The following is a 57,671-nucleotide window of genomic DNA, read 5'->3' as shown; positions in this document are numbered from 1 at the left end:
GTGGTCGCGCAGTCGGGCGGCCTGCTCGCGCAGGGCGTCCGCGCTGCGGGCCGACAGCAGCCAGGGCAGCGGAGCCGCGCCGGCCGGTGCCGCGCCGGGCTCCTCGGCCGGGGAGGCCACGGGTGCCTGTTCGAGGATGACGTGGGCGTTGGTGCCGCTCATGCCGAAGGAGGAGACGGCGGAGCGGCGGGGGTGCGCCGTCTCGGGCCAGTCCCGCGACTCCGTCAGCAGCTCGACCGCGCCGGCGGCCCAGTCCACGTGCGACGACGGCTCGTCGACGTGCAGGGTCCGGGGCAGCACGCCCTCGTGCATCGCCAGCACCATCTTGATGACGCCCGCGACGCCGGCGGCGGCCTGGGTGTGGCCGAGGTTGGACTTCACCGAGCCGAGCCAGAGCGGCTCGCCGTTCTCGCCGCGCTCCTGGCCGTAGGTGGCCAGCAGCGCCTGCGCCTCGATCGGGTCGCCGAGCCGGGTGCCGGTGCCGTGCGCCTCGACCGCGTCGATCTCGCCGGCCGACATGCGGGCGGCGGCCAGGGCCTGACGGATGACCCGCTGCTGCGCGGGGCCGTTGGGGGCGGTCAGGCCGTTGCTGGCGCCGTCCTGGTTGACGGCCGAGCCGCGGACCACCGCGAGCACCGGGTGGCCGAGGCGCTCGGCGTCGGAGAGGCGCTCCAGCAGGAGCATGCCGACGCCCTCGGCCCAGCCGGTGCCGTCGGCGGCCTCGGCGAAGGCCTTGCAGCGACCGTCGTCGGCGAGGCCGCGCTGGCGGCTGAACTCGATGAAGGCGCCCGGGGTGGCCATCACGGTGGCACCGCCGGCCAGGGCGAGCGAGCACTCGCCGCCCCGCAGCGCCTGGGCCGCGAGGTGCAGGGCGACCAGGGAGGACGAGCAGGCGGTGTCGACGGTGACGGCCGGGCCCTCGAGACCGAAGGTATACGCCAGGCGCCCGGAGACCACACTGGCCGCGTTGCCGGTGGCGAGGTGGCCCTCCAGGATCTCCTCGGAGGCGAACAGCAGGTTGGTGTAGTCCTGCATGTTGGTGCCGGCGAAGACGCCGGTCCGGCTGCCGCGTACGGTCTCCGGGTCGATGCCGGCGCGCTCGAAGGCCTCCCAGGAGGTCTCAAGGAGCAGCCGCTGCTGCGGGTCCATGGCGAGGGCCTCGCGCGGGCTGATGCCGAAGAACGCGGCGTCGAACTCCCCGGCCTCGTAGAGGAACCCGCCCTCTCGGGCGTAACTGGTGCCGGCGTTGTCCGGGTCCGGGTCGTACAGCGCCTCCAGGTCCCAGCCGCGGTCGGCGGGGAAGCCGCCGACGGCGTCGCGGCCCTCGGCCAGCAGGCGCCACAGCTGCTCGGGGGTGCGCACCCCACCGGGGAAGCGGCAGCTCATCGCGACGATGGCGACCGGCTCGTCCGGGTCGCCGAGGACAGCGACGGTCTCGGTGGACTCGGCCTCCGGGCCGAGGAGTTCGGCGCCCAGGTGGGCGGCGAGGACGGCCGGGGTCGGGTAGTCGAAGACCAGCGTGGCGGACAGCCGCAGGCCCACGGCCGCGTCGATCCGGTTGCGCAGTTCGACGGCGGTCAGCGAGTCGAAGCCCAGCTCCTTGAACGGGCGCCCGGCGAGGACCCCGTCGACGGAGTCGTGGCCGAGCACCGCGGCGGCCTCGGTGCGGACCAGGTCGAGCAGGATCCGCTCCCGCTCGGCGGCCGGGGCGCCGGCCAGGACGGCCCGCAGCCCGCCGGCCGCGCCCTCCTCGGCGGGGGTGGTGTCGGCCTGGGCCGCCACCGCCTCCGGCAGGTCGGCGAGCAGCGCGGACGGGCGTACGGCGGTGAAGCCGGCGGCGAACAGGGGCCAGTCGAGGTCCGCCACGGCGAGGGCGTCCTCGCCCGCGCCGACGGCCTGGGCCAGGGCGGCCACCGCCTGCTCGGGTGCCATCGGGCGCAGCCCGCGCCGGCGCAGGTGCTCGCCGCCGTCGGCGGCCATGCCGCCCTCGGCCCACGGGCCCCAGGCGACGGCGGTGGCGGCGAGGCCGCGGGCGCGGCGGGCCTGGGCGAGCGCGTCCAGGTGGGCGTTGGCGGCGGCGTAGGCGCACTGGCCGCCGCTGCCCCAGACGCCCGCCACGGAGGAGAAGAGGACGAAGGCGTCCAGCTCGGTGCCGTCCAGCAGCGCGTCCAGGTGGGCGGCTCCGGCGGTCTTGCCGGTGACGACGGCGGCGAACTCCGCCGGGTCGGTCTCGGCGAGCGGCGCGTTCTGGGCGACGCCGGCCGCGTGCACGACGGCGTTCACCGGGTGTTCGGCGAGCAGGGCGGCCAGGGCGGTGCGGTCGGCGGCGTCGCAGGCGGCGACCGTGACCCGGGCGCCGAGCGCGGTCAGCTCGTCGCGCAGCTCGGCCGCGCCGGGGGCTTCGAGGCCGCGGCGGCTGGTGAGCACGAGGTGCTCGGCGCCGTTGGCGGCCAGCCAGCGGGCGACGTGGGTGCCCAGGGCGCCGGTGCCGCCGGTGACCAGGACGGTGCCGCGCGGGCGCCAGTCGGCGGCCCCGGTGGGCTCGGCCCTGACCAGGCGGCGGCCGAACGTGCCGTTCGCGCGCAGCGCGACCTGGTCCTCGGCGGAGCCCGGCGCGAGCAGGGCGGCGAGGCGGGCGGCGGTGCGCTCGTCCAGGGCGGCGGGCAGGTCGACCAGTCCGCCCCAGCGGTCGGGGTGCTCCAGGGCGACCACCCGGCCGAGGCCCCACAGCTGGGCCTGGGCGGGGTGCTCGACCCGCTCGGCGCCCGACACGGCCACGGCGGCCTCGGTGGCCAGCCAGAGCGGGGCGGTCACCTCGGCGTCGCCCAGGGCCTGGACCAGCAGGGCGGTCCGCAGCAGGGCGGCGGACGCGCCCGGGTGGGCGGGGTGCTCGGCGTCGTCCAGGGCGAGCAGCGAGAGGATCCCGGCCGGGGCCTGGCCGTCGGCGGCCGCGTCGCGCAGCAGCTCGGCGAGCCGGGCCCGGTCGGCCTCGGCGCCGAGCTCCAGGCGCCGGACGTCGGCGCCGGACGCGGTCAGGGCGCGCTCGACGGCGGCCAGCCGCTCGGCCGCGCCGTCCGGGAGGCCGACGGGCGCGACGGTGAGCCAGCTGCCCGCGGGGCGGGCGGTGTCCGGCGCGCCGAGCGGCTTCCACTGGACGCGGTAGCGCCAGCCCTCGACGGTGGCGCGGGTGCGGTGCTGCCGGCGCCAGTTCGACAGCGCGGGCAGCACCTCGCGCAGGGCGCCGTCCTCGGGCAGCTCCAGGGTGCCGGCGAGGGCCGCGACGTCCTGGTCCTCGACGGCCGTCCAGAACCGCTCGTCGCCCGGGGTGCCGGCGGGCGCGGCCGCTCCGGCGGCGGGCGCCTCCAGCCAGTAGCGGCGGGTCTGGAAGGCGTAGGTCGGCAGGTCGATCACACGGCCGTCGCGGACGGCGGGCACGGCCGACCAGTCGGGGCCGTCGCCGTGGACGTGGGCGGTGGCGAGCGCCGCCAGCAGGCTGCGCTCCTCCGGGCGGTCGGCGCGCAGCACGGGGGCGAACGTGCCGCCGTCGACGCAGTCCTGGCCCATGGCGGAGAGCACGCCGTCGGGGCCGAGCTCGACGAAGGTGGTGACGCCCTGGGCCGCCGCGGTGCGCATGCCGTCGAGGAAGCGGACGGCCTCGCGGACGTGCCGGACCCAGTACTCGGGCGAGCACAGCTCCTCGGCGGTGGCCAGGGCGCCGGTGACGTTGGAGACGACCGGGATGACCGGCTCGGTGTAGCTCAGGCTCTCGGCGACGGCGCGGAACTCCGCCAGCATGCCGTCCATCAGCGGCGAGTGGAAGGCGTGGCTGACGTTCAGCCGCTTGGTCTTCTCGAACTGCCCGGCGATGGCGAGAACTTCGGCCTCGTCCCCGGAAATCACCACGGAGGACGGGCCGTTGACGGCCGCGATGCTCACCTGGGCGGTCAGCAGCGGCAGAACGTCCGCCTCGGCTGCCTTCACCGCCACCATCGCGCCACCCTCCGGCAGCGCCTGCATCAGCCGGCCACGAGCGGACACCAGCGCCACCGCGTCGTCCAGCGACAGCACACCCGCGACGTGGGCGGCGGCGATCTCGCCGATCGAGTGGCCGACCAGGACGTCCGGACGGACCCCCCAGCCCTCCAGCAGGCGGAACAGCGCCACCTCGACGGCGAACAGCGCCGGCTGGGTGTACTCGGTGCGGTCCAGCAGCTCCGCGTCGTCGCCGAACACCGCGTCGCGCAGGGGAAGTTCGACCCGGTCGCAGATCGCGTCGAAGGCCTCGGCGAACACCGGGTGGGCCTCGTACAGCTCCCGGCCCATGCCGAGGCGCTGGCTGCCCTGTCCGGTGAACAGGAAGGCGAGCCTGCCGCCCTCGGCCGCGCCGGCCACCAGCCCGGCGGCCGTGCCGCCCTCGGCCAGCGCCGCCAGGGCGCCGCGGAAGGAGGCGAGGTCGTCCGCGACCACGACGGCCCGGTGGTCCAGCGCCGCCCGGGTGGTGCCGAGCGAGTGCGCGAGGTCGGCGAGGTCGACGTCCGGGTGGGCGTCGAGGTGGTCGAGCAGTCGGGTCGCCTGGTCGCGCAGCGCCTGCGCGGTCGCGCCGGACAGCAGCAGCGGGCGGCCGGAGGCCCGGACGGGCCGGACGGTCTCCACCGGCTCGACGGCGGGGGCCTGCTCGATGACGGTGTGGGCGTTGGTGCCGCTGATCCCGAAGGAGGAGACGGCCGCACGACGCGGGCGCCCGGTCTCCGGCCAGGGGCGGGCCTCGGTGAGCAGCTCGACGGCGCCGGAGGCCCAGTCGATGTGCGGGGACGGCTCGTCGACGTGCAGGGTCTGCGGCAGCACACCCTCCCGCATCGCCATGACCATCTTGATCACGCCGGCCACACCGGCGGCGGCCTGGCTGTGCCCGATGTTGGACTTGATCGAGCCGAGCCACAGCGGGTCCCCGCTGCGCTCCTGCCCGTAGGTGGCGAGCAGGGCCTGGGCCTCGATCGGGTCGCCCAGCGCGGTGCCGGTGCCGTGCGCCTCCACGGCGTCCACCTGGGCGGCGGTCAGTCCGGCGTTGGCGAGGGCCTGGCGGATGACGCGCTGCTGGGAGGGGCCGTTGGGGGCGGTGAGGCCGTTGCTGGCACCGTCCTGGTTGACAGCGCTGCCGCGCACCACGGCGAGCACGGGGTGCCCGTTGCGCCGGGCGTCGGAGAGCCGCTCCAGCAGCAGCATGCCGACGCCCTCGCCCCAGCCGGTGCCGTCGGCGGCACCGGCGAAGGACTTGCAGCGCCCGTCGGCGGCCAGGCCGCGCTGGCGGATGAACTCGACGAAGACCGTGGGGGTGGACATCACCGTCACACCGCCGGCCAGCGCCAGCTCGCACTCGCCGCCCCGCAGCGCCTGGGCGGCCAGGTGCAGGGCGACCAGGGAGGAGGAGCAGGCGGTGTCGACGGTGACGGCCGGGCCCTCCAGGCCGAAGGTGTAGGCGACGCGGCCGGAGGCCACGCTGCCGGTGTTGCCGTTGCCGAGGTAGCCGTCGAAGTCCTCCAGGCCCTCGGAGACGCCGTACAGGCGGGCGCCGTAGTCGTGGTACATCGCGCCGACGAAGACGCCCGCGCGGGTGCCGCGCACGCGCTCCGGGGCGATGCCGGCCCGCTCGAAGGCCTCCCAGGACGTCTCCAGCAGCAGCCGCTGCTGCGGGTCCATGGCCATCGCCTCGCGCGGCGAGATGCCGAACAGGCCCGGGTCGAAGTCGGCCGCGTCGTACACGAACGCGCCCTCGCGGCGGAAGCGTCCGCCCGCGTGGTCCGGGTCGGAGGCGTAGACGGCGTCCGCGTCCCAGCCGCGGTCGGCGGGCAGCGCGGCGACGGCGTCGGTGCCCTCGGCGACCAGCTGCCACAGCTGCTCGGGGGTGCGCACGCCGCCGGGGTAGCGGCAGCTCATCGCGACGATGGCGATCGGCTCGTCGTCGGCCGCGGCGCGGCGGACCGCCGGGGCGGCCGGGGCGGTGGCGGCGGGGGCCAGACCGGCCCGCAGGTGGCGGGCGAGCGCGGCCGGGGTGGGGTGGTCGAAGACCAGGGTGGCGGGCAGCCGCAGGCCGGTGGCCCGGCCCAGCCGGTTGCGCAGCTCGACGGACATCAGGGAGTCGAAGCCGAGCTCCTTGAAGGCCCGGTCGGCGTGCACCGCCTCGGCCGACCGGTGGCCGAGGGCTCCGGCGGCCTGGGTGCACACCAGCTCGGTGAGCAGCCGCTCCTGCTCGGCGGCCGAACGGCCGGCCAGCCGGCGCAGCAGCGGCGAGCCGTCGGCCTCGGCGCCGGCGCCCCGCGCGGCACGCCGGACGGGGGCCGGGACGAGCGTGCGGAACAGCGTGGGCAGGCGGTCGGCCTGGGCGCGCAGCACGGCCAGGTCCAGGCGGACCGGCAGCAGCAGGGCGTGCCCGGTGCGCACCGCGAGGTCGAACAGGCCCAGCGCCTCGGCGGACGGCAGCGCGTGCAGGCCCGAGCGGCGCATCCGGGTGAGGTCGGCGGCCCCCAGGTGGCCGGTCATGCCGCTGGCCTGCTCCCACAGGCCCCAGGCGAGCGAGGTGGCGGGCAGGCCGGCGGCCCGGCGCCGGGCGGCGAGCGCGTCCAGGAAGGCGTTGGCGGCCGCGTAGTTGGCCTGGCCGACGGCGCCGAGGACGCCGGCGGCGCCGGAGTAGAGCACGAAGAGCGCCGGCTGCCGGTCGCGGGTCAGCTCGTCCAGGTGGACGGCCGCGTCGACCTTCGCGCGCAGCACCCGCTCCAGGCGCTCCGGGGTCAGCGCGTCCAGCATGCCGTCGTCCAGGACACCGGCCGCGTGCACCACGGCGGTGAGCGGGCGGTCGGCGGGGACGGTGTCCAGCAGGGCGGCGAGCGCCGCGCGATCGGCGGCGTCGCAGGCGGCGACCGTCACCTCGGCGCCCAGCGCGGCCAGTTCGTCGCGCAGCTCGACCGCACCGGGCGCGGCCTCGCCCCGGCGGCCGGCCAGCAGCAGATGGCGGGCGCCGTGCTCGGCCACCAGGTGGCGGGCCAGCAACGCGCCCAGGGTGCCGGTGCCGCCGGTGATCAGCACCGTGCCGTCGAGGTCCAGCGCGGACGGGCCGGGGGCGGCGTGCTGCTCGGACAGTGCCCGGACCAGCCGGGGGGCCAGCACCTCACCGGCGCGCAGGGCGAGTTGGAGCTCACCGGTGGCGACGGCGGCGGGCAGCGCGGCGGCCGAGGCGGCCTCGTCGTCCAGGTCGACCAGGACGAAGCGGTTCGGGTGCTCGGACTGCGCGGAGCGGAGCAGGCCCCAGACCGTGGCGTGCGCGGGCCGCTCGACGGCGTCCGCGTCGAGCGCGGCCACGGCGCCGCGGGTCACCAGCACCAGGCGGGCGGCGGCCAGGGGTTCGGCGGCCAGCCACTCCTGGGCGAGGGCCAGCGCGGCCGCGGCGGCGCGGTGCGCCTCCTCGACCTGGTCGGCGGAGCCGACGGCGACCGGCGCGACCACGGTCTCCGGGGCGGCCTCCCCGGCGGCGACGGCGGCCAGCAGGGCGGCGAGGTCGGGGTACCGGACGGCGTCGGGCGCCACGGTCGCGTCGGAGCCGAGCACGGCCCAGCGGGCGGCCTCGGCCGGGGCGGCGGGCCCCTGGGCGGCGGCCCCTCGGGCAGCGGCCTCCTGGGCGGCGGTCTCCTGGGCGGTCCAGTCGATGCGGTACAGCGGGGTGCGCGCGCCGCGCGCGGCGGAGTGCAGCCGCTCCACGTCGAGCGGGCGCAGGGTCAGCGCGTCGGCCGTGGCCACCGGGGCGCCGGTCGGGTCCGCGAGCGCCACCGAGACGGCGTTGTGCCCGGCCGGGGCCAGTCGCACCCGCAGCGCGGCGGCACCGGTGGCGTACACCCGCAGCCCGGTCCAGGCGAAGGGCAGCAGTCCGCCCTCCGCCCCGGGGAGCAGCCCGCCGAGGCCGGCCGCGTGCAGGGCCGCGTCGAGCAGCGCCGGGTGCAGCCGGAAGCGGCCGGCCCGGTCCTGCTCCTCCTGCACCGGTTCGACCTCGGCGAAGACCTCGTCCCCGCGCTGCCACGCGGCCCGCAGGCCGCGGAACGCCGGACCGTAGGCGAAACCGCCGGCCTCGAAGCGCTCGTAGAGGTCCGCGACGGGCAGCTCGACGGCGTCCCGCGGGGGCCAGACGGCGAGGTCGAAGTCCGGGGCGACGGCACCGCCCCGGGAAAGGGTGCCGGTGGCGTGACGGGCCCACGGCTCGTCCGTTCCCTCGGCGTCGTCGGGGCGGGAGTAGACCTCCACCTCGCGGCGGCCGTCGGCGTCGGGCGAACCGACCACCACCTGCACCGCCACGCCGCCCTGGACGGGCAGCACCAGCGGCGCCTCCAGGGTCAGCTCCTCCAACACGTCACAGCCGGCCTGGTCACCCGCACGAACGGCCAGCTCGACGAAGGCGGTGCCGGGCAGAATCACCGTGCCGGCCACCGCGTGATCGGCCAGCCACGGGTGCGTCTGCACCGAGAGGCGACCGGTGAAGACGTGCCCGTCGCGGTCGGCCAGTGCCACCGCCGCGCCCAGCAGCGGGTGGTCGGCCGCACCCAGACCGGCGGACAGCACGTCACCGATACCGCGCGTGCCCGGCTTCGGCCAGTACTTCTCGCGCTGGAAGGCGTAGGTCGGCAGGTCGATGCGGCGGGCCGTGGGGAACTGGGCGGCCCAGTCGACGGTGGCGCCGTTGGCCCAGGCCTCGGCGAGGGCGGTCAGGAAACGCTCCCGGCCACCGTGGTCACGGCGCAGGGTGCCCTGGACGGTCGCCTCGACGGCGCTGGCGTCGATGGACTCCTGGATACCGACGGTCAGCACCGGATGGGCACTCACCTCGACGAACTGCGAGTGACCGGACGCAAGGAGGGCCTCGACGGTCGCCGCGAACTCCACGGTCTGGCGCAGGTTGCGGTACCAGTAACCGGCGTCCAGCGCGGCCGAATCGATGTCCTCACCGGTCACGGTGGAGTGGAACGGCACCTCCGGCACACGCGGCGTGACCGGGGCCAGCAGCTCGGCCAGGCGGGCCTCGATGCGCTCCACATGCGCCGAGTGCGACGCGTAATCCACCGCGATACGACGAGCCCGGATCTCCTGCGCGCCGCAGTGCTCCACCAGCTCGTCCAGGGCACCAGCATCGCCAGAGACCACGACGGAGTTCGGGCCGTTGACGGCCGCGATCGAGATTCCCCCACGGCCGGACAGCAGCTCGCGGACGCTCTCCACCGGCAGCGGAACGGACACCATGCCACCCAGGCCCGACAGTTCGATGATCGCCTGACTGCGCAGCGCCACCACCAGCGCCGCGTCCTCCAGCGACAGCGCACCGGAGACAGCGGCGGCGGCAATCTCGCCCTGCGAGTGACCCACCACCGCCGACGGCTCCACACCATTCGCACGCCAGAGGGCAGCCAGCGACACCATCACGGCGAACAGCACCGGCTGGACCACGTCCACCCGCTCCATCCACCCGCCGTCCTCACCCGAGACGACCTCCAGCAGCTCCCAATCCACATGCGGAGCAAGTGCCTTGGCGCACTCCTCCATCCGGGAACGGAACACCGGCGAGTCCGTGAGCAGCTCCCGGGCCATGCCCAGCCACTGCGACCCCTGCCCCGGGAAGACCATGACGAGCTTGCCGCCGGCCCCGGAACCGCGGACCACCGACGAGGTTCCCTCGTCCTGACCCGAGGCCAACGCGCCCAGCCCGGCCAGCAGTTCGTCCCGCTCCCCCGCCAGGACCACGGCCCGCTCGTCGAACCGGGCGCGGCCGTGGGCGAGTTCGGCGCCGACGCCGGCGAGGGAGAGCTCCGCTCCGGCCTCCTGTACGAAGGCGGCCAGCTTGCCGGCCTGGGCGCGCAGCGCGGTCTCCCCGCGCGCGGACACCACCCAGGGCAGCGGGCCGCCGGCGGTGGCGGCCCAGACGGCCGGTCCCGCCTGATCGGCCGAACCGGCCGACTCGGACGGCGCGTCGGCGGCACCGGCCTCCGCCGCCGGGGCCTCCTCCAGGACGACGTGCGCGTTGGTGCCGCTCATGCCGAAGGCCGAGACGCCCGCCCGGCGCGGCTCCTCCGCCGCGGGCCAGTCGCGCGCCTCGGTCAGCAGTTCCACAGCGCCGCCGGACCAGTCGACGTGCGAGGTCGGGCGGTCGACGTGGAGGGTCTGCGGCAGCACGCCGTTGCGCAGCGCCATGACCATCTTGATCACGCCACCGACACCGGCCGCGGCCTGCGAGTGGCCGAGGTTGGACTTGAGCGAGCCCAGCCACAGCGGACGGCCGGCGGGCCGGTCCTGGCCGTAGGTGTCGAGCAGGGCCTGGGCCTCGATCGGGTCGCCGAGCACCGTGCCGGTGCCGTGCGCCTCGACGGCGTCGACCTGGCCCGCCGAGAGCCGGGCGTTGGCCAGGGCGCGCAGGATGACGCGCTGCTGGGCCGGGCCGTTGGGGGCGGTGAGCCCGTTGCTGGCACCGTCCTGGTTGATCGCGCTGCCGCGCACGACCGCGAGCACCTGGTGGCCGTTGCGCTGCGCGTCGGACAGCCGCTCCAGCAGGAGCATGCCGACGCCTTCGGCCCAGCCGGTGCCGTCGGCGGCCTCCGCGAAGGGCTTGCAGCGGCCGTTGACGGCCAGGCCGCGCTGGCGGCTGAACTCGATGAAGGAGGACGGGGTGGACATGATCGTCGCACCGCCGGCCAGGGCGAGCGTGGAGTCGCCGTTGCGCAGCGACTGGACGGCGAGGTGGAGGGCGACCAGGGAGGAGGAGCAGGCGGTGTCGACGGTGACGGCCGGGCCCTCGAGCCCGAAGGTGTAGGCGAGGCGGCCGGAGAGCACGCTGGCCGCGTTGCCGGTGGCGAGGTGGCCCTCGGCGCCCTCGGCTTCGCCGGCGACCACCAGGCCCAGGTAGTCCTGGCCGGCGGTGCCGACGAAGACCCCGGTCTTTCCGCCCTTGAGCGCGGCCGGGTCGAGACCGGCCCGCTCGAAGGCCTCCCAGGAGGTCTCAAGGAGCAGTCGCTGCTGCGGGTCCATCGCGAGGGCCTCGCGCGGTGAGATCCCGAAGAAGCCCGCGTCGAACTCCCCCACCGCGCGCAGGAAGCCGCCCTCGCGCGCGTAGCTGGTGCCGGCGTGCTCAGGGTCCGGGTCGTACAGCCCGTCGAGGTCCCAGCCGCGGTCCTCGGGGAAGCCGCCGATGGCGTCCCGCCCGTCCGCGACCAGGTCCCACAGTCGTTCCGGGGTGTCGATGCCGCCGGGGTAGCGGCAGGCCATGCCCACGATGGCGATCGGTTCCCGGCTCTCCGCCTGGAGGTCCCTCAGCTGCTGCTTGGTCTGCTGGAGGTCCGCGGTCACCCACTTGAGGTAGTCGCGAAGCGTCTCTTCATTCGCCATGCGGAGGGCCACCTCATCGGGGTGAGCGGGTCCTCCGGGCACGCACGCGCACACGACTGGACCACAACAGTGAAGGGTTTCGCCCTGACGCTATGAAGGGCGGTGAAGGCGGACAACCCCTACCAGCCCCCCTAGGGCCCCCATGACGAAGCGGGGGCCGGGACAATTCCCGACCCCCGCTCAGCGGCCCGAATTCACGACGGATTCACGACGGAGAATTCACGGCCATTCGCCCCGAATGGGCGTCATCCCCTCCCGAGGTCGCGGTTGATGAGGGCGAAGAGTTCCTCGTCGCTGGTGGCGTCGAACGCGCTGCCGCCCACCGGCTCGGACTTGCCCGGGCCGTCGTCCCACTGGGAGAGCAGCGCCTGCATCCGGACCTTGATCTTCGTCCGGGTCAGGTCGTCCGGCGCGGCGGCCGCCATGGCGGCCTCCAGCCGGTCGAGTTCGCCGAGCAGGTCGGTCGCGCTCGGCGCGCCGTCGGGTGCCAGCTCGGTGCGCAGGTGCCGGGCGAGGGCCAGCGGCGTCGGGTAGTCGAACACCAGCGAGGACGGCAGTCGCAGCCCGCCCAGCAGGTTGAGCCGGTTGCGCAGCTCCACCGCCGTCAGCGAGTCGAAGCCGAGCTCGTTGAACGCCCGGTCGGCCTCGACCTCCTCCACCCCCTGGTGGCCGAGCACCTCGGCCACGTGGGTGCGGACCAGGTCCAGCAGCAGCTGCTCCTGGCCGGCCTCCGGCAGCTCGGCGAGCTGCCCGCGCAGCTCGGCCGAGGCCTCGCCGTCGTCCGCCCGGTCCGCGGCGCCGTCGGTGCCCAGCGCCCGCCGGACCTCCGGCAGGTCGCCGATCAGCGGGCTGGGGCGCACCGCCGTGAAGCCGGGCGCGAACAGCGCCCAGTCCACGTCGGCGACGGTGACCGCGGTGTCGCCGTGGTCGAGGGCCGCGCCGAGGGCGGCGATGGCCGTCGCCGGGTCGAGCACCGGCAGGCCGCGGCGGCGCAGCTGCTCCTCCGCGTCGTCCTCGGCGGCCATGCCGCCGCCGCCCCACGGGCCCCACGCCACCGCGGTGGCGGTGAGGCCGGCGGCCCGGCGCCGCTCGGCGAGCGCGTCCAGGAATGCGTTGGCCGCGGCGTATCCGGCTTGGCCGGCACCACCCCAGGTGGCGGCGATCGAGGAGAACAGGACGAATGCGTCGAGCGGTTCGGAATTCGCGCCGAACAATTCGTCCAGGTGCACCGCTCCGGCCACCTTCGCATTCACCACGTCGGCGAATTCGGAAATTCCGGTGGCGCCGATCGGCGAGGCCTGGCTGACCCCTGCCGCGTGCACCACCGCCCGCACCGGGTCGCCGGCCCCGGCGAGCCCGGCGACCAGGGCCGCGAGCGCGGTCCGGTCCGCCGCGTCGCAGGCGGCCAGGGTGACCCGGGCTCCGAGGCCCTCCAGCTCCGCGCGCAGCTCGGCCGCGCCCGGGGCGTCGGCGCCCCGGCGGCTGGTCAGCACCAGGTGCTCGGCGCCGTTGGCGGTCAGCCAGCGGGCGACCCGGGCGCCCAGGGCGCCGGTACCGCCGGTGACCAGGACGGTACCGCGGGCCTGCCAGCCGTCGACCGGGCCGGCCGGCAGCGGAGCGTGCTCCAGGCGCCGGACGTACGTGGCGTCGGCGCGCAGCGCCAGCTGGTCCTCGCCCTCGCCGGCGGCCAGGGCGGCCGCGAGGCGGCGGCCGCTCCGCTCGTCGAGCGTCGCGGGCAGGTCGATCACGCCGCCCCAGCGGTCCGGGTGTTCGAGGGCCGCGGTCCGGCCGAGGCCCCAGATCTGGGCCTGGCCGCCGTGCTCGATCCGCTCGCCGGCTCCGGCGGCGACGGCGCCGCTGGTGGCCAGCCACAGCGGGGCGGCGACGCCGGCCTCACCGAGCGCCTGGACCAGCCGGACGCTCGCGGTGACGCCCGCCGACAGGGCGGGGTGCTCGGGGTGCGGGCGGTCGTCCAGGGCGAGCAGCGAGAGCACGCCGGTCGGGGCGTCCCCGTCGGCGGCCGCGCCGGCGAGTCGGGCGGCGAAGCCCTCGGCCTGCGCCTCGCCGGTGGCCACCGTCAGCTGCCGGACGTCGGCGCCGTGTCCGCCGAGGGCGTCCGCGGCGGCCTGCGCCAGCTCGGCGCCGGGGCCGTCGGCGGGCGCCACCAGCAGCCAGCTGCCGGTGAGCCCGGCCGCCGGGTCCTCCGGCAGGGTCTGCCAGGTGGCCCGGTAGCGCCAGGCGTCCAGGGTGGCGCGCTCCCGGCTCTGCCGGCGCCAGCCGGTCAGGGCGGGCAGCACCTCGCGCAGCGCCGAGCGGTTCTCCTCGGCGACGTCCAGCGTGTCGGCGAGCCGGGCCAGGTCGCCCTGCTCGACGGCCGTCCAGAACCGCTCCTCCGTCGGGTCGGCGGCTGCGGAGGGCGCGGCCGGCGCGTCGGCCGTGCCGACCTCGGGCCAGTAGCGCTGCCGCTGGAAGGCGTACGTGGGCAGGTCGAGCGCCGGCACCGGCCGGTTCCCGTACAGGGCCGGCCAGTCGACGGCCACCCCCTGGACGTGCAGCCGGGCCACGGCCGCCAGCAGGGTGCGGGCCTCGGGCCGGTCGCCGCGCAGGGCGGCGACGAGGACGGCGTTGCCGTCGGCGTCGACGCAGTCCTGGCCCATGGCGGTGAGCACACCGTCGGGGCCCAGCTCCAGGTACGTGGTGACGCCCTGGGCTTCCAGGGTGCGCATCCCGTCGAGGAAGCGGACCGCCTCGCGGACGTGGCGCACCCAGTACTCGGGCGAGCACAGCTCCTCCGCCGTGGCCAGCGAACCGGTCACATTGGAGACCACCGGGATGCGCGGGGCGCTGTACGTCAGCCCCTCGGCAACGGCCCGGAACTCCTCCACCATCCCGTCCATCAGCGGCGAGTGGAACGCGTGCGAGACGCTCAGCCGCTTGGTCTTCTCGAACTTCCCGGCGATCGCCAGGACTTCGGACTCCTCGCCCGAAACCACCACGGAGGTCGGCCCGTTGATCGCCGCGATGCTCACCCGAGCGGTCAGCAGCGGCAGCACCTCCTCCTCCGAGGCCTTGACCGCGACCATCGCGCCGCCCTCCGGCAGCGCCTGCATCAGCCGGCCACGCGCCGCGACCAGCGCCACCGCGTCGTCCAGCGAGAGGACGCCCGCGACGTGCGCGGCCACCAGCTCACCGATCGAGTGGCCCACCAGGAAGTCCGGACGCACACCCCAGCTCTCCACCAGCCGGAACAGCGCCACCTCGACCGCGAACAGCGCGACCTGGGTGAACTCCGTACGGGCGAGAACCGCAGCGTCGTCGCCGAACACCGCTTCCTTCAGCGGGAGTTCGACCCGAGCGCAGACCGCGTCGAAGGCGTCCGCGAACACCGGGTAGGCCTCGTACAGCTCCCGGCCCATGCCCGGACGCTGGCTCCCCTGACCGGTGAAGGCGACGGCGGTGCGGCCGCTGCGGGCCAGGCCCTGGACGTAGCCGCTGCCGCTGCCCGCGGCGAGGGCGGTCAGTCCGGCGAGCAGCTCGGCACGGTCGCCGCCGAGCACGACGGCCCGGTGTTCGAACGTCGAGCGGGTCGCCGCCAGCGCGTGGCCGAGGTCGGCCGGCGCGAGGCCGGGGTTGTCCTCGACGAAGCCGCGCAGCCGCTCGGCCTGGGCCCGCAGGGCCGCCTTGCCGCGGGCGGAGAGCACCCAGGGCAGTGCGCCCGTGGTCTCGTCGGCCGGAGCCGGCTCGATCGGCGCGGCCTCGGGGGCCTGCTCGATGAGGACGTGGGCATTGGTGCCGGAGACACCGAAGGAGGAGACGCCCGCGCGGCGCGGCGCACCGGTCTCGGGCCAGTCCCTGGCCTCGGCGAGCAGCTCGACCGCGCCCGCCGACCAGTCGACGTTCGGCGTCGGCTCGTCCACGTGCAGGGTCTTCGGCAGGACGCCGTGCCGCATCGCCATGACCATCTTGATGATGCCGCCGACGCCGGCCGCCGCCTGGGTGTGGCCGATGTTGGACTTCAGCGAGCCGAGCCAGAGCGGCTCGCCGTTCTCGCCGCGCTCCTGGCCGTAGGTGGCCAGCAGCGCCTGCGCCTCGATCGGGTCACCGAGCCGGGTGCCGGTGCCGTGCGCCTCGACCACGTCGACCTGACCGGGGGTCAGGCGGGCGTTGGCCAGGGCCTGGCGGATGACGCGCTGCTGGGCCGGGCCGTTGGGGGCGGTCAGGCCGTTGCTGGCGCCGTCCTGGTTGACGGCGGTGCCGCGGACGACCGCCAGTACGCGGTGGCCGTTGCGGCGGGCGTCGGACAGGCGCTCCAGCAGCAGCATGCCCGCGCCCTCGCCCCAGCCGGTGCCGTCCGCCGCCGCGGCGAAGGACTTGCAGCGGCCGTCGGCGGCCAGGCCGCGCTGGCGGCTGAACTCGACGAACACACCCGGGGTCGAGGTGATGATCACACCGCCGGCCAGGGCGAGCGAGCACTCGCCGCTGCGCAGCGACTGGGCCGCGAGGTGCAGGGCGACCAGCGAGGAGGAGCAGGCGGTGTCCACCGTCACCGCCGGGCCCTCCAGCCCGAAGGTGTAGGAGATCCGGCCGGAGGCGACGCTCGCCGCGTTGCCGGTCCCGACCAGCCCCTCGGCCTCCTGCGAACCCTCCAGCAGCGGCGCGTAGTCCTGGCCGTTGGTGCCGGCGAAGACGCCGACCCGGTCGCCGCGCACGGCGGCGGGGTCGATCCCGGCCCGCTCGAACGCCTCCCAGGTGACCTCCAGCAGCACCCGCTGCTGCGGGTCCATCGCCAGCGCCTCACGCGGCGAGATGCCGAAGAACATCGGGTCGAACTGCGCCGCGTCGTGCAGGAACCCGCCCTCACGGGCGTAGCTCTTGCCGCTCTTGGCCGGGTCCGGGTCGTACAGCCCGGCCAGGTCCCAGCCGCGGTCGGTCGGGAAGGCGGTCACCGCGTCGGTGCCCTCCGAGACCAGCCGCCACAGGTCCTCGGGCGACTGGACGCCGCCCGGGTAGCGGCAGGCCATCGCGACGATCGCGATCGGGTCGTCGTCCCCGGCCGAGGGACGGGCCGCAACCGGCAGGCCGTCCCCGTCCTGGGCGCCGAGCACCCGCGAGCGCAGGTGGTCGGCCAGGGCGGTGGCGTTCGGGTGGTCGAAGACCAGGGTCGGCGACAGCTTCAGCCCGGTCTCCCCGGCGAGGCGCTTGCTCAGCTCCACCGCGATCAGCGAGTCGAAGCCGAGCTCCTGGAACGCCCGGGTGGGCTCCACCGCGTCCGGGGTGGTGTGGCCGAGGACGGCCGCCACCTCGGAGCGGACGAAGTCCAGCAGCACCCGGTCGCGGTCCGCCGCGGGCACCTGCGCCAGCCGCTGGGCCAGCGAGGAGTCCGCGCCGGCCGGGACGGCCCGGGCGAGTTCACGCACCTCGGGCAGGTCGCCGATCAGCAGGCCGGGCCGGTTCGCGGTGTAGCCGAGCGCGAAGCGCGCCCAGTCCACGTCCGCCACCAGCGGGGCGCCGTCCGGCTCCGCGAGGGCGCCCGGCAGTGCCGCCAGCGCCGCCCGCGCGGTCAGCGGACGCAGGCCCGCCCGCTCCCACGCACCGGTGGTCCCGGCGCGGTCGGCCTCCTCGGCCCAGGGGCCCCAGGCGATCACCGTCGCCGGCAGCCCGGCCGCGCGGCGCTCGGCGGCCAGGGCCGCCAGCTCCGCGTGCGCGACCGCGTCCACGCCGTGTCCGACGCCGCCGAGGACGCCGACCGCCGTGGAGCAGACCACGAACGCGGTCAGCGGCAGTGCGGCCGTCAGCTCGTGCAGCGCGCGCACCTCGGCGACCCGCTCGCGCACGGCCGCCGCCAACTCCCGCGGCCGGAGGCCGTCCACGGCCCCGACCGGGGTCACGGCACCGGCGTGCACCACGGCGGTCACCGGGTGGCGCTCCAGCAGCGCGGCGAGCGCGGCGCGGTCGCCGGCCGGGGCGTCGACGACGGTGACCCGCACGCCGGACTCGGCCCGCAGCGCCTCCTCGTCCCACTCCGTCCGGCCGGCCAGCACCAGGTGCTCGGCCCCGCCGGCGGCCAGGCGGGCGGCCAGCCGCTCGCCGACCACGCCGTCGGCGCCGCAGACCAGCACCGTCCCGGCCCCGTCCCACCACCGGTCACCCGGCAGCGGGCGGCGCGCCGCCCGGACCAGGCGCGGCACCGACACGCCCGAGGAACGCAGCACCAGCTGGTCCTCGCCGTCGGCCGCGCCCAGCACCTCGGTGAACCGGCCGAGCACCCGCTCGTCCAGCTCCTCCGGCAGGTCGATCAGACCGCCCCAGGCCTGCGGCGCCTCCAGCGCCAGCACCCGGCCGAGGCCCCACAGCCGCGCGCGCTCCGGGCGCACCGGCCCGTCGGCGCCGATCGCCGCGCCGCCCCGGGTGGCCACCCACAGCGGGGCGGTCACACCGGCGTCGGCCAGCGCCTGCACCAGCGCGCCGGTCCGGGCCAGCAGGCCCTCGTCCCCGGCCCGCTCGGCCGGCACCGCCAGCAGGGACAGCACCCCGGTCAGGGCGCGGTCCTGCGGCAGGGCCCGGCCGAGCTGCGCCGCCGTCTCGCCGCGGTCGAGGCTTTCCTCGGCCAGCGGCAGCACCACCAGCTCGGCGCCGGCCTCGGCGACCGACCGCCGGACGGCCAGGACGTCGGCGTCCTGCGCCCGCTCGGCGGGCACCACGACCAGCCAGGTGCCGGTCGGCGCCCCGGCGGCCGGGGTGACCGGCTGCCAGGCGATCCGGTAGGACGAGCCGGCGGCCTCGGCGAGTTCGCGCAGGCCCCGGTGCCAGGAGGACATCGCGGGCAGCACCGCGCTCAGCGGCTGGTCCCCGGTGACGTCCAGGGTCCGGGCCAGCCCGGCGAGGTCGCCCTCGTCCACGGCCGCCCAGAACGCGGTCTCCGCCGGGTCCCGGTGGCCGTCGGCCGGCGCGGCCGGGGCCGTGCCCGGGCCGCCGAGCCAGTACTGCTCGCGCTGGAAGGCGTAGGTCGGCAGGTCCACCCGGCGGGCACCGGTGCCCGCGAACAGCGCGGACCAGTCCGGCGTCACACCGTGCGCGTGCAGGGCGGCCAGCGCCTCCAGCGCGGTCCGCGCCTCGGGCCGCTCGGCGCGCAGGGCGGCGGCGAAGGCCGCGTCCTGCCCGTCGACGCAGTCCTGGCCCATGGCGGAGAGCACGCCGTCGGGGCCGAGTTCCAGGTACGTGGTGACGCCCTGGGCCTCCAGCGTCCGCATGCCGTCGGCGAAGCGGACCGCCTCGCGGACGTGGCGCACCCAGTACGCGGGCGAGCACAGCTCCTCCGCCGTGGCCAGCTCACCGGTCACGTTGGACACGACCGGGATCACCGGCTCGGCGTAGGCCAGGCCCTCGGCGACGGCCCGGAACTCCGCCACCATGCCGTCCATCAGCGGCGAGTGGAACGCGTGCGAGACCTTGAGCTTCTTGCTCTTCTCGAACTGCCCGGCGATGGCGAGCACTTCGTCCTCGTCACCCGAAATCACCACGGAGGTCGGACCGTTGAGGGCCGCGATGCCGACGTTCTCGGTCAGCAGCGGCAGGATCTCGGCCTCGGTGGCCTTCACCGCCACCATCGCGCCGCCCTCCGGCAGCGCCTGCATCAGGCGGCCACGGGCGGACACCAGGGCGACGGCGTCGTCCAGCGACAGGACGCCCGCGACATGCGCGGCCGCCAGCTCACCGATCGAGTGACCGGCCAGGACGTCCGGACGGACCCCCCAGCTCTCATACAGCCGGAACAGCGCCACCTCGACCGCGAACAGCGCCGGCTGGGTGAACTCGGTGCGGGCGAGAACCGCGGCGTCCTCGCCGAACACGGCCTCGCGCAACGGCAGTTCGACCCGGGCGCAGACCGCGTCGAAGGCGTCCGCGAACACCGGGTAGGTGCCGTACAGCTCCCGGCCCATGCCGAGCCGCTGGCTGCCCTGACCGGAGAACAGGAACGCGAGCTTCCCGCCGCGCGGGGTGCCGCGCAGCAGCCCGGCGGCCGTACCGCCCTCCGCCAGGGCCGCGAGCGAGCGCAGCAGCTCCGCCCGGTCGTCCGCGAGCAGCACCGCGCGACGGTTCAGGTCGGTGCGGCCGACCGCGAGCGAGTAGGCCAGATCGGCCGGGCGCAGCCCGGCGTCGGCGGCCACCCGCGCGCTCAGCCGGCGGGCCTGGTCGCGCAGCGCGACCTCGGTGCGGCCGGACAGTGCCACGAGCGCGGGGCCCTCGACCCCGACAGCTTCGGCCGGCTCGACAGCCCCGGCCGGCCCGGCCTGCTCCGGCTCCACGGCCGGGGCGTGCTCCAGGATGACGTGGGCGTTGGTGCCGCTCACGCCGAAGGCCGACACACCGGCCCGGCGCGGCCGCCCGGTCTGCGGCCAGTCCCGCTGCTCACGCAGCAGTTCCACCGCGCCGGCCGTCCAGTCGACGTGCGTGGACGGCTCGTCCACGTGCAGCGTCCGCGGCAGGACGGCGTGCTGCATGGCCAGCACCATCTTGATCACGCCCGCCACACCGGCGGCCGACTGGGTGTGGCCGAGGTTGGACTTCAACGAGCCCAGCCACAGCGGCTCCTCGCCTCGCTCCTGACCGTAGGTGGCCAGCAGCGCCTGCGCCTCGATCGGGTCGCCCAGCACCGTGCCGGTGCCGTGCGCCTCGACCACGTCGACCTCGCCGCCGGACAGTCCGGCGTCGGCCAGCGCCGCGCGGATCACCCGCTGCTGCGACGGACCGTTCGGCGCGCTCAGCCCGTTGCTGGCGCCGTCCTGGTTGACGGCGGAGCCGCGGACGACGGCGAGCACGGGGTGCCCGTTGCGCCGCGCGTCGGACAGCCGCTCCAACAGCACCAGGCCCGCGCCCTCCGACCAGCCGGTGCCGTCGGCGGCCTCCGCGAACGGCTTGCACCGCCCGTCGGCGGCCAGCCCGCGCTGGCGGCTGAACTCGACGAACGCGCCCGGCGTCGCCATCACGGCGACACCGCCGGCCAGCGCCATCGAGCACTCGCCGCCGCGCAGCGCCTGCGCCGCGAGGTGCAGGGCGACCAGCGAGGAGGAGCAGGCGGTGTCGATGGTGACCGCCGGACCCTCCAGACCGAAGGCGTACGCCATCCGGCCGGAGATCACACTGCCCGCGTTGCCCGTGAGCAGGTGGCCCTCCACGCCCTCCGGCAGCTCGGTCAGGCCGGAGCCGTAGCCCGAGGGCGCGGCGCCGAGGAAGACGCCGACCTGGCCGCCGCGCAGGGCCGCCGGGTCGATGCCCGCCCGCTCGAACGCCTCCCACGAGGTCTCCAGCAGCAGACGCTGCTGCGGGTCCATCGCGAGGGCCTCACGCGGGCTGATGCCGAAGAACTCGGCGTCGAAGCGGCCCGCGTCGTACAGGAACCCGCCCTCGCGGGCGTAGCTGGTCCCGGCGTGCTCCGGGTCCGGGTGGTAGATCCCCTCCAGGTCCCAGCCGCGGTCGGCCGGGAAGCCGGCCACGGCGTCACCGCCGGCGGCCAACAGCTGCCACAGCTCCTCGGGGGACCGCACGCCGCCGGGGTAGCGGCAGCTCATCGCGACGATCGCGATCGGGTCGTCCTCCCGTGCGGCGGTGGCCACGACCGTCCCGGTGACCGGCTCGTCCTCGGCACCGAGCAGTTCGGTGCGCAGCAGGGCTGCCAGGGCGGCCGGGGTCGGGTGGTCGAACACCAGCGTGGCGGGCAGGCGCAGGCCGGTGGCCGCGTTGAGGCGGTTGCGCACCTCGACGGCGGTCAGCGAGTCGAAGCCCAGCTCCCGGAAGGCCCGGGCCGGGTCGACCTCGGCGGCCGAACCGTAGCCGAGGACCGCGGCGGCCTCGGTGCGGACCAGGTCCAGCAGGACCCGGTCACGGTCGCCCGCCGGAAGGGCGGTCAGCTTCCGCAGCAGCGGCGAGCCGCCGTCCGCGCCGGCACCCGCGCCGGCGTCGGCCGCCAGCGCGGCCAGGGCCTCCGGCACCTCCGCGATCAGCGGACGCGGCCGGGCGGCCGCGAAGGCCGGGGCGAACCGCTGCCAGTCGACGTCGGCCACCGCCAGGAACGTCTCGTCCTGCTCCAGCGCCTGCCGCAGCACGGTCAGCGCCAGCTCCGGGTCCATCGGCACCAGGCCGCGGCGGCGCATCTGCTCGCCCGCCGTGCCGTCCGACATCCCGCCCTCGGCCCAGGCGCCCCAGGCCACCGACGTGGCCGTCAGGCCGCGCTCGCGCCGAATGCGCGCGATCGCGTCCAGTCCGGCGTTGGCCGCGGCGTACGAGCCCTGGCCGCCACCGCCCCAGACCCCCGCGTTGGAGGAGAACAGGACGAAGGCGTCCAGCTCGGCGTCCCCGAGCAGCTCGTCCAGGTGCCGCGCGCCGGCGATCTTCGCCTGGGCGTTCGCGGCAAGCTCGGCCGCACCGGTGACGGCCAGCGGCACCGAGTCCCCGACGCCGGCGGCGTGCATCACCGCCCGCACCGGCTCGCCCTGCTCGGCCAGGCCCGCGACCAGCTCGGCCACCGCCGCCCGGTCCGCGACGTCGCACGCGGCGACCGTCACCCGGGCACCGAGGCCCAGCAGCTCCTCGCGCAGCTCGGCCGCGCCGGGCGCGGCCAGGCCCCGACGGCTGGTCAGCACCAGGTGCTCGGCACCGTTCTCGGCCAGCCAGCGGGCGACGTGGGCGCCGATCGCCCCCGTGCCGCCGGTGACCAGCACCGTGCCGCGCGGCTGCCACGCCCCGACGGCCGGCGCGTCGCCCAGCGGGGCGCGCCGCAGCCGTCGGACGAACACGCCCGAGGAGCGGACGGCCACCTGGTCCTCGTCACCGATCCCCGCCAGGACGGCGGCGACCCGAGCCCGGGAGCGCGCGTCCAGCTCGGCCGGCAGGTCCAGCAGGCCGCCCCAGCACTCCGGGTGTTCCAGTCCGGCCACCCGGCCCAGGCCCCAGACCTGCGCCTGCGCCCCGCTGTGCAGCCGGTCGGCGCCACCGGTCGCGATCGCGCCCCGGGTCGCCAGCCAGAGCCGGAGGCCACCGTTCACGCCGCCGTTCAGGCCGCCGTTCACGCCACCGTGCTCGGCGACGGCCCGGACCAGGTCGACGGTGTCGACCAGACCGGACGCGACCACCGGGTGCTCGGCGTGCGGCGCCTCGTCCAGCGCGAGCAGCGACAGCACGCCGGACGGCGTCACGCCCTCCTCGGCGGCCGCGGCGAGAGCCGCGGACAGTCCGGCGGCCGCCTCGCCTGCCTCGATCCGCAGCACGCTCGGCTGCGCACCGTGCTCGGCCAGCAGGTCGGCGACCGCGGCCGGCAGCGGGTCCTCCGCTCCGAGGGAGGCCGGGACGAGGACCAGCCAGCCGCCGGTCAGCGTGCCGGTCGGCACCTCGGCGAGCGGCTTCCAGTCCACCCGGTAGCGCCAGCTGTCCACGGTGGAGTGGTCGCGCTGCTGACGGCGCCAGGCAGAGAGCAGCGGCAGGGCAGCGGCCAGGGCGGCACCGTCACCGGAGGCCTCCAGGTCCAACTGCCGCACCAGCATGTCGAGATCGCCGCTCTCCACGGCCTCCCAGAAGCGGCTGTCGGCCGGGGAGGCCGCCGCCGCGCCGGCGACCGCCAGGGTGGCGGCGGGCTTCGGCCAGTAGTGCTCGCGCTGGAAGGCGTAGGTCGGCAGGTCGATGCGGCTTGCGGCCGGGAACAACGGGGCCCAGTCGACGGTGGCGCCGTTGCTCCAGGCCTCGGCGAGGGCGGTCAGGAAACGCTCCCGGCCGCCGTGGTCGCGGCGCAGGGTGCCCTGGACCGTGGCCTCGACGGCGCTGGCGTCGATGGACTCCTGGATGCCGACGGTCAGCACCGGGTGGGCGCTCACCTCGACGAACTGCGAGTGACCCGAGGCCAGCAGGGCCTCGACGGTGCTCGCGAACTCCACCGTCTGGCGCAGGTTGCGGTACCAGTAACCGGCGTCCAGCGCGGCCGAATCGATGACCTCACCGGTCACGGTGGAGTGGAACGGCACCTCCGGCACGCGCGGCGTGACCGGGGCCAGCAGCTCCGCGAGACGGGCCTCGATGCGCTCCACATGCGCCGAGTGCGACGCGTAGTCCACCGCGATACGACGCGCCCGGATCTCCTGCCCGGTGCAGTGCTCCACCAGCTCGTCCAGGGCACCGGCATCACCGGAAACCACCACCGAGCCGGGGCCGTTGACAGCCGCGATCGAGATTCCCTCACGGCCGGACAGCAGCTCGCGAACGCTCTCCACGGGCAGCGGAACGGACACCATGCCACCCAGGCCCGACAGTTCGATGATCGCCTGGCTCCGCAGCGCCACCACCAGGGCGGCGTCCTCCAGCGACAGGGCGCCGGACACGGCAGCGGCGGCAATCTCGCCCTGCGAGTGCCCCACCACCGCCGACGGCTCCACACTGCACGAACGCCAGAGGGCAGCCAGCGAGACCATCACGGCGAACAGCACCGGCTGGACCACGTCCACCCGCTCCATCCACCCGCCGTCCTCACCCGAGACGACCTCCAGCAGCTCCCAATCCACATACGGAGCAAGCGCCTTGGCGCACTCCTCCATCCGGGAACGGAACACCGGCTCATCCGCCAGCAGCCCCTGGGCCATGCCCAGCCACTGCGAACCCTGCCCCGGGAAGACCATGACGAGCTTGCCGCCGGCCCCGGAACCCCGGACCACCGACGACGCGCTCTCCCCTGCGGCCAGCGCACGGAGACCGGCGAGCAGCTCGTCCCGCCCGTCGCCGACCACCACGGCCTTGTGCTCGAACACCGCCCGCGAGGACACCAGCGAGAAGCCGACGTCCGCCGGCCGCTCGTCCGCGACCACCGCCAGCAGGCGCTGCGCCTGCTCCCGCAGAGCGGCCTCGGTACGACCCGACAGCGCCCAGGGCAGCACGCCCGTGGCCTCGTCGGCCGGACCCGGCTCGGTCGGCGCGATCGGAGCGGCCTCGGGGGCCTGCTCGATGATGGCGTGGGCGTTGGTGCCGCTGAATCCGAAGGAGGAGACGGCCGCGCGACGCGGACGCCCGGTCTCCGGCCACGGCCGGGCCTCGGTCAACAGCTCGACCGCGCCGGAGGCCCAGTCGATGTGCGGCGACGGCTCGTCGACGTGCAGGGTCTGCGGCAGCATGCCGTGCCGCATCGCCATGACCATCTTGATGATGCCGCCGACACCGGCCGCCGCCTGGGTGTGCCCGATGTTGGACTTCAACGACCCCAGCCACAGCGGCTCTTCGGCGCGCTCCTGACCGTAGGTCGTCAGCAGCGCCTGCGCCTCGATCGGGTCACCCAGCGAGGTGCCGGTGCCGTGCGCCTCGACCGCGTCGACCTGCTCCGCCGACAGCCCGGCGTTGGCGAGGGCCTGGCGGATGACGCGCTGCTGGGACGGACCGTTGGGGGCGGTCAGCCCGTTGCTGGCGCCGTCCTGGTTGATCGCCGAACCACGGACGACCGCGAGCACCTGGTGGCCGTTGCGCTGCGCGTCGGACAGCCGCTCCAGCAGGAGCATGCCGACACCCTCACCCCAGCCGGTGCCGTCCGCGTCGGCCGAGAAGGCCTTGCAGCGGCCGTCGGCCGAGAGGCCGCGCTGGCGGCTGAACTCGATGAACGCGCCCGGGGTGGCCATCACGGTCACACCGCCGGCCAGCGCCATCGTGCACTCGCCGCTGCGCAGGGCCTGGATGGCCCAGTGCAGAGCGACCAACGAGGAGGAGCAGGCCGTGTCGACGGTGACCGCCGGGCCCTCAAGACCGAAGGTGTACGCCAGACGGCCGGAGACCACGCTGCCCGCGTTGCCCGTACCGAGGTGCCCCTCGACGTCCTCGTCCGCGCTGGTCAGCACCGAGGTGTAGTCGTGGTACATCACACCGGCGAAGACACCGGTCGCGCTGCCGCGCAGGGTGGCCGGGTCGATGCCGGCCCCCTCGAAGGCCTCCCAGGAGGTCTCAAGGAGGAGCCGCTGCTGCGGGTCCATGGTGAGCGCCTCACGCGGGGAGATCCCGAAGAACCGCGCGTCGAAGCGGCCCGCGTCGTGCAGGAAGCCACCCTCGCGGGCGTAGCTCGTCCCCTGGTGCTCCGGGTCCGGGTGGTAGAGCGCGTCGAGGTCCCAGCCACGGTCGGTCGGGAACGACGTGATGCCGTCACCACCGTCCGCGACCAGCCGCCACAGGTCCTCGGGCGAGGCGACCCCGCCCGGGTAGCGGCAGGCCATGCCGACGATCGCGATCGGCTCGTCCACGACGGTCATGGACAGCACCTGGACCGCAGCCGGGGCCTCGCCGACGAGCTCGTCGCGGATGAACTCGGCCAGCGCGGCGGGCGTCGGGTAGTCGAACACCAGCGTGGCCGGCAGGCGCAGGCCGGTGGCCGCGTTGAGACGGTTGCGCAGCTCGACCGCCGTCAGCGAGTCGAAGCCCAGCTCCCGGAAGGCCCGGGCCGGGTCGACCTCGGCGGCCGAACCGTGGCCCAGGACCTCGGCCACCTGGGTGCGGACCACCTCGCGGACGGTCTCGTCGCGGCGCGCGGCCGGCAGGGCGAGCAGGCGCTCGGCCAGCGAACCGGCGGCTGCGGTGCTGCCGCTCGCGGCGGTCCGGCGGCGAGGCGTACGGACGAGTCCGCGCAGCAGCGGCGGGACGTCGCTGCTGCCGACCGCCGTGACGGGGTCGAGGTGCATCGGGACCAGCAGGGCACGGTCCAGGGCGAGCGCACCGTCAAAGAGGGCCAGGCCCTCCTGCGAACGCAGCGGCGCCACGCCGGCACGGGCCAGGCGACGTACGTCCGCGTCCGACAGGCTGGTGGCCATGCCGTCGTCCTCGGCCCACAGACCCCACGCCAGCGACATGCCGGGCAGGCCGTCGGCGCGACGCTGCGCAGCGAGCGCGTCCAGGAACGCGTTCGCGGCGGCGTAGTTGCCCTGACCGGCGGCTCCCAGGACGCCGGAGGCCGAGGAGAAGAGAACGAACGCCGACAGGTCCATCCCAGCGGTCAGTTCGTGCAGGATCACTGCCGCGTCCACCTTCGGACGCAGCACCGCCGACAGCCGCTCCGGCGTCAGCGACGACACCAGGCCGTCGTCCAACACACCGGCGGTGTGGACCACCGCCGACAGCGAACGACCCTCCAGCACGCGGGTGACAGCGTCGCGGTCGGTCACGTCGCACGCGACGACGTCCACATCCGCGCCCAACCCGGCCAGCTCGTCCCGCAGTTCGACAGCGCCCGGCGCGTCCAGGCCGCGACGGCTGGTCAGCACCAGACTCCGCACCCCGTGAGTGACGACCAGGTGCCGGGCCACCAGCGAACCCAGACCACCCGTACCGCCGGTCACCAGGACCGTGCCCTCACCCAGCGACACGTTGCTCTCCGAGGAAGCGGAGACGCGCACCAGGCGCGGCGCGAACGCCACACCCCCACGCACCGCCACCTGCGGCTCACCGGCCTCCACGACACCGGAAGGCAGTTCGGCGCCGGACTCCAGGTCCACCAGGAGGAATCGGTCCGGGTTCTCCGACTGCGCCGAGCGCACCAGACCCCAGACCACCGACTCCGCCAGACCCACAACACCCGACGCCGCATCGACCGACACAGCGTCACGCGTCACCACGACCAACCTCGAAGCGGCGAACCGCTCCTCCGCCAGCCACCCCTGCACCAACTCCAGCGCACGGACCGCAGCCGCATGCACCTCCCCGGCACCGGAACCATCCACAGAACCGAACTCCACCGCCACCAGCGACGGCACAACCTCCACGCCAGCCAGCTCCGCAAGGTCACCCACCACGAGGACCTCACCGGCAGCCTCACCGAACGCAACCTGCGCCCAGTCGACGCCGAACAGCGAGTCGACCGAAGCGCCAGCGGACGCCAACTGCCCGGCCACCACCGGCCGCAGGGCCAGCGATCGGATGGTCCCGACCGGCTGCCCCTCGGCGTCCGCCAGCGTCAGCGACACCGCATCCGCACCAGCGGACACCAGCCGCACCCGCAGCGCGTCCGCACCCGCGGCAACCAGCGACACATCCGACCACGCGAACGGCAGGTGCGCCTGACCCTCGGCCCGGACGAACCCGCCCAGCCCAACCGCCTGAACCGCCGCATCCAGCAGCGCCGGGTGCAGACCGAAACCGGCCGCCTCCCCAGCGATCTCCTCCGGCAGCGCCACCTCGACGAACACCTCGCCGTCGCGGCGCCACGCGGCCCGCAGACCCTGGAACGCCGGCCCGTACACCAGCCCGGCCTCCGCCAGACCCCGCGCGAACGCCTCCACGTCCACCGCCTCGGCACCCGCCGGCGGCCACTCCACCAGACCCGCACCCTCAGCAGCCGACACACCCTCCGCCAGCACACCGGAGACATGACGCGTCCAGAGGCCGTCCTCACCGGCGCCCTCGGCCCGCGAGTGGACCGTCACCGAACGACGGCCCTCACCATCGGGCTCTCCGACCCGCACCTGGACCTGCACACCGCCCGACTCCGGAAGCACCAGCGGCGCCTCCAGCGTCAGCTCCTCCACCAGCGAGCAACCCACCTGGTCGCCGGCCCGCACCGCGAGCTCGACAAAAGCGGTCCCGGGCAGGATCACCGAACCCAGCACCGTGTGATCGGCCAGCCAGGCGTGCGACTGGAGCGAGAGCCGGCCGGTGAACAGCACACCGTCCGCGTCGGCGAGCGACACCGCCGCACCCAGCAGCGGGTGGTCCGCCGCACCCAGGCCCGCGGACTGCACGTCCCCGGTCGCGGCCGGAGAGTGGAGCCAGAACCACTCGCGGTCGAAGGCATACGTCGGCAGGTCGACTCGCCGGGCACCGGCCTCCGCGAAGAACCCTCGCCAGTCGACCTGGGCGCCCTGGACATGCGCGGTGACGAGCGCCGTCAGCGCGGTCTGCGCCTCCGGCCGCTCGGCGCGCAGAGCAGGCGCGAACACGCCCTGCTCGACGCACTCCTGGCCCATGGCCGACAGCACGCCGTCCGGGCCCAGCTCGACAAAGGTGGTGACGCCCTGGGCATCCAGGGCCCGCATGCCGTCAGCGAAGCGAACCGCCTGGCGGACATGCCGGACCCAGTACTCGGGCGAGCACAGCTCCTCCGCCGTGGCCGGCTCACCCGTCACATTGGACACGACGGGGATGACCGGCTCTGCGTAGCTCAGGCCCTCGGCGACGGCCCGGAACTCCGCCAACATGCCGTCCATCAGCGGCGAGTGGAACGCGTGCGAGACCTTGAGCTTCTTGCTCTTCTCGAACCGACCGGCGATGGCGAGGACTTCGGCCTCGTCACCCGAAATCACCACCGAGGTGGGCCCGTTGATCGCGGCGATGCTGACGTTCTCGGTGAGCAGCGGCAGGATCTCGGCCTCGGCGGCCTTGACCGCCATCATCGCGCCGCCCTCCGGCAGCGCCTGCATCAGCCGGCCACGGGCCGCCACCAGGGTGACGGCGTCGTCCAGCGACAGCACGCCCGCGACGTGCGCGGCCGCCAGCTCGCCGATCGAGTGGCCCACCAGGAAGTCCGGACGGACACCCCAGCTCTCGAAGAGGCGGAACAGCGAAACCTCAACGGCGAACAGCGCGAGCTGGGTGAACTCGGTCCGGGCGAGAACCGCAGCTTCCTCGCCGAACACCGCCTCCTTCAGGGGCAGTTCGACCCGCGAGCACACCGCGTCGAAGGCCTCCGCGAACACCGGGAAAGCCTCGTACAGCTCACGCCCCATCCCGGGACGCTGGCTGCCCTGGCCGGTGAACAGGAACGCCAGCTTCCCGCCCGAGGCGGCACCGGTCACCAGCCCGGCGGCCGTACCGCCGTCGGCGAGTGCCGTGAGGGCTCGGATGACGCTGTCGCGGCTGTCCGCGACAACGCCGGCGCGGAGGTCCATCGTCGTACGGGTGGTGGCCAGCGAGTAGGCGAGGTCGGTGACCCGCAGCTCGGGCTCGGCCTCGACCAGGGCGAGCAGTCGCTGCGCCTGACCGCGCAGAGCACCCTCACTCTTCGCGGAGAGCACCAGCGGCGCCTGACCGTCCTCGGTCGACAGACGCTCCGGACGCTTCTCCACCGGAGCCTGCTCGATGATGGCGTGGGCGTTGGTGCCGCTGAAGCCGAAGGAGGAGACGGCCGCACGACGCGGACGCCCGGTCTCCGGCCAGGGGCGGGCCTCGGTCAGCAGCTCGACGGCGCCGGAGGCCCAGTCGATGTGCGGGGACGGCTCGTCGACGTGCAGGGTCTGCGGCAGCACGCCGTGCTGCATCGCCATCACCATCTTGATGATGCCGCCGACGCCCGCCGCCGCCTGGGTGTGCCCGATGTTGGACTTCAACGACCCGAGCCAGAGCGGCTCTTCGGCACGCTCCTGACCGTAGGTGGCCAGCAGCGCCTGCGCTTCGATCGGGTCGCCGAGCGTGGTGCCGGTGCCGTGGCCCTCGACCGTGTCCACGTCGTTGGCCGTGAGGCGCGCGTTGGCGAGGGCCTGGCGGATCACCCGCTGCTGGGACGGGCCGTTGGGGGCGGTGAGGCCGTTGCTCGCGCCGTCCTGGTTGATCGCGCTGCCGCGGACCACGGCGAGCACCTGGTGCCCGTTGCGCTGCGCGTCGGACAGGCGCTCCAGCAGGAGCATGCCGACACCCTCGGACCAGCCGGTACCGTCCGCGTCCGCCGAGAAGGCCTTGCAGCGGCCGTCCATGGCCAGACCGCGCTGCTTGCTGAACTCGATGAACGCGCCCGGGGTGGACATGACCGTCACACCACCGGCCAGCGCCATCGTGCACTCGCCCTCACGCAGGGCCTTCGCCGCCCAGTGCAGGGCGACCAGCGACGAGGAGCAGGCGGTGTCGATGGTGACCGCCGGGCCCTCCAGGCCCAGGGTGTAGGCCACCCGGCCGGAGGCGATGCTGCTCGAACCACCCGTGCCGAGGTAGCCCTCGACACCGGCCGGAATCGCGTGCAGACGCGAGGTGTAGTCGTGGTACATCACACCGGCGAACACGCCGGTCGCGCTGCCCTTCATCGAGGCCGGGTCGATACCCGCGCGCTCGAACGCCTCCCAGGAGGTCTCCAGCAGCAGACGCTGCTGCGGGTCCATCGCCGACGCCTCACGCGGGCTGATCCCGAAGAACGCCGGGTCGAACAGACCCGCATCGTGCAGGAAACCACCCTCCGTGACGTAACTCGTCCCGGCAAGACCCGAGTTGACGTCCTCCAGGGCATCCAGGTGCCAGCCACGGTCAGTCGGGAAGGACGTGATGCCGTCGCCGCCACCGAGCACCAGCTGCCACAGGTCCTCGGGCGAGGCAACCCCACCCGGGTAGCGGCAGGCCATCCCGACGATCGCGATCGGCTCGTCCACGACGGTCGTGGACAGCACCTCGGCCACCACCGGGGCCTCACCGACGAGTTCGTCGCGGATGAAGTCGGCGAGCGCGGACGGCGTCGGGTAGTCGAAGACCAGCGTGGCCGGCAGACGCAGACCGGTGGCCGCGTTCATCCGGTTGCGCAGCTCGACCGCGGTCAGGGAGTCGAAGCCCAGCTCACGGAAGGCGCGGGTCAGATCGACCCCCTCCGCCGATGCGTAGCCCAGAACCTCGGCCACCTGCGTACGGACCACCTCGCGGACGGTCTCGTCGCGACGCGCGGCCGGCAGGGCGAGCAGGCGCTCGGCCAGCGAACCGGCAGCAGCGGAACCGCCACTCGCGGCGGTCCGACGGCGCGGCGCACGCACCAGGGCCCGCAGCAGCGGCGGGACCTCACCCCCACCGACCATGGCCACCGGGTCGAGGTGCATCGGGACGACCAGGGCGCGCTCCAGCGTGAGCGCACCGTCGAACAGGGCCAGCCCCTCCTGCGACCGCAGCGGCGCCACGCCGGCACGGGCCAGACGGCGCACGTCGGCCTCGCTCAGGCTGGTGGCCATGCCACCGTCCTCGGCCCACAGACCCCACGCCAGCGACGTGCCCGGCAGCCCCTCAGCCCGGCGGCGGGCCGCCAGAGCGTCCAGGAACGCATTGGCCGCAGCGTAGTTACCCTGCCCCGCAGCACCGAACACGCCCGACACGGAGGAGAACAGGACGAACGCCGACAGGTCCATCCCAGCGGTCAGCTCGTGCAGGATCACTGCCGCGTCCACCTTCGGACGCAGCACCGCCGACAGCCGCTCCGGCGTCAGCGACGACACCACGCCGTCATCCAGGACGCCGGCGGTGTGGACCACCGCCGACAGCGAACGACCCTCCAGCAGCACCGCGACAGCGTCGCGGTCGGTGACATCGCAGGCGACGACGTCCACCGCTGCCCCCAACCCGGCCAGCTCGTCCCGCAGTTCGACAGCGCCCGGCGCGTCCAGGCCGCGACGGCTGGTCAGCACCAGACTCCGCACCCCGTGAGTGACGACCAGGTGCCGGGCCACCAACGAACCCAGACCACCCGTACCACCGGTCACCAGGACCGTGCCCTCACCCAGCGACACGTTGCTCTCCGAGGAAGCGGAGACGCGCACCAGGCGCGGCGCGAACGCCACACCCCCGCGCACCGCCACCTGCGGCTCACCGGACTCGACAACACCCGACGGCAGTTCGGCGCCGAACTCCAGGTCCACCAGGAGGAATCGGTCCGGGTTCTCCGACTGCGCCGAGCGCACCAGACCCCAGACCACCGACTCCGCCAGACCCACAACACCCGACGCCGCATCGACCGACACAGCGTCACGCGTCACCACGACCAACCTCGAAGCGGCGAACCGCTCCTCCGCCAGCCACCCCTGCACCAACTCCAGCGCACGGACCGCAGCCGCGTGCACCTCCTCGGCACCGGAACCATCCACAGAACCGAACTCCACCGCCACCAGCGACGGCATGACCTCCACCGCATCCAGCTCCGCGAGGTCACCCACCACGAGGACCTCGCGGCCCGTCTCACCGAGCGCGATCTGCGCCCAGTCGACACCGAACAGCGAGTCAGTCGACCCACCCGCGGGCGTCAGCTGCCCGGCGGCCACCGGCCGCAGAGCCAGCGATCGGATGGTCCCGACCGGCTGCCCCTCCGCGTCCGCCAGCGTCAGCGACACCGTGTCCGCACCAGCGGACACCAGCCGCACCCGCAGCGCGTCCGCACCCGAAGCGTGCAGCTCGACACCAGCCCACGCGAACGGCAGGTGCGCCTGGCCCTCGGCCCGGACGAACCCGCCCAGACCCACAGCCTGCACCGCCGCATCCAGCAGCGCCGGGTGCACACCGAACGACCCGGCCTCCCCGCTCACCACCTCCGGCAGCACGACCTCGACGAACACCTCGCCATCCCGACGCCACGCCGACCGCAGACCCTGGAACGCCGGCCCGTACACCAGCCCGGCCTCCGCCAGACCCCGCGCGAACGCCTCCACGTCCACCGCCTCGGCACCCGCCGGCGGCCACTCCACCAGACCCGCACCCTCAGCAGCCGACACACCCTCCGCCAGCACACCCGAGACATGCCGGACCCACTCGGACGCGCTCTCGGCCCGCCCGTGCACAGCAAGCGAACGACGCCCGGACGCGTCCACCGCGCCCACCGTCACCTGGACCTGCACACCGCCCGACTCCGGAAGCACCAGCGGCGCCTCCAGCGTCAGCTCCTCCACCACCGAGCAACCCACCTGGTCACCCGCCCGCACCGCCAACTCGACAAACGCCGTACCCGGAACGATCACCGAACCCAGCACCGCATGATCAGCCAGCCACGCGTGCGACTCCACCGACAGACGACCCGTAAACAGGAAGCCCTCAGCGTCGGCCAGAGCCACCGCCGCACCCAACAGCGGGTGGTCGGCCTCGCCGAGACCGGCGGCCGTCATGTCACCGGCGAGCGGCGGGACGTGGAGCCAGAAGCTCTCACGCTCGAACGCGTACGTCGGCAGGTCGACCCGACGGGCACCGGCCCGGGAGGCCAGGCTGCTCCAGTCCGCGACGGCACCGTGGGCGAACGCCGTCGCCAGCGCGGAGACCGCCGTTCGCGGCTCCGGCCGCTCGGCGCGCAGAGCAGGCGCGAACACGCCCTGTTCGACGCACTCCTGGCCCATGGCCGAGAGCACGCCATCCGGGCCGAGTTCGACGAAGGTGGTGACGCCCTTGGCCTCCAGGGCCCGCATGCCGTCGGCGAAGCGCACCGCCTGGCGGACGTGGCGCACCCAGTACTCGGGCGAGCACAGCTCCTCGGCGGTGGCGACCGAACCGGTCACGTTGGAGACCACCGGGATGCGCGGGGCGCTGTACGTCAGCCCCTCGGCAACGGCCCGGAACTCCTCCACCATGCCGTCCATCAGCGGCGAGTGGAACGCGTGCGAGACCTTGAGACGCTTGGTCTTCTCGAACTGCCCGGCGATCGCCAGAACTTCGGACTCGTCACCCGAAACCACCACGGAGGAAGGCCCATTGATCGCCGCGATGCTCACCTGAGCGGTCAGCAGCGGCAGCACCTCCTCCTCCGAGGCCTTCACCGCCACCATCGCGCCACCCTCCGGCAGCGCCTGCATCAGCCGACCACGCGCCGCGACCAGCGCCACCGCGTCGTCCAGCGACAGCACACCCGCGACATGCGCGGCCACCAGCTCACCGATCGAGTGCCCCACCAGGAAGTCCGGACGAACCCCCCAGGCCTCCACCAGCCGGAACAGCGCGGTCTCCACCGCGAACAGCGCCACCTGAGTGAACTCGGTCCGGGCGAGAACGTCAGCGTCCTCCCCGAACACCGCCTCCTTCAGCGGCAGTTCGACCCGCGCGCACACCGCGTCGAAGGCCTCCGCGAACACCGGGAAGGCGTCGTACAGCTCACGCCCCATCCCCGGCCGCTGGCTCCCCTGCCCCGTGAACAGGAACGCCAGCTTCCCGCCGGCGGCCAGGCCCTGGACCACCTGCGGGTCGGACTGGCCGTCGGCCAGTGCCCGCAGGCCCGCGATCAGGGCGTCCCGGTCCTCGCCGAGGACCACGGCCCGCTGCTCCAGCACCGTGCGGGTGGTCACCAGCGAGTGCGCGACGTCGGCGACCGGAAGCCGGTCGTCGGCCGTCACCAGCGCGTGCAGGCGCTCGGCCTGGCGCCGCAGGGAATCCTCTCCCCGTGCGGTGACGACGAACGGCGTGACGGCGGCCGGGGTCGCGTCCGTCCCGGCGACGGCCGTGGCCGGCCGCTTCTCCGTCGGAGCCTGCTCGATGATCGTGTGGGCGTTGGTGCCGCTGATGCCGAAGGAGGAGACGGCCGCGCGACGCGGACGCCCGGTCTCCGGCCACGGCCGGGCCTCGGTCAGCAGCTCGACCGCACCCTCCGTCCAGTCGATGTGCGGGGACGGCTCGTCCACGTGCAGGGTCTGCGGCAGGACGCCGGCGCGGATCGCCATCACCATCTTGATGACGCCCGCGACACCGGCGGCGGCCTGGGTATGGCCCAGGTTCGACTTCAGCGACCCGAGCCAGAGCGGCTCTTCGGTGCGCTCCTGGCCGTAGGTGGCGAGCAGGGCCTGCGCCTCGATCGGGTCGCCCAGCGAGGTTCCGGTGCCGTGCGCCTCGACCACGTCGATCTGGTCGGAGCTGAGGCGGGCGTTGGCGAGCGCCTGGCGGATGACCCGCTGCTGCGACGGCCCGTTGGGGGCGGTCAGGCCGTTGCTGGCACCGTCCTGGTTGACGGCAGAGCCACGCATGACCGCCAGCACCTGGTGCCCGTTGCGCTGCGCGTCGGACAGCCGCTCGACGAGCAGCATGCCGACGCCCTCGGACCAGCCCGTGCCGTCCGCCGCGGCGGCGAACGACTTGCAGCGCCCGTCGGCCGCCAGGCCGCGCTGCTTGCTGAACTCGATGAAGGTGCCGGGGGTGGCCATCACCGTCACGCCGCCGGCGAGAGCCATGGTGCACTCGCCGTTGCGCAGAGCCTGGGCGGCCAGGTGGAGAGCGACCAGCGAGGAGGAGCAGGCCGTGTCGACGGTGACCGCCGGGCCCTCAAGACCGAAGGTGTACGCCAGGCGGCCGGACAGCACGCTGCCCGCGTTGCCGGTGCCGAGGTAGCCCTCGATCTCCTCGGGGATGGTCTGCAGGCGCGCGGCGTAGTCGTGGTACATCACACCGGCGAAGACGCCGGTCGCGCTGCCCTTCATCGAGGCCGGGTCGATGCCCGCGCGCTCGAACGCCTCCCAGGACGTCTCCAGCAGCAGGCGCTGCTGCGGGTCCATGGCGAGCGCCTCACGCGGAGAGATGCCGAAGAACACCGGGTCGAAGCGGTCCGCGTCGTGCAGGAAGCCGCCCTCGCGGGTGTACGTCGTGCCGGAGCGGACGGACTCGGGGTCGTACAGGCCCTCGACGTCCCAACCGCGGTTGGTCGGGAAGAGCGAGATGCCGTCGCCGCCGCCGAGCACGAGCTGCCACAGGTCCTCGGGCGAGGCGACCCCGCCCGGGTAACGGCAGGCCATGCCGACGATCGCGATCGGCTCGTCGTCCCCGCCCGAGGCCGTCTGGGCCTTCACGACCGCGGTGGCCGCGGCCGGTTCGAGGTGCCCGAGCAGTTCGGTGTGCAGGTGGTCGGCCAGGGCGGTGGGCGTCGGGTAGTCGAAGACCAGCGTGGCCGGCAGGCGCAGGCCGGTGGCCGCGTTGAGGCGGTTGCGCAGCTCGACGGCGGTCAGCGAGTCGAAGCCCAGCTCACGGAAGGCCCGGACGGCGTCCACCGCGTCGGCGGACGGGTAGCCCAGCGCCGTGGCGGCGTTGCCGCGGACCAGGTCCAGCAGCGAACGGTGCTGCTCCTCGGTCGACAGGGTACTCAACTGGCCCACCAGCGTGGCGGCGGAGCCGCTGCTGACGTCCACCTTGCGACGGCGCGGCGTACGGACGAGTCCGCGCAGCAGCGGCGGGACGTCGCCCGTGCCGACCGCCGTGACGGGGTCGAGGTGCATCGGGACGACCAGGGCACGCTCCAGCGTGAGCGCGCCGTCGAACAGGGCCAGGCCCTCCTGGGCGCGCAGCGGGGCGACGCCCGCGCGGGCCAGACGGCGCACGTCGGCCTCGCTCAGGGCGGCGGACATGCCGCCGTCCTCGGCCCACAGGCCCCAGGCCAGCGAGGTGGCGGGCAGGCCGTCGGCGCGACGCTGCTCGGCGAGCGCGTCCAGGAACGCGTTCGCGGCGGCGTAGTTGCCCTGGCCGGCGGCACCGAACACACCGGAGGCCGAGGAGAACAGGACGAACGCCGACAGGTCCATCCCAGCGGTCAGTTCGTGCAGGATCACCGCCGCGTCCACCTTCGGACGCAGCACCGCCGACAGCCGCTCCGGCGTCAGCGACGACACCAGGCCGTCATCCAGCACACCGGCAGTGTGGACCACCGCTGACAGCGAACGACCCTCCAGCAGCGCCGCGACGGCATCGCGGTCGGTGACGTCGCAGGCGACGACGTCCACCTCGGCGCCCAACCCGGCCAGCTCGTCCCGCAGTTCGACAGCGCCCGGCGCGTCCAGGCCACGACGGCTGGTCAGCACCAGACTCCGCACACCATGCGCTGTGACCAGGTGCCGGGCCACCAGCGAGCCGAGACCACCCGTACCGCCGGTCACCAGGACAGCGCCCTCGCCCAGCAACGGCACGGCGTTGTCCGAGGAGGCGGAGACGCGCACCAGGCGCGGCGCGAACGCCACACCCCCACGCACCGCCACCTGCGGCTCACCGGACTCCACAACACCCGACGGCAGCTCGGCGCCGGCCTCCAGGTCCACCAGCACGAACCGGTCCGGGTTCTCCGACTGCGCCGAGCGCACCAGACCCCAGACCACCGACTCCGCCAGACCGGCAACACCCAGCGCGGCATCGACCGACACCGCACCACGCGTCACCACGACCAGCTTCGACGCGGCGAACCGCTCCTCCGCCAGCCAGCCCCGCACCAGCTCCAGGGCCCACACACCGGCAGCGTGCGCGGCCTCGGCCACGTCACCGCCGCCCGCCCGCGGAGCCTCGACCACCACGACGTCGGGAACCTCGTCCCCGGCCAGCTCGGCCGGCGACGACACCACCCGAACGCTCGCACCCGACCCGGCCCCGAGCGCGATCTGCGCCCAGTCCACGCCGAACAGCGAGTCGGTCGAAGCGCCCGCCGCCGCCAACTGCCCGGCGACGACCGGCCGCAGCACCAGCGACTCCACCGAACCGACCGGACGGCCCTCGGCGTCCGCGAGCGTCAGCGACACCGCGTCCGCGCCCGCCGACACCAGCCGCACCCGCAGCGCACCCGCACCCGCGGCGACCAGCGACACACCCGACCACGCGAACGGCAACCGGCCCGCCCCCACGTCCTCCACCAGGCCACCGAGCCCGACCGCGTGCAACGCCGCGTCCAGCAGCGCCGGGTGCAGACCGAAACCGGCCGCCTCCCCCGCCACCTCCTCCGGCAGCGCCACCTCGGCGAACACCTCGCCATCCCGACGCCACGCCGACCTCAGACCACGGAACACCGGGCCGTAACCGAACCCGACGCCCTCCATCGCCCCGTAGAAGCCGTCCAGCTCCACCGCCTCGGCACCCGCCGGCGGCCACTCCACCAGACCCGCACCCTCAGCAGCCGACGCACCCTCCGCCAGCACACCCGAAACGTGGCGTGTCCAGAGGCCGTCCTCGCCGGCGCCCTCGGCCCGCGAGTGGACCGTCACCGAACGACGACCCTCGCTGTCGGGCGCACCGACCCAGACCTGAACCTGCACGGCACCCGACTCCGGAAGCACCAGCGGCGCCTCCAGCGTCAGCTCCTCCACCAGCGAGCAGCCCACCTGGTCACCCGCACGCACCGCGAGTTCCACGTACGCCGTGCCCGGAACGATCACCGAACCCAGCACCGCGTGGTCGGCCAGCCACGGGTGCGACTCCACCGACAGACGTCCCGTGAACAGGAAGCCCTCGGCGTCGGCCAGCGACACGCCCGCACCCAACAGCGGGTGGTCGGCCGCACCCAGGCCCAGCGAGGCGACCTCGCCCAGCCAGCCCGAGGCCACCGCCGGCCAGTAGCGCTCACGCTGGAACGCGTACGTCGGCAGCTCGACCCGGTGGTTGCCGGAGCCGAAGCAGGAGGTCAGGTCGAGCTCGGCGCCGTTGACGTGCGCCACGGCGAGGGCGGTGGCGACGGTCTGCGTCTCCGCGCGGTCGCGACGCAGGGCGGAGGCGAACACGCCGCCGCTGACGCACTCCTGGGCCATCGCGGTGAGGACACCGTCCGGGCCCAGCTCCAGGTAGGTGGTCACGCCCTCGGCTTCGAGGGCGCTCATGCCGTCGGCGAAACGGACGGCCTGCCGCACGTGCCGCACCCAGTACTCGGGCGAGCACAGCTCCTCGGCGGTGGCGAGAGTGCCGGTCACGTTGGAGACCACGGCGATCTGCGGCGCCGCGTAGGTCAGACCCTCCGCCACCCGGCGGAAGTCCGCCAACATCCCGTCCATCAGCGGCGAGTGGAACGCGTGCGAAACGCTCAGCCGCTTCGACTTCTCGAACTGCCCGGCGATCGCCAGCACTTCGGACTCGTCCCCGGAAATCACCACCGAGGAAGGACCGTTGATCGCCGCGATGCTCACCTGCGCGGTCAGCAGCGGCAGCACCTCGGCCTCGGCGGCCTTCACCGCCACCATCGCGCCGCCCTCCGGCAGCGCCTGCATCAGCCGGCCACGAGCAGAGACCAGCGCCACCGCGTCGTCCAGCGACAGCACGCCCGCGACATGCGCGGCCGCCAGCTCGCCCACCGAGTGCCCGACCAGGACGTCCGGACGGACACCCCAGCTCTCGAAGAGGCGGAACAGCGACACCTCGACGGCGAACAGCGCGACCTGGGTGTACTCCGTACGGGCGAGAACGTCAGCGTCCTCCCCGAACACGGCCTCGCGCAGCGGAAGTTCGACCCGAGCGCACACCGCGTCGAAGGCGTCGGCGAACGCCGGGAAGGCGTCGTACAGCTCACGCCCCATGCCGGGACGCTGGCTGCCCTGGCCGGTGAACAGGAACGCCAGGTTGCCGCCCGAGGCGACACCCCGGACGAGTCCGGGGCGGTCGGCGCGCTCGGCGAGCGCGCCCAGGCCGTCGAGCAGGGCCGCCGGGCTGTCGCCGAGCAGGACGGCGCGGTGCTCGTGGTGGGTGCGGGTGGCCGCGAGCGAGTACCCGAGGTCGGTGACCGGGACGTCCGGCCGGGTCTCCAGGTGGGCGCGAAGGCGTCCGGCCTGGGCGGCGAGGGCGTCCGGGGTGCGGCCCGACAGGGCCCAGAGCACCGGCGCGTCGCCGTGCGTCGCGGGCGCGGCCTGCGGGTCGGTGTCCGCCGGCTCGTCGGCGGCCTGTTCGAGGATGACGTGGGCGTTGGTGCCGCTCATGCCGAAGGAGGAGACGCCGGCCCGGCGCGGGTGCGCCGTCTCGGGCCAGTTCCGCGTCTCCGTCAGCAGCTCGACGGCGCCGGCCGACCAGTCCACGTGGGGGGTGGGCTCGTCGACGTGCAGGGTGCGCGGCAGCACGCCCTCCCGCATCGCCATGACCATCTTGATGACGCCGCCGACACCCGAAGCCGACTGGGTGTGGCCGATGTTGGACTTGAGGGAGCCGAGCCACAGCGGCTCGCCGCCGCGCTCCTGGCCGTAGGTGGCGAGCAGCGCCTGGGCCTCGATCGGGTCACCCAGTCGGGTGCCCGTGCCGTGCGCCTCGACGGCGTCGACCTCGCCGGCCGTCAGTCCGGCAGCGGCCAGCGCGGCGCGGATGACCCGCTGCTGGGCGGGGCCGTTGGGGGCGGTCAGGCCGTTGCTCGCACCGTCCTGGTTGATCGCGCTGCCGCGCACGACCGCCAGAACCTGGTGGCCGTTGCGGCGGGCGTCGGAGAGGCGCTCCAGCAGGAGCATGCCCGCGCCCTCGCCCCAGCCGGTGCCGTCGGCCGAGGCCGCGAAGGCCTTGCAGCGGCCGTCGGCGGCCAGTCCGCGCTGCTTGCTGAACTCGACGAAGGTGCCGGGGGTGGCCATCACGACGACGCCGCCGGCCAGGGCCATGGTGCACTCGCCGTTGCGCAGGGCCTGGGCGGCCAGGTGCAGGGCGACCAGCGAGGAGGAGCAGGCGGTGTCGACGGTGACCGCCGGGCCCTCAAGGCCGAAGGTGTAGGCCAGGCGGCCGGAGACCACGCTGGCGGCGGTGCCGGTGGCGAGGTGGCCCTCGCTGGACTCCTGGCCGGCCAGCAGGGCGGCGTAGTCCTGGCTGTTGGTGCCGGCGAAGACGCCGGTGGCCGTGCCGCGCACCGAGCCGGGGGTGATGCCGGCCCGCTCGAAGGCCTCCCAGGTGGTCTCCAGCAGCAGGCGCTGCTGCGGGTCCATGGCGAGGGCCTCGCGCGGCGAGATGCCGAAGAACGCCGGGTCGAACTCGCTCGCGCCGTGCAGGAAGCCGCCGCAGCGCGCGTAGGAGGTCTCCCGCTCTCCGCCGAGGGCGCTGCCCACGGCGCCGAGGTCCCAGCCGCGGTCGGTCGGGAAGTCGCCGACGGCGTCGGCGCCGTCGAGCACGAGCTGCCACAGGCCCTCGGGCGAGGTGACGCCGCCGGGGTAGCGGCAGGCCATGCCGATGATGGCGATGGGCTCGTCGTCGGCCGCCTGCGGCACGGCGGGGGCCTGCGCCCCGGTGTCGGTGCCGAGCAGTTCGGCGCCGAGGTGGGCGCCGAGGGCGGCGGCGGTCGGGTGGTCGAAGACCAGGGTGGCCGGCAGGGTCAGTCCGGTGGCCGTGTTGAGGCGGTTGCGCAGCTCGACGGCGGTCAGCGAGTCGAAACCGAGGTCCTTGAACGCCCGGCCGGGGTCGATGGCCTCCGCGCCGCTGTGTCCGAGGACGGCGGCGACGGCGTCGCGCACCAGCTCCTCGAGGACGCGCCCGCGGTCCAGCGGGGAGAGGCCGGCGACCCGTGCGGCCCAGGGGGAGGCGGCGTCGGCCGGGCCCTCCTGCGGGGCGGCCACGGCCGCCAGGCCGCGGACCTCGGGGAGGTCGGCGATCAGCGGGCGGTTGCGGCCGGCGGTGAAGACCGGGGCGAAGCGCGCCCAGTCGACGTCGGCGACGGTCAGCGCGGTCTCGTCGTGGTCGAGTGCCTGCGCCAGGGCGGCGATCGCCAGTTCGGGGGCCATCACCGGCAGGCCGCGGCGGCGCAGCTGCTCCTCCGCGTCGTCCTCGGCGGCCATGCCGCCGTCGGCCCAGGGGCCCCAGGCGACGGCGGTGGCGGCGAGGCCGCGGGCGCGGCGCTGCTCGGCGAGGGCGTCGAGGTAGGCGTTGGCGGCCGCGTAGGCGGCCTGCCCGCCGCTGCCCCAGATGCCGGAGATGGAGGAGAAGAGGACGAAGGCGTCCAGCTCGGTATCGCCGAGCAGCTCGTCCAGGTGGGCGGCGCCACCCGCCTTGGCGGCGAGGACGTCGGCGAACTCCTCCGGCCGTGCGTCCGGGAGCAGCGCGAGGTGGTTGACACCCGCGGTGTGGACGACGGCGGTGAACTCGTGCTCGGCGAGCAGCGCCTGGACGGCCGTACGGTCGGCGACGTCACACGCGGCGACGGTCACCTCGACCCCCGACGCGGTCAGCTCGTCGCGCAGCTCGGCCGCGCCCGGAGCCGCCAGGCCCCGACGGCTGGTCAGCACCAGATGCCCGGCACCGTTGTCCGCCAGCCAGCGCGCCACCCGCGCACCCAGCGCACCCGTACCACCCGTGACCAGCACCGTGCCACACGGCGACCACGAACCCGCCGCCTCACCCGACCGACCCGCCCGCACCAGACGACGCACGAACACGCCCGAGGCGCGCACCGCGACCTGGTCCTCGCCGTCCACACCCGCCAACACAGCCGCCAACCGGCCCTGCGCCCGGCCGTCCAGCACCTCGGGCAGGTCGACCAGACCACCCCAACGCTCCGGCGCCTCCAGCGCCACCACCCGGCCCAGACCCCAGACCTGCGCCTGCACCGCACCGCTCACCCGGTCCGCACGACCGACCGACACCGCACCCCGCGACGCCAACCACAACGGCGCACCCACACCCGCGTCACCCAGCGCCTGCACCAGCGCGAGGCTGTCGGCCAGGCCTGCGGTCAGCACGGGGTGCTCGGGGTGCGAGCCGGTCCCGAGGGCCAGCAGCGACAGGACGCCGGTCAGTGCGGCCGGGTCCTCGACGGCGGCGCGCAGCCGCTCGGCCAGCGCGGCCCGGTCGAGCGCGCCGGACGGTACGGGCAGCCTCAGGACGTGGGTGCCGTATCTCTCCAGGGCCTCCGCGACGGCGGTGGTCCAGCTGTCCTCGCCGCCGTCTTCCGGGTGGACGAGCAGCCAGGTGCCTGAGAGTTCGGCGTTCGGCAGGTCGGTGAGCGGGTTCCACACGGCGCGGTAGCGCCAGCCGTCCACGGTGGAGCGGGCGCGGCGCTGCCGGTGCCAGTGCGACAGGACGGGCAGGGCGGGCGCGAGTGCGTCGGCGGAGGCGTCCAGCTCCGCCTGGTCCAGGTCCAGGGCGGTGGCGAGCGAGCGCAGGTCCTGCTGCTCGACGGCCTCCCAGAACCGGGCGTCGAGCTGCTCGGTGTCGTTGTCGCGGGCCGCCGCGTCGGCGGTCGGGACGGCGGTGCGGCCGGTCTCCAGCCAGAACCACTCGTGCTGGAAGGCGTAGGTCGGCAGGTCGACCCGCCGGGTGTCCGGTCCGGTGAGCAGGGCCTGCCAGTCGACGGGGACACCGTGCGCGTAGGCGGTGGCGAGCGCGGTCAGCGCGGTCCGGGCCTCGGGCCGGCCGGCCCGCAGCGCGGGGACGTGGACGCCGTGCTCGCCCAGCGCGGACAGCACGCCGTCGGGGCCGAGCTCGACGAAGACGGTGACGCCCTGGGCCTCCAGGGTGCGCATGCCGTCGGCGAAGCGGACGGCCTCGCGGACGTGGCGCACCCAGTACTCGGGCTCGCACAGCTCCTCGGCGGTGGCGAGGACACCGGTGACGTTGGAGACCATCGGGATGCGCGGGGCGGAGTAGGTCAGGCCCTCGGCGACGCGGCGGAAGTCCGCCACCATGCCGTCCATCAGCGGGGAGTGGAAGGCGTGCGAGACGTTGAGACGCTTGGTCTTCTCGAACTGCCCGGCGATCGCCAGCACTTCGGACTCGTCGCCCGAAATCACCACGGAGGAAGGCCCGTTGATGGCGGCGATGCTCACCTGGGCGGTCAGCAGCGGCAGGATCTCGGCCTCGGTGGCCTTGACCGCGACCATCGCGCCGCCCTCGGGCAGCGCCTGCATCAGCCGGCCACGGGCCGCCACCAGCGCCACCGCGTCGTCCAGCGACAGCACACCGGCGACGTGGGCGGCGACCAGCTCGCCGATCGAGTGGCCGACCAGGAAGTCCGGACGGACCCCCCAGCTCTCCATCAACCGGAACAGCGCGGTCTCGATCGCGAACAGCGCGACCTGGGTGAACTCCGTACGGGCGAGAACCGAAGCGTCCTCCCCGAACACCGCCTCCTTCAGCGGCAGTTCGACCCGCGCGCACACCGCGTCGAAGGCCTCGGCGAACACCGGGAACGCCTCGTACAGCTCACGCCCCATGCCGAGCCGCTGGCTGCCCTGCCCGGTGAACAGGAAGGCCATCCTGGCCTCGTCGGCCGTGCCGCGCGCCGCGGCCGGCTCGTCCGCGCCCTTGGCGAAGGCCGCCAGCGCGCGCTCGGCCGCCTCCGGCCCGTCGACCAGCAGCACCGCGCGGTGCTCCAGGGAGGCCCGGGAGGCGGCCAACGAGGCGGCCACGGAGGCCGGGTGGGCGTCGGGGTGGGCGCCGACCCAGTCGCGCAGGCGCCCGGCCTGGGCGCGCAGCGCCTTCTCGGTGCGGGCGGACAGGATCCACGGGACGGGCGTGCCCGCGGGGAGCGCGCCGGGGCCCGCGGCGGGGGCCGGCTCGTCGCCGTCGGCGACCGGCGCGGCCTGCTCGATGATGGCGTGCGCGTTGGTGCCGCTGACGCCGAAGGCGGAGACGCCGGCCCGACGCGGGTGGCCGGTCTCCGGCCAGTCCCTGGCCTCGGTGAGCAGTTCGACGGAGCCCACGGCCCAGTCGACCTTCGGCGAGGGCTCGTCCACGTGCAGGGTCCGCGGGAGGACGCCGGCGCGGATCGCCATGACCATCTTCATGACGCCCGCGACACCGGCGGCGGCCTGGGTGTGGCCGAGGTTGGACTTCAGCGAGCCCAGCCACAGCGGCTGCCCCTCCGGGCGGTCCTGGCCGTAGGTGGCCAGCAGCGCCTGGGCCTCAATCGGGTCGCCCAGCACCGTGCCGGTGCCGTGCGCCTCGACGGCGTCCACCTGGTCGCCGGAGAGCCGGGCGTTGGCGAGGGCCTGGCGGATGACGCGCTGCTGGGCGGGGCCGTTGGGGGCGGTCAGGCCGTTGCTGGCACCGTCCTGGTTGACGGCGGTGCCGCGGACGACGGCCAGCACCGGGTGCCCGAGGCGGCGGGCGTCGGAGAGGCGCTCCAGCAGGATCATGCCGACGCCCTCGGACCAGCCGGTGCCGTCCGCCGCCGCGGCGAAGGACTTGCAGCGGCCGTCGGCGGACAGGCCCCGCTGGCGGCTGAACTCGATGAAGGTGTCCGGGGTGGCCATCACCGTGACGCCGCCGGCCAGGGCGAGCGTGCACTCGCCGCCCCGCAGGGCCTGGACCGCCAGGTGCAGGGCGACCAACGAGGAGGAGCAGGCGGTGTCCACGGTGACCGCCGGGCCCTCAAGGCCGAAGGAGTAGGCCAGCCGGCCGGAGACCACGCTGCCCGCGTTGCCGGTCAGCAGGTGGCCCTCCAGCCCCTCCGGCACCGCGCGCAGCGAGGACGCGTAGCCCGAGGAGGCCGCGCCGACGAACACGCCGGCCTGGCTGCCCTTCAGCCCTGCCGGGTCGATGCCGGCCCGCTCGAAGGCCTCCCAGGACGTCTCCAGCAGCAGCCGCTGCTGGGGGTCCATGGCGAGGGCCTCGCGCGGCGAGATGCCGAAGAAGTCCGCGTCGAAGCGCCCCGCGTCGGCGAGGAAGCCGCCCTCGCGGGAGTAGGTCGTCCCGTAGTTCGCCGGGTCCGGGTGGTACACGCCCTCGGTGTCCCAGCCGCGGTCCTCGGGGAAGACGGAGATCGCGTCGCCGCCGTCGGCGACCAGCTGCCACAGCTCCTCGGGGGTGCGCACCCCGCCGGGGAAGCGGCAGCTCATCGCGACGATCGCGATCGGCTCCCGGGACGCGGCCTGGAGTTGCCGGTTCTGCTGCCGGAGTCGCTCGGTCTCCTTCAGCGACGCACGAAGCGCCTCAAGCATCTTGTCGTTGGACGAGGCCATCATGTGCTCCACACTTCTCGCAAAAATCGTCAGGAATCGGAATCGGTGTTCTCGAACGCCATCTGGATCAGGCTGTCGACGTCCATCTCGTCGATGGATGCCGCGCTCTCCTCTCCGTCCGAGCCGTCCGATTCCTGGACGTCGTCGTGCAAACCGGCGATATCCAGCAGGATGTCCAGCACTCCGGCCTCCCGGAGTCGGGACAGCGGGACCGTGGCCAGCGCCTGGCGGATCCGCGCCTCCCCGCCTTCGGAGCCGGCCGCGTCACCGCCCGCCGGGAACAGTTCCGCGGTGAGGTGGTCCGCGAGCGCCCTCGGTGTGGGGTGGTCGAAGACCAGGGTGGCCGGCAGTCGCCGACCGGTGGCCGCGGTGAGCTGGTTGCGCAGCTCGACCGCGGTGAGGGAGTCGAACCCGAGGTCCTTGAACGAGCGGTCGGCCCTGACCTCGGCCGCCGAGGCGTGCCCGAGGGCCTCCGCCACGGTGCCGCGGACCAGGTCGAGCAGCGCCTGCCGCCGCTCCCCGTCGGTCGACCCGGCCAGCCGGGCCCGCAGTTCGGCCGCCGCGTCGGCGCCCTCGGACGCCCCGCCGTCGGCCTCGCCGGCCGCGAGGGCCAGCCGGACCTCCGGCAGGTCCCCGATCAGCGGGCTGCGGCGCAGCGCCGTGTAGCCGGGGGCGAAGCGCTCCCAGTCGACGTCGACCACGGTGACCGACGGCTCGCCGCCGATCGCGCCGGCCAGCGCCTCGGTCGCCAACTCCTGGGCCATGCCGTTCAGTCCGCGGCGGCGCAGCTGCTCCTCCGCGTCGGCCTCGGTGGCCATCCCGGAGCCCGCCCAGGGGCCCCAGGCGATCGCCGTGGCGGCCAGGCCGCGCGAGCGGCGCTGCTCGGCCAGGGCGTCCAGGTAGGCGTTGGCGGCCGAGTAGCCGGCCTGCCCGCCGCTGCCCCAGACGCCGGCGATCGAGGAGAAGAGGACGAAGGCGTCCAGCTCGGTGTCGCCGAGCAGTTCGTCCAGGTGCGCCGCACCGGACACCTTGGCGGCCACCACCGCGGCGAAGTCCGCCGGCGCCGTCTCGGCGAGCGGCGCGGACGCGGTGGCGCCGGCGGCGTGGACGACCGCGGTGAAGGCGTGCTCGGCGAGCAGCGCCTCGACGGCCGTACGGTCGCTCACGTCGCAGGCGGCGACGGTGGCCCGGGCGCCGAGCGCGGTCAGCTCCTCGCGCAGCTCGGCCGCGCCCGGAGCGTCCAGGCCACGGCGGCTGGTGAGCACCACGTGCTCGGCGCCGTTGGCGACCAGCCAGCGGGCGACGTGCGCGCCCAGCGCGCCCGTGCCGCCGGTGACCAGGACGGTGCCGCGCGGCGCCCAGCCCGTGCCCTCGGCGCGCTCGGCCCGGACGAGCCTGCGTACGAACACGCCGTTCGCGCGCACCGCGAGCTGGTCCTCGTCGTTGAGGCCGGCCAGCACCGACAGCAGCCGGCCCTGGGCCCGCTCGTCCAGCACCTCCGGCAGGTCGACCAGACCGCCCCAACGCTCCGGATGCTCCAGCGCGACGACCCGACCCAGACCCCAGACCTGCGCCTGCGCCGCGTCACGCAGCACATCCGCACGACCCGTCGACACCGCACCGCCGGTCGCCAGCCACAACGGCGCACCGACACCAGCGTCACCCAACGCCTGCACCAGCGTCAGCGCGACACCCGCGTCCGACACCACACCCAGCACACCCGCCACCGGACCACCAGCGACCTCAGCCGCCAGCTCCGCACGCGACAACCCGGCCGAACCCACCAGCCGCACCGACACACCACGACCCGACAACGCCCCCACACACGCCACCACCGACGCAGCAGAGACGTCCTGCGCCACCACCACCCACTCACCGGACGGAACAGTCGCGGTGGCCTCCGGCAGGGGCTTCCACTCGACCCGGTAGCGCCAGCCGTCGACGGTGGACACCGCCGTCCGGCGGCGACGCCACTCGGACAGCACCGGCAGCACCGTGCCGAGCGAGGAGCGCAGGTCGTCGTCCCCGGAGTCCAGGGCGTCGGCCAGGGAGTGCACGTCCTCCTGCTCGACGGCGTCCCAGAACCAGCCGTCGGCCTGCTGGGCCGCACCGCCCGGGCCGGCCGGGCCGGCCTCCGGCGCCGAAGAGCTCTGCAGCCAGTAGCTCTGCCGGTCGAACGCGTACGTGGGCAGCTCCACCCGCCGAGCGCCGGTGTCCCGGCCCCGGACGGCCGTCCAGTCGACGGCGGCACCCCGCACATGTGCCAGGGCCGCCGCGCCGACCACCGTCCGGGCCTCCGCCCGCCCGGCGCGCAGAGCCGGGGTGAACACGCCCTGCCCGACGCACTCCTGGCCCATGGCCGAGAGCACACCGTCGGGGCCCAGCTCCAGGTACGTGGCCACGCCCTGGGCCTCCAGGGTCCGCATGCCGTCGGCGAAGCGAACGGCCTGGCGGACGTGGCGCACCCAGTACTCGGGCGAGCACAGCTCCTCGGCGCTCGCCGGGGCGCCCGTCACGTTCGACACCACCGGGATGCGCGGCGCCGCGTAGGACAGGCCCTCCGCCACGCGGCGGAAGTCGTCCACCATGCCGTCCATCAGCGGCGAGTGGAAGGCGTGCGAGACGCTCAGCCGCTTGGTCTTCCCGAACTGCGCTGCGATGGCGAGGACTTCGGACTCGTCGCCCGAAATCACGACCGAGGAAGGCCCGTTGACGGCGGCGATGCTCACGTTCTCGGTGAGCAGCGGCAGGACGTCCGCCTCGGCGGCCTTGACCGCGACCATCGCGCCGCCCTCGGGCAGCGCCTGCATCAGCCGGCCACGAGCAGCGACCAGGGTGACGGCATCGTCCAGCGACAGGACGCCCGCGACGTGCGCGGCGACCAGCTCGCCGATCGAGTGGCCGACCAGGAAGTCCGGACGGACACCCCAGCTCTCCAGCAAACGGAACAGCGCGGTCTCCACCGCGAACAGCGTGACCTGGGTGAACTTGGTCCGGGCGAGAACGTCAGCGTCCTCCCCGAACACCGCCTCCTTCAGCGGCAGTTCGACCCGCGCGCACACCGCGTCGAAGGCGTCGGCGAACACCGGGTAGGCCTCGTACAGCTCCCGGCCCATGCCCGGCCGCTGGCTGCCCTGCCCGGTGAACAGAAAGGCCAGCTTCCCGCCCTCGGCCAGGCCCTCCACCACGCGGGCGGAACTCCGCCCGGCGGCCAGGGCGGTCAGACCGTCCAGGAACTCCGTACGGTCCCGGCCGATCACGACGGCCCGGTGCTCGAAGGTGCCGCGCCCGGCCGTCAGGGAGTGGGCGATGTCGGCGGCCCGCAGGTCGTCGTGCTCCTCCCAGTGGGCCAGCAGTCGCTGCGCCTGGTCGGCCAGGGCCTGCTCGCTGCGCGCCGACAGCACCCATGGCAGGACGGTGTCCGCCACCCGCACGGGCTCCACCGGCTCGGCCGGGGTGTGGGCGGGCACGCCGGCCTGCTCGATGATCGTGTGGGCGTTGGTCCCGCTGATGCCGAAGGAGGAGACGGCCGCGCGACGCGGACGCCCGGTCTCCGGCCAGTCCCTGGCCTCGGTCAGCAGTTCCACCGCACCCGCCGACCAGTCGACCTTCGGCGAACGTTCGGTCACGTGCAGGGTCTTGGGCAGCACGCCGGCCCGGAGGGCCATCACCGTCTTGATGACGCCCGCCACACCGGCCGCCGCCTGGGCGTGGCCGATGTTGGACTTCAGCGAGCCCAGCCACAGCGGGTGGTCGCCGCCGCGCTCCTGGCCGTAGGTGGCCAGCAGGGCCTGGGCCTCGATGGGGTCGCCCAGCGCGGTCCCGGTGCCGTGCGCCTCGACCGCGTCGATCTCGGCGGCCGACAGCCCGGCGTTGGCCAGGGCCTGGCGGATCACCCGCTGCTGCGCGGGGCCGTTGGGGGCGGTGAGGCCGTTGCTGGCACCGTCCTGGTTGATCGCGCTGCCGCGCACCACCGCGAGCACCGGGTGCCCGAGGCGCTCGGCGTCCGACAGCCGCTCCAGCAGCAGGACGCCCGCGCCCTCGGCCCAGCCGGTGCCGTCGGCGTCCGCCGAGAAGGCCTTGCAGCGGCCGTCCGAGGCGAGACCGCCCTGACGGCCCATCTCCAGGAACATGCTCGGGCCGGCCATCACCGTCACACCGCCCGCGAGTGCCATCGTGCACTCGCCCTGCCGCAGCGACTGGGCGGCCCAGTGCAGCGCGACCAGCGAGGACGAGCAGGCCGTGTCGACGGTGACCGCCGGGCCCTCGAGACCGAAGGTGTAGGCGAGTCGGCCGGAGGCCACGGAGGTGGCGTTGCCGGTCAGCAGGTGGCCCTGGAGGCCCGCCTGGTCGACGCCCTGCCCGGTCGCGTAGCCGTGCGAGGAGGCGCCGACGAAGACGCCGGTCGGGCTGCCCTTCACCGAGGACGGGTCGATGCCCGCCCGCTCGAAGGCCTCCCAGGAGGTCTCAAGCAGCAGCCGCTGCTGCGGGTCCATGGCGAGGGCCTCACGCGGCGAGATCCCGAAGAACGCGGCGTCGAAGCGGTCCGCGTCGTACAGGAACCCGCCCTCGCGGGCCTGCTGGGTGCCGCTCTCGACGGCGGCCAGGGCGCTCAGGTCCCAGCCGCGGTCGGTCGGCAGCGCGCCGACCGCGTCGGTGCCGGTGGCGACCAGCTGCCACAGCTCCTCGGGGGTGCGGACACCGCCCGGGAAGCGGCAGGCCATGGCGACGATCGCGATCGGGTCCTCGTCCGCGCCCGCCGTCCGGACGGCCACCGCGGCGGGCTTCGCCGTCGGCCGGGCGCCGAGGAGCTCGCCCAGCAGGTGGTCCGCGAGCGCGGCGGGGTTCGGGTGGTCGAAGACCAGGGTGGCGGGCAGCCGCAGGCCGGTGGCCGTGTTGAGGCGGTTGCGCAGCTCGACCGAGGTCAGCGAGTCGAAGCCGAGGTCCTTGAACGCGCGGTCGGCGACGACGGCCTCCGCCGTGCCGTGTCCGAGGACGGCCGCCACCTGCGTCCGGACCAGGTCCAGCAGCAGGGCGTGCCGATCGGCGCCGTCCAGGCCGTCCAGGCGCGCCGCGAGCGACGAGCCCGCGGTGGCCGTACCGCTGGCCACCGCCCGCCGGACCGTGGCCCGGACCAGGCCGCGCAGGTACGCGGGAGGCGGAGTCGTCCTCGCCTGGGCCCGCAGTGCGGGCAGGTCGAGGCGGACCGGCAGCACCGCCGGTTCGACACCCGCGCGGGCCGCGTCGAAGAGCGCCAGGCCCTCCTCCGCGCCCAGCGGCGGCACCCCGCCCCTGCTCATCCGGCGCACCTCGGCGTCGTCGAGCCGGCCGAGCATGCCGCCCTCGTGGGCCCAGGGGCCCCAGGCCATCGAGGTCGCGGGCAGGCCCAGCGCCGCGCGGTGCTGCGCCAGCGCGTCCAGGAAGACGTTCGCCGCGGCGTAGTTGCCCTGGCCACCCGTGCCGAAGAGCGCGGAGACGGAGGAGAAGAGGACGAAGTCGGTGAGGTCCTGGCCGAGGGTCAGCTCGTGCAGGTGCCAGGCCGCGTCGACCTTCGGGCGCAGGACCGCGTCCAGCCGCTCCGGGGTCAGTGAGGACACCAGGCCGTCGTCGAGGACGCCGGCCGTGTGGACCACTGCCGACAGCGTCCGGCCGTCCAGCAGTGCGGCGACAGCCGCGCGGTCGGTCACGTCGCAGGCGACGACGTCCACGTCGGCGCCCAACCCGGCCAGCTCGTCCCGCAGTTCGAGCGCGCCCGGCGCGTCCGGGCCACGACGGCTGGTCAGCACCAGACTCCGCACCCCGTGCACGGTGACCAGGTGCCGCGCCACCAGCGAACCCAGACCACCCGTACCACCCGTGACCAGCACCGTGCCCGCGGCGGGCGACGGCACCGTCAGCACGACCTTGCCCACATGCCGCGCCTGGCCCAGGAAACGGAACGCCTCCGGCGCCCGACGCACGTCCCACGACACCACCGGCAGCGGCACCAGCACACCCCGCCCGAACAACTCCACCAGATGCGCCAGCATCACACCGATCCGCTCCGGACCGGCCTCGATCAGATCGAACGCCTGATACCGCACACCCTCGTGCGCGGCCGCGACCGCCGCCGGCTCACGGACGTCCGTCTTGCCCATCTCCAGGAAGCGTCCACCACGCGGCAGCAACCGCAGCGAGGCGTCCACGAACTCCCCCGCCAACGCGTCCAGCACCACATCCACCCCGGCACCACCCGTGGCCGCCAGGAACGCGCCCTCGAAGTCCAGCGTCCGGGAGTTCGCGATGTGCGCGTCGTCCAGACCCGAACCCCGCAGGGCCTCCCACTTGCCCGGGCTCGCCGTGCCGAACACCTCGGCACCCAGATGCCGCGCCAACTGCACCGCCGCCATCCCGACACCACCGGCCGCCGCGTGCACCAGCACCCGCTCACCCGCCCGCAGACCACCCAGATCCACCAACGCGTAGTACGCCGTCAGGAACACCATCGGCACGGAGGCCGCCTGGACGTACGACCAGCCCTCGGGGATGCGGGTGAGCATGCGGTGGTCCGTCACGGCCACCGGTCCGAAGCAGCCGGTCAGCAGGCCCATCACCCGGTCGCCCGGGGCCAGGCCCGTCACATCGGCACCGACCTCCAGGACGACACCCGCACCCTCGCTGCCCATCCGGGCCGCGCTGTCGGGGTACATGCCCAGCGGGATCAGGACGTCACGGAAGTTGAGGCCCGCCGCGCGGACCGCGACCCGGACCTCGTGGGCGGCCAGCGGCGCCGTGGCGTCGTCGGCCGGCCGGAGCACCAGGTGCTCCAGGGTTCCGCGCTCGATCGCGTCCAGCCGCCAGGCCGGGGCACCCGCGGGCACCGCCAGCGCGTCACCGGTGGCGCCACGGGCGAGCCTCGGAGCGAGCACCATGCCTTCGCGTAGGGCGAGTTGGGGCTCGTCGGCGGCCAGGGCGGCACCCAGAGCCGCGAGCGACTCCACCACGCCGTCCACGTCCACCAGCACCAGCCGGCCCGGGTTCTCACTCTGCGCCGAACGCACCAGACCCCACACCGCCGCCACCGCCAGGTCCGGACTCTCCCCCGCACCCACGGCCACCGCACCACGCGTCACCACCACCAGCCGCGAAGCGGCGAACCGCTCCTCCACCAGCCAGCCACGCACCAACTCCAACACCCGCGCCACCACCGACCGGGCCGCCACCGCGACCCCGCCCTCAACGGCACCCTCACCGTCGACGACCGCGACCACGACCTCCGGCACCACGGCACCCTCGTCCACCGCCGCCGCCAACGCGGCCACACCAGCCACCTGCCGCAGACCACCCAACACCGGCAGGTCACTCGCGCCGAGCACGGCCCAACCACTCGTCTCCGGCGTACCGGTGACAGCGACCGGGGTCCACTCCAGGCGGAACAGCGAGTCCCGGAAGGCGTCGTTCGCCTCGGCGATGGCGTCGGCCGAGACCGGGCGCGCCACCAGCGACTCCACCGTGGCGACCGGCCGCCCGGCGGCGTCCGCCACCGTGATGGCCGTACCGTCCGCACCGGCCGGGGCCAGGTGCACCCGGACGCTCGACGCACCGGTGGCGTGGAGCGCGACGCCGGTCCACGAGAACGGCAGCCGCCCCTCGGTGTCGTCCGCGTGCCGCAGGAAGGATCCGTGCAGCGCGGCGTCCAGCACCGCCGGGTGCAGGCCGAAGGCCGACCCGTCACCGGCGGGCTCGCCGGGCAGCGTCACCTCCGCGAACACCTCCTCGCCGCGCACCCAGGCGGACCGCAGGCCCTGGAAGACCGGACCGTAGGCGAAGCCGCGCGCGGCGAACCGCTCGTAGAGGTCACCCAGATCGGCCCGCTCGGCTCCCTGCGGCGGCCATTCGGTGAGCTCGACACCGGCGGTCGGCTCCTGCGCCGACAGCGTGCCGGTCGCGTTCCTGGTCCACGGCTGCTCGTCGGAGGCGTCCCCGGCACGCGAGTGAACAGCCAGCTGCCGCCGCCCGGAGGCGTCCTGGGCCTCCACCGTGAGCTGGAGGACGACACCGCCCCGGGCGGGAAGCACCAGCGGTGCCTCCAGTGTCAGCTCGTCCAGCCGGCCGCAGCCGACCTGGTCACCGGCGTGCAGGGCGAGTTCGACGAACGCCGTGCCCGGCAGCAGGACCGTGCCCATGATGGCGTGGTCGGCCAGCCACGGGTGGGTCGCCTGCGAGAGACGGCCGGTGAACAGGTAGCCGTCGGTGTCGGCCAGGGCGACAGCGGCACCGAGCAGCGGGTGCCCGGCCGAGACCAGCCCGGCCGAGGTGACGTCCGCCCGGGCGCCGGTCGGCGCCTGCGGCCAGTAACGCTGCCGCTGGAAGGCGTACGTCGGCAGCTCGACCCGGCGCGCACCCGCACCGGCGAACACACCCTTCCAGTCCACGACGACACCGTGGACGTGAACGGTCGCGAGGGCCGTCAGCGCGGTCTGCGTCTCGGGCCGCCCGGCGCGCAGCGCCGGGGTGAACACGCCCTGCCCGAAGCACTCCTGGCCCATGGCCGAGAGCACGCCGTCGGGGCCCAGCTCCAGGTACGTGGCCACGCCCTGGGCCTCCAGGGTCCGCATGCCGTCGGCGAAGCGGACGGCTTCGCGGACGTGGCGCACCCAGTACTCGGGCGAGCACAGCTCCTCGGCGCCGGCCAGGGCACCGGTCACGTTGGAGACCACGGCGATCTGCGGCGCCGCGTACGCCAGGCTCTCCGCCACCCGGCGGAAGTCGTCCACCATGCCGTCCATCAGCGGTGAGTGGAAGGCGTGCGAGACGTTGAGACGCTTGGTCTTCTCGAACTGCCCGGCGATGGCGAGGACTTCATCCTCGTCCCCGGAAATCACCACCGAGGTGGGCCCGTTGATCGCGGCGATGCTCACGTTGTCCGTGAGCAGCGGCAGGATCTCGGCCTCGGTGGCCTTGACCGCGACCATCGCGCCGCCCTCGGGCAGCGCCTGCATCAGGCGACCACGAGCGGCGACCAGCGTGACGGCGTCGTCCAGCGACAGGACACCGGCGACGTGCGCGGCCGCGATCTCGCCGATCGAGTGGCCCACCAGGAAGTCCGGGCGCACACCCCAGCTCTCGAAGAGCCGGAACAGCGCGGTCTCGATCGCGAACAGCGCGACCTGGGTGAACTCGGTCCGGGCGAGAACGTCAGCGTCCTCCCCGAACACCGCCTCCTTCAGCGGCAGTTCGACGCGCGCACACACGGTGTCGAAGGCCTCCGCGAACACCGGGAACGCCTCGTACAGCTCCCGGCCCATGCCCGGACGTTGGCTCCCCTGCCCCGTGAACAGGAACGCCGTCCGCCCGGCACCCGCCGTGCCCGTGATCAGCCCGGCGGCCGTACCGCCCTCGGCCAGCGCCGCCAGACCGCCCCGGAACGAGGCGAGGTCCTCCGCGACCACCACGGCCCGGTGGGCCAGGCCAGCCCGCGTCGTGCCGAGCGCGTGGGCGAGGTCGCCGAGGTCCGACTCCTGGTCCAGGTGGGCGTCGGCGTGCTCCAGCAGCCGGGACGCCTGGTCGCGCAGTGCCCGCTCCGTGGCACCGGACAGCAGTAGCGGTCGCACGGCCGGTCCGGCCGGCCGCTCGGCCTCGGTCCGGGCCGCGGCCGGCTCGACCGCCGGGGCCTGCTCGATGACCGTGTGGGCGTTGGTCCCGCTGATGCCGAAGGAGGACACCGCCGCCCGGCGCGGGCGCCCGGTCTCCGGCCACGGCCGGGCCTCGGTCAGCAGCCGGACCTCACCGGAGGCCCAGTCGATGTGCGGCGACGGCTCGTCGACGTGCAGGGTGCGCGGCAGCACGCCCTCCCGCATCGCCATCACCATCTTGATCAGGCCTGCCACACCGGCGGCGGCCTGGGTGTGGCCCAGGTTGGACTTCACCGAACCCAGCCAGAGCGGCTCTTCGGTGCGCTCCTGCCCGTACGTGGCGAGCAGCGCCTGGGCCTCGATCGGGTCGCCGAGCACCGTGCCGGTGCCGTGCGCCTCGACGGCGTCGACCTCGGCGGCCGACAGCCCGGCATCGGCCAGCGCCTCGCGGATGACGCGCTGCTGCGACGGCCCGTTCGGGGCGGTCAGCCCGTTGCTGGCACCGTCCTGGTTGACGGCGGAGCCGCGCACGACGGCCAGCACCCGGTGGCCGTTGCGCTGCGCGTCGGACAGCCGCTCCAACACCAGCATGCCGACGCCCTCGCCCCAGCCCGTCCCGTCGGCCGAGGCCGCGAAGGCCTTGCACAGGCCGTCGGCGGCGAGGCCGCGCTGACGGCTGAACTCGATGAAGGCGGTCGGGGTGGCCATCACGGTGGCACCGCCGGCCAGGGCGAGCGAGCACTCGCCGCTGCGCAGCGACTGCGCGGCCAGGTGGAGCGCGACCAGCGAGGCCGAGCACGCGGTGTCCACCGTCACCGCCGGGCCCTCAAGCCCGAAGGTGTAGGCGATGCGGCCCGACACGACGCTGCCGGCGTTGCCGGTGCCGATGTACCCCTCGACGCTCTGCGGGTCCTGGAGCAGCAGCGCCGCGTAGTCCTGGCCGTTGGAGCCGATGAAGACGCCGGTCCGGCTGCCGCGCACCGAGGCCGGGTCGAGGCCGGCCCGCTCGAAGGCCTCCCAGGAGGTCTCCAGCAGGACGCGCTGCTGCGGGTCCATCGCCAGCGCCTCGCGCGGGCTGATGCCGAAGAAGTCGGCGTCGAACTCGGTGGCGCCGGAGAGGAATCCGGCCCGCAGGGCGTAGTGGGTGCCGGGCTGCTCGGGGTCCGGGTCGTAGAGCGCGTCGAGGTCCCAGCCGCGGTCGGTCGGGAAGGCGGTCATGCCGTCCCGGCCGTCCGTCACCAACTGCCAGAGGTCCTCCGGGGATTCGACCCCGCCGGGGAAGCGGCAGGCCATGGCGACGATCGCGATGGGCTCGTCCGCGGCGCCGGTACGGACCGCGGGCAGCGGCACCGCGGCACCGGTGCCGAGCAGTTCGTCGCCGAGGTGGCGGGCGAGGGCCTGCGGGGTCGGGTGGTCGAAGACCAGGGTCGCGGGCAGCTTCAGGCCGGTCGCCGCGGCGACCCGGTTGCGCAGCTCAACCGAGGTGAGCGAGCCGAAGCCGAGGTCGCGGAAGGCGCGGTCCGCACCGACCGCGTCCGGGCCGTCGTGGCCGAGAACGGTGGCCGCCTCGGCGCGGACCAGGTCGATCAGCACCCGTGCCCGCTCCGCCTCGCCGAGGCCCGCCAGGCGGGCGGCGTAGGAGGAGTCGTCCGCCGGGGCGGTCGCCGAGGACAGCGCCCGGCGGACCTCGGGCAGGCCGGACAGCAGGGCGCCGGTCGGGGCGGCCGCGACGTAGCGCTCCCAGTCGACGTCGAGCACGACCCGGACGGCGGCCGGCCGGGCGACGGCCCGGGCCAGCGCCTCGACGGCGCGCTCGGGGGCCAGCGGTGCGATGCCGGAGGCACGCAGCCGCTGCTCGACGGCACCGCCGTCGGCGGCCATGCCGGAGCCCGCCCAGGGGCCCCAGGCGATGGAGGTGGCGGGTAGACCGGCGGCCCGGCGCTGCTCGGCGAGCGCGTCCAGGTAGGCGTTGGCCGCCGCGTAGTTACCCTGACCGGCGGACCCGAGGGCGCCGGCGGTGGAGGAGAAGAGGACGAAGGCGTCCAGGGCCAGCCCGGCCGTCAACTCGTGCAGAAGGCGCGCCGACTCGGCCTTGGCCCGCAGCACCGCCGCGAACCGCTGCGGCGTCAACGACTCCACCACACCGTCGTCCAGCACACCCGCCGTGTGCACCACGGCCGACACCGGGAACTCCGCCAACAGCCCCGACACCGCCGCACGGTCGCTCACGTCACAGGCCACCACACTCACCTGTACGCCCAAGCCGGCCAGCTCGTCCCGCAGTTCGACCGCGCCGGGGGCCTCCAGCCCGCGACGGCTCGTCAGCACCACATGACCGGCACCGTTCACCGCCAGCCAACGA

At 74.9% G+C, this 57,671-nt stretch carries 3 protein-coding genes (1 of these 3 running past the window's edge); all 3 read right to left on the bottom strand.

The window, feature by feature from the left end; translation table 11 throughout:
• The coding region annotated (locus ACIQ87_RS35950; protein ID WP_402415435.1) for a type I polyketide synthase crosses the window boundary (this coding region is incomplete at its 3' end): on the bottom strand, nt 1-11,409 show 11,409 of its 14,891 nt. 3,482 nt of the annotated region lie to the left of the window's left edge.
• A 245-nt stretch (nt 11,410-11,654) separates the two neighbouring features.
• Nucleotides 11,655-45,695 (bottom strand): type I polyketide synthase, encoded by a 34,041-nt coding sequence (locus tag ACIQ87_RS35945; RefSeq protein WP_402415432.1) that lies wholly within the window; start codon nt 45,693-45,695, stop codon nt 11,655-11,657.
• A gap of 29 nt (nt 45,696-45,724) precedes the next feature.
• Nucleotides 45,725-57,671 (bottom strand): type I polyketide synthase (locus tag ACIQ87_RS35940; RefSeq protein WP_402415430.1); only part of this gene is annotated, 11,947 nt, incomplete at its 5' end.

Origin of the sequence: Kitasatospora sp. NPDC096204, from assembly GCF_044763205.1 — a bacterium.
Classification (GTDB): Bacteria; Actinomycetota; Actinomycetes; order Streptomycetales; family Streptomycetaceae; genus Kitasatospora.
Note: the sequence above shows the minus strand (reverse complement) of the source record. Positions and strands in the feature narration are given on the sequence as shown.

Bases quoted from the DNA above. Each gene is read 5' to 3' on its own strand.
- ACIQ87_RS35945 (WP_402415432.1), bottom strand. From the start codon at position 45,695: ATGGCCTCGTCCAACGACAAGATGCTTGAGGCGCTTCGTGCGTCGCTG.